Here is a 56,369-nt window from a genome sequence, read left to right as displayed (position 1 = left end):
CTGCAACTCGATATCGAGTTCGCTGGCCAGCATTCCGCTGCGCAGCTCGATACGCACCAGCGGGCTGAGGTAGGCCTGGGCGAGGCGCAGATCAATGTCCCGCGTGGTTACCGCCAGTTTGCCGCTTGTGGGGTTCAGCTGCAGCTGACCGTCAGCCTGGACCGCGCCCTGCTTGCCGACGCCGGTGTCCAGCTTCAGGGAGAAAGGACTGTTGCCGAGGCTGTCGAAGTTGCTGATGTCCAGGTTCAGCGGGCCGAGTGCCAGTTCAACGTCGTCATCCGGGACTCGGTCGGCCAGATTCACTCGGTAGTCGCGTAGCTGTGCGTCGCGCAACAGGACCTGCCAGGGTTCGCTGTCCGGCTGTGTTTCTTCCTGTGCGGCTGCCTGGGCGACACCTGCTTTATCCGGGGGCGAGGCGAATAGTTTTTGCCAGTCCAGCTCGCCGTCGGCTTCACGGGCGGCCCAGGTCTCCAGGTTGCGGCTGCGCAGCTTGCCGATGGTGACCTGCTGCTTGGCAAGATCCAGTGTGGTTTCGCTCAGGTCGAGCCGCTCCAGGCGAACCAACTTGCGCCCGTCGGGGCTGTCGAGTGCCAGCTGCCCAATTCCCACGCTGGCGTCGTCCAATGTCAGCGTGAAGCCGTCATGGAGATCCAGGCGATAGTTCGTGCTGAGTTCGAGGCTGCCACCCTTGAGCATCAGCGGTGCGGCGTCGCGCACATAGGGCCAGAAGTCCTTGAGCTGCAGCTTGCTGACTTGTAGCTCACCGTGGGATGCCAGCGGCCGCAGGCTGAGGTCGCCCTGCCAGTCTATGCGTCCGCCACTCGGACCGCTGGCAGTGAGGCGTGCATTGGCGCTGCCGTCACTGCGGGTGGCCAGGTTGTGCAGCTCGAAGTCCAGCGAGTCGTAGATCAGGACAATGGGCTCGCTCGGCCGCTTATCCTCGAAGCCGAGATGTCCGCGAATCAGCTGCAGCCGGTCGACCCGCAGCGGAAAGACCTCGCCGTCTTCGCGGGTTGCTGGCTCCGCCTCAGGCAGCTCGAACAGCTGGCTGAGATTGAGCGCGCCGTCTTTGGCGAAGCGCGCCTCGACATGCGGCGCCCACAACTCGACTGCAGCCAGATGCAGGGTCCGCTGCCAGAGGCTGTCCCATTGCAGGTCGAGGTAGAGCCGTTCGAAGGCCAGCTGGCGGTCGTCCTGCGCGCCGATGTGCAGGTCGAACAGCGAAAGCTCAAGGGTGAACGGGTTGAATTCGATGCGCTGCAGGTTGGCCGGTGCGGTTGCATAGACGGCCAGCTGCTGGTTGGCGATGCGCTGGGCGATACCCGGCAGGATCAGGAAGCCAAGCAGGCTGTAGCAGATCAGCGCGAGCACTACGCCGGTGAACGCACGCTTCATTCCATTGGGCATGACCGGAAGTATTCCTGGCGGATGGATGCCTTGGAGTATGGCACGGGCATGCGGTTCCCCGAATCGAGCGACGCGGGCAATGCGCTCAGAGCCGCAGAATTAGAGTCTTCAATGGTGCGAGCCCATCACGGGAGGGGAAGTCGGCAGCCGGTGCCAGCACCTGCCATTCGCGTACAGGTCTGCCGGCTTTCTCGGCGCAGCGCAGGACCTGGTTTCGCCAGTCGTCCATCGACACCTTTGCTAGGTTGTTGCAACAGATCAGCACGCCGTTTTCGGCGGTGGCCAGCAACGCCGGCTTGAGCAAGCTTTGATAATCGCGCAGCAGGTCCACCGTGCCGAAGGCGCTGCGTGCCCAGGCGGGCGGGTCGAGCAGTACCAGGTCGAACTGACGTTGTGCCAGGCGCGGGTAGTCCGGCAGGGCCCGTCCGCGGCGGGCGCTGACCGGCAGGCCAGCCAGCTGACGGATGGCGGGGAAGTAGTCGGAATGCACGAACTGCATCGGCGGCAGGGAAGGGTTCAGTTCGCTATTCTCCCGGCCCACTGCCAGGTTGCGCTCGGCGAAGTCGACATTCCAGATGTCCGTCGCGCCGCCTGCGGCAGCGCACAGGCCGACGCCGCAGGTGTAGGAAAACAGGTTGAGCATCGACTTTCCGGCGCTGTGCTGCTTGACCCAGCCGCGGGCATTGCGCAGGTCTAGAAACAGCAGTGGGTCCTGTCCGCTGTGGCGACCGCGTATGCGATAGCGCAGGCCCCACTCATGGGCGACCTGTTCTTCCAGTGCCTCCCCTTCGGGCTGATGCGCCTGGTCGCTGCGGTCGATCCGTGAATTGCTCTGCGAGCGATCGTTGTAGATGAACTGCAACGGTTGCCCGAGGAAGTCGGTGGCTTCGTCATGGATGCTTTGCAGCGCCTGCGCGTCGAGTGATCGATGGAAGCTTTGCACCATAAGCTGCGGGCCGTAGCGATCGACCGTCAGACCGGCCGCGCCTTCCTGGCTGCCATGGAACAGTCGGTAGCAATCGGTGTCTTGCTGCTGCAATTCATCGAGCAGCGGACGGCGGGTATCGAAGGCGGCGCGCAGCGCCTGGACGAGGGATGACATGCGCGGCGACTCGAAATAGGAGGGCACGCAGTCTACCAAGAATCGCTGCGCTGGTTGCCTCGCGCTAGCGTGATGGCAGGCCCATGCGTCGGCGCGCGCGGTGCACCGAGCCGCTGCGTACGGCCCAGCGCAATATCGGTGCAGTACTGCGTACGCCGGCGCGGATCAGCTGACGTCGGCGTTCGCTCAATGTCAGGCCAAGCATCGCCGCGGCCCATTCAGGCATCAGCTCGACGCCCGCATGCAGCATCAGCGTTCCGAACGGCCGGAGCGCCGGGCTGGGTGCGGGAGCCGTGCGCAGTATCTGCAGGATTTCCAGTGCACGCGCGTCACTCTGCAGCTGTGGGCGAACGCTCTGCAGGTAAGCCTCGATCTGCGCGCGTGAGCGCGGTACATCCTGGGCGCCGAGGCGCTCGGCGATCAGCGCGACTTCAGCGTAATAGCGATCCTGCTCGGCAGCGGAAAGCGTCGGGTTGAGGTAACGCAAGTGGGATTTGAGGAAGCTGCTGACCTCGGCTACATGCACCCAGGTCAGCAGGTCGGGGTCGGACGCCGCATAGGGCCGGCCGTCCGGTGCGGTGCCGGAGACACCGGCATGAATGCGTTGGACGCGCTCGATCAGTCGGTCGGCATCGGCGTGGCTGCCGAACGTCGTGGCGGAGATGAATTGCCCGGTGCGCCGCAGCCGGCCGAGCAGGTCCTCGCGGAAATTCGAGTGATCCCACACCCCCGATAGCGCCAACGGGTGCAACGCCTGCAATAGAAGTGCAGAGATTCCGCCGACCATCATCGAAGTGAAATCGCCGTGCACGCGCCAACAGACTGAATCAGGCCCGAACAGGCCGGGGTCGCCGGGTGGGTTTTCATAATCCACACCGCCGATCGCCAGGCCGGTAAGGCTGAGTACGCGGGTTTCGATATGACGGCGGATGAATTCCATGGCGACAGCGCTGTTGGCTTGGCAAGCGGCGATGTTACCTGAAGCGGCGCAGGGGCTCGCCAAGTGGCTGGGGTAATAAGGGTGAAGGTGGAGAGGCCGGACAGCAGCGCGCTGTCCGGTCGGGTGGTGTGATCAGCCGCGATGGCGTCCGCGGAAGAAGTCGATCAGGCCCTGAGTGGAGGCATCTTCTGCCGGCGCAGCGTCGAAGCGGGTCATCTGGTTGTAGACGGCCTTGCCCAGATCCTTGCCGAGTTCCACGCCCCATTGATCGAAGGAGTTGATTCCCCAGATCACGCCCTGGACGAACACCTTGTGCTCGTACAGCGCGATCAGCGCGCCGAGGCGACCGGGGCTGATGGTCTCCATCACCACGGTATTGCTCGGCCGGTTGCCCGGAATCACCTTGTGCGGCGCAAGACGCTGCACCTCGGCTTCGCTCAAGCCCTTGGCGCGCAGTTCAGCCTCGGCTTCCTCGCGCGTCTTGCCGCGCATCAGCGCCTGGCTTTGCGACAGGCAGTTGGCGTAGAGCCATTCGTGGTGATCGGCGACCGGGTTGTGGCTGACCACTGGAACGATAAAATCCGCCGGAATCAGCGGTGTGCCCTGGTGCAGCAACTGATGGTAGGCGTGCTGGCCGTTGGCACCAACGCCGCCCCAGATGACCGGGCCGGTGGTGCAGGAAACCGGCGTGCCGTCCTGGCGGACACTCTTGCCGTTGGACTCCATGTCCATCTGCTGCAGGTGTTTGACGAAGTTGCGCAGGTAATGGTCGTAGGGCAGGAAGGCGTAGCTCTGCGCGCCCCAGAAGTTGTGGTACCAAATGCCCAGCATTGCCAGCAGCACCGGCATGTTGCTTTCGAACGGCTCGCTGAGGAAATGCTGGTCCATGCTGTAGGCGCCAGACAGCAGATCCTTGAAGTTGGACATGCCGATCGCAAGGGCAATGGGCAGGCCGATAGCCGACCACAGCGAGTAGCGGCCGCCGACCCAGTCCCACATCGGGAAGATGTTCTTCTCGCGAATGCCGAATTCCATTGCCGCCTGCTTGTTGCTGGTGACTGCGATGAAATGGCGGTAGAGCTTTTCCTCGGTGCCACCCTTGCCCAGATACCAGTTGCGGGCCGCCTGGGCGTTCTTCAGCGTCTCGAGGGTGCCGAAGGTCTTGCTGGAGATGATGAACAGGGTGGTTTCAACGTTCAGCTTGGCGGTTACTTCGCGAAATTCGCTGCCGTCGATGTTCGCCAGGTAATGCGTGCGCACGCCATGCTGGGTGAATGGCAACAGCGCCTCGGAGACCAGTTGCGGGCCGAGAAAGGAGCCGCCGATGCCGATGTTCACCACGTCGGTGATGGTCTTGTCGCTGAAGCCGCGCCACAGGTTGTTGTGAATGCGGGTAACGATATCGGTCATCTGCGCCAGCGCCGTGTGCACGTCGCGCATGATGTTCTTGCCGTCGACCATCACCGACTCGCCCATCGGGCGGCGCAGTGCGGTATGCAACACCGGACGGTTCTCGGAGGCGTTGATCCGCTCGCCTTCGAACATCGCGTGGGCTGCCCGCTCGACACCGGCCTCGCGGGCCAGGTTTACCAGCAAGGTGCGGGTTTCGGGGGTGATGAGGTTCTTCGAGTAGTCGAGAAACAGGCCGCTACAGGAAACCGACAAGTCATCGAAACGCGTCGGGTCGGCCTTGAATGCTTCGCGCATGCTGAAGTTCTGCATGGCCAGGCGGTGTTCTTCCAAGGCCTTCCAGGACGGCAGGCCGGTGACATCGAGCGGATGCTGGTAATAGCTCATGGTGATGCGGCTTCCTTTGCTTTGACAGGCCGCTGAATCCTTGCGGTAGTGCGCATCTGGCGCGCAATGGCCGCGACAGGATTCAGTGATGTGTATGACCGTGCGGGCGCGCCGGCACTCGTCCTGAATGCTGCGGATGCTGGCCGAACCCGGCTTTGACCGAGCCGGTGAAGGCACATCCTATGCCATCAGAGACAGCTCAGACAGGGGAAACCCCCACTCTGTTCCGGGCCATTGTCTTCTATTGCGCCCATGCCTTTGCTTTTACCCGATCGCTTATCGACTGCTCAGTCATATTCAAACGAAAAAGCCCGAAGTGCGGAACACTTCGGGCTTCTATTCGACAGCGCCTGAATGCTGACTCAGGCAACCTGTACCGGAATGGCGTTGCTGGTGTGGCTCAGCTCGCCGTCGGCACCCATGTACAGCACATGCGGTTTGAAATTAGCCAGTTCGGCCTCACTGTAGTGAGCGTAGGCGCAAATGATCAGACGATGGCCAACACCGGCCTTGTGGGCGGCGGCACCGTTGACCGAGATGATCTTCGAGCCTTCCTCGCCGCGGATGGCGTAGGTAGTGAAGCGTTCACCGTTGTCGACATTGTAGATCTGGATCTGTTCGTATTCACGGATGCCGGCCAGGTCCAGCCACTCGCCGTCGATGGCGCAGGAACCTTCATAATCGAGCACCGAGTGAGTTACCTGGGCGCGGTGCAGTTTGGCCTTGAGCATGATGGCGTGCATGGCGGGGTCCTCCGGGGTGCGCAAGCGGCGCAGAGTGTGCCTTAAGCCTCGAACGTGATCAAGGCTGCGGGCAATTGGCTGGGATCAGGCCGATGTGCGGATGTCTACCAGCTGGTTATCGATCAGCCGTGTCTTGCCCAGGTAGGCGGCGGCGAGGATGACTACTTCGGTGGAAGCGTCGCTCGCAGGCTGCAGATCGACGGCGTTGCGAATCTCCAGATAGTCCGGTCGCAGGCCGGCAGCCTGCAGCGCGTTCAGGCCTTCGGCGATCAGTGCAGGATAATCACGGCGGCCACCCCTGATCGCCGTTTCGAGCTCTTTCAGCGAGCGATACAGCACCGGGGCGGTGGCGCGCTCGTCTGCGCTCAGATAACCGTTGCGTGAAGACAGTGCCAAGCCGTCTTCGGCCCGAACGATTGGCTCGGAAAGGATCTGCACCGGCATGTTCAGGTCGCGAACCATGGTGCGGATCACGGCCAGCTGCTGGTAGTCCTTTTGCCCGAACACGGCAAGATCCGGCAGCACCATGTTGAACAGCTTGGTCACCACGGTGGAGACACCGTCGAAGTGTCCGGGACGACTGCCGCCACACAGGCCTTCCGATACGCCAGGGACGCGGACAATGGTCTGTTGGGCTTGGCCGTGCGGGTACATCTCTTCCACGCTGGGTGCAAAGAGTAAGTGGCAGCCGGCTTCGAACAGCTTGTCCTGATCCGCCGCGAGGGTGCGCGGATAGCTGTCCAGGTCCTCGTTGGGGCCGAACTGCAGCGGATTGACGAAGATGCTGGCGACCACGAAGTCGGCACGCTGACCAGCCTTCTTCACCAGAGCGATATGGCCGGCATGCAGGTTGCCCATGGTCGGCACGAAGCCGATGCGCTTGCCGTCGCTGCGCGCGCGGGCGACCGCAGCGCGCAGGTCGGCGATGGTCTTGACGATGTTCATGCGGAGAAACCGTGCTCGGCTGCGGGAAATTCGGTGGCCTTGACGGCTTTTACATAGCCGGCGATGGCGGAGGGGATGTCACCGTGCTCGCGCATGAAGTTCTTGACGAACTTCGGTACGCGGCCACTGAGCGAAAGCCCGAGCATATCGTGCAACACCAGCACCTGGCCGTCGGTGTCGCTACCGGCGCCGATACCGATCACAGGAATCTGCACCGCGCGGGTGATGCGTGCAGCCAGTTCGCTGGGCACGCATTCGAGCAGCAGCATGGCCGCACCGGCTGCTTCCAGCGCTTGGGCGTCTTCCAGCATTTGCTGTGCCTGGGCCTCTTCGCGGCCTTGTACCTTGTAGCCGCCGAAGAGGTTGACCGCCTGTGGCGTCAGGCCCATGTGTGCGCAGACTGGAATGCCACGCTCGGCCAGCAGGCGGATCGACTCGGCCAGCCAGGCGGTGCCTTCCAGCTTGATCATGTGCGCGCCAGCCTGCATAAGCACGGCTGAATTGTTCAGGGTCTGCTCGGTGGTGGCGTTGGCCATGAACGGCAGGTCGGCGACGATCATTGCACCACGGTTACCGCGTTTGACGCTGGCGGTGTGGTAGGCCATGTCGGCAACGGTAACCGGCAGGGTGCTGTCGTGACCTTGCAGGACCATGCCGAGTGAGTCGCCGATCAGGAGCATCTCGACGCCCGCATCGCAGGCGGTCTTGGCGAAGGTGGCGTCATAGCAGGTAAGCATGACGATCTTCTCGCCCTTCTGCTTGAGCCCTTGCAGCGTGGTCAGGGTTACGTCTGGCATGAATGCCGTCCTCTTCGAGCCTCGGAGGTCAGGATTGCCGGGCGGCGCACCGAAAGGGTGCTACGGCCGCTGGTGGCAGAGGGCGCTTATAGTCCCGGCGGCAGCAGAGTAAGTCAATCGCGAGTGTTACCCGCGCGTTACGTTCGTTACCGCGGCGGTGACACTCGCATCGCCGAGCCGCTCCAGGCCGCTGAACGGGCAGGCTGCGAGCAGGTCAACGAGCGTCCGGCCGTCGGGCAGGACCAGCTCTGCCGGGGCGATCTCGGCTAATGGATAGAGCACGAACGCCCGAGCCTGCATGTGATAGTGCGGAACCGTGAGACGCGGCTCGTCGATCAGCCGCTCGCCGAACAGGAGGATGTCCAGATCCAGGGTGCGCGGCCCCCACCGTTCAGCTTTGCGTTCGCGGCCCTGGGCCAGTTCGATGCGCTGTAGCGCGTCGAGCAGGGCAAGCGGTGCGAGGCTGGTATCCAGTGCAGCAACAGCGTTGACGTAACGCGGTTGGTCAGCTGGCCCGAGCGGGTCACTGCCATAGAGCGACGAGACTGCGGCCAGGCGGCTATACGGGAGCTCGGCCAGCGCTTGCAGGGCGCCGCGTAGTTGCTGTTGCGGCTCGGCCAGGTTGCTGCCCAGGCCGATATAGACACGTTCCATCTTACTCGGCCGGAGTGCCGGCATTGTCGCCCGGAGCCCGACGGCGGCGCCCGCCGCGACGACGCTTCTTCGCTCCGCCGGCTTCTTCCTTGTTGCTCAGGCCGCGGATCATGTTGCGGCGTTCGCTGTCGCTGGCGTCCTGGTACTCGGTCCACCAGTCGCCCAGGCCTCCAGTTTGCTCCCCGGCACTTTCGCGCAGCAGGAGGAAGTCGTAGCCGGCACGGAAGCGCGGGTTCTCCAACAGCTGATCTGCGCGGCGACCCTGGCGGCGGGGCAGACGTTCCTGCATGTCCCAGATCTCGCGCATGGGCATGGTGAAACGCTTGGGAATCGCAGTGCGCTGGCACTGCTCCCAGATGATGTCGTGTGCAGCCTCCTGCATCGCCGGGATCGGTGGCATGCCGCGATCCTGCAGTTCCAGCACGCGAGCGGGCAGGGCTGGCCAAAGCAGCGCGGCGAAGAGGAATGCGGGGGTTACCGGTTTGCCCTGCTGGATGCGCAGATCGGTATTGGCCAGAGCGTTGCGGATCAGCGTACCGGCATATTCCGGGTTGCGTTCGAGCGCCGCGGCGCTGGCCGGAAACAGCGGGGCGAAGAGGTCATATTCGAGCAGCAGTTCGAAGGTGCGCTCGGCCTTGCCGCCGAGGAACAGCTTGAGCACCTCGTCGAACAGCCGCGCCGAGGGAATGCCGTCGAGCAGATCGGCAAGGTCAACGATGGGCTCGGCACTGTGGCGCTCGATCTCGAAGTCGAGTTTGGCAGCGAAACGCACCGCACGCAGCATGCGTACCGGATCTTCCTGGTAGCGCTGCTCGGGATCGCCGATCAGGCGGATCAGGCGATTGCGGATGTCGTGCACGCCGCGGGTGTGATCGAGGATGCGCTCGGTGGTCGGATCGTAATACAGCGCATTGATGGTGAAATCGCGGCGCTGGGCGTCGTCCTCGAGGCTGCCATAAATGTTGTCACGCAGGATGCGTCCGCTCTCGTTACGCGAGGCCAGGTGACTGGCGTCATCGTCATCCTCGTCCGGGTGGTTGGCGCGGAAGGTAGCGACTTCGATGATTTCGCGGCCGAAATGCACGTGTACCAGCTTGAACCGGCGGCCGATCACCCGCGCGTTGCGGAACTCGGCGCGAACCTGCTCGGGCGTTGCGCTGGTGGCGACGTCGTAGTCCTTGGGATTCAGCTGCAACAGCAGATCGCGCACGCAGCCGCCCACGACATAAGCCTCGTAACCGGCCTGTTGCAGGCGCTCGACCACGCTCACCGCATAACGACTGATCTCGTTGCGATGCAGGGAATGCTGCCGGCTGGACAGAATTTCAGGTGTGCGGCGAGGATGCGGGATGCGGCGCAGAGGAAGACGAAAAGACTGGAACAGCTTTTTCAGCATGAGGGGCAACTGTGTGGCGGAAGACGGGCCGGTGTCGCGAATGGCCGCGAAACCTGCGCGGATTCTAGCACCGAGAGTGGTCGATGTTGAACGATGCGCGGAGAGGTGTCAAAAAGCATCGTGCGCCGCGTCACGCAGGCAGTGCTTGGCGGGGGCGAGGTAGCACGGCAGCGACGATCATCGGGCTGCGGTGAACGAAAATGGGAAATCCCGAATAGCACAAAGGGGAGCCGAAGCTCCCCTCTGAATAATGTCGCGTGCTTTTATTGTTATTAGTAGGCGTTGCTGTTCTTGTTGTTCGCCTGCTCTCTTGGGCCATGGCCGTCGAGATTGCTCCTGTACTAGGAGCTAATAGCAAACGGATTTCTTTGGTCGCTGACATTGCCTTGATCTTCGATCCAACCAGTGCGGGCCCTGCTTGATGCAGTTTTTATTGTTCTCGGCCTGGTCGTGGGGCGAACCCCGTGGCATGTCCTCTCCAAAAGAATCAGTTAGCTGCGCCTCCGCCTTCTTGTCGTTATTTTGCTGGAGCCGTTACGTCTTGTTCTTATTGTGGGATCTGCTTGTTATTGTTGTTGTGCCATTTAGAAAGCAGTTGCCGTGCCAGTTTTTGAAAATCGTTATATATCAGTGGCTTGAGGATTTGGTGGGTCGGCGCGGGCAAGAAAAAACCGGGGCAGCGTTACCGTTGCTCCCGGTTTTTGTTACGAGTCATGGCAAGGCGGTAACAGATTACCCAGCTGTGCTACTCGACTTGCGCCGCGGGATGCCCAGGCGCTGGCGGCGTTCCCATAGGCATTTGCGGCTGATGCCGAGCTTGCGCGCCAGCTCGGTTTCCGTCATGTGGTCCTGATGTTCCAGTACGAAGTGCTGGAAGTAGTCCTCTAGCGAGAGGTCTTCGGTCGGCTCATTGCCGGTGGCAATTCCGCGAATGGTGCCAAGGGGCTCGTCGAAATCGTCGTCCAGTTCATCGAGCTCGATATCGATGCCCAGCAGCTCGGCATCGATCTCCGGGCTTTCGCTGAGAATCGCCGCGCGCTCGATGGCGTTTTCCAGCTCGCGCACGTTACCGGGCCAAGAGTAGTGACGAATAGCCTGTTCTGCGTCGCGGGAAAAATGCATGTCGTCGCTGTTCATGCGTTCGCCCTGGCGTGCGAGGAAAGCCTTGGCGATCTCCAGTACGTCACTGCCGCGCTCGCGCAGCGGAGGTAGTTTGAGTGCGATGACGTGCAGCCGGTAGTAGAGGTCTTCACGGAACTGCCCGGTCTTGGCCAGGGTTTTCAGGTCGCGGTGAGTGGCGGCGATGAGACGCACATCGACCTTCTGCGATTGCACCGAGCCAACCCGGCGAATTTCGCCTTCCTGCAGGACCCGAAGCAGGCGTGCCTGGGCTTCGAGCGGCAGCTCGCCGATCTCGTCGAGGAACAGCGTGCCGCCGTCGGCGGCTTCAACCAGGCCGGCGCGGCCAGCGCTGGCGCCAGTGAAGGCCCCCTTCTCATGGCCGAACAGTTCGGATTCGATCAGCGTTTCCGGGATGGCGGCGCAGTTGACCGAAATCATCGGCGCCTTGGCGCGCCGCGAGAGGTTGTGCAGCGCGCGGGCGACCAGTTCCTTGCCGGTGCCCGATTCGCCCTGGATCAGGACGTTGGAGTCGGTCGGCGCGACCTTGCGGATCTTTCCGAACAGATCCTGCATGGGCGCGCAGTGACCGATGATGCCGATGTCGTCCCGGCCGGCGTCGCCTGCTGCAGTGCTCGCACTGCGCGCAGGTTGTGCCTGTGTGGAGGTGCTGTGCTGATGGTCACTGAGAATGCGTGCCACGGTCTGCAGCATCTCGTCATGGTCGAACGGCTTGGCGATGTAGTCGACCGCGCCCATCTTCATCGAGTCCACCGCCGAGCGCAGACTGGCATAGCTGGTCATGATCAGCACTGGTGTGCCTTCGGCGAGCTTTATCAGCTCGGTGCCGGGGGCGCCGGGCAAGCGCAGGTCACTGACGATGAGGTCGAAACCCGGAATGCTGTAGCGCTCCTGCGCTTCCTGCACCGAACCGGCTTCGCTGACCTCGTATTGGTTGCGCTCGAGGAGGCGTCGCAGCGCGGAGCGGATGATGGTTTCGTCTTCGACGATCAGAATGTGTGACATCAGTACTCTCTCGACGGTCTGGAGGCAGAACCGGCGCAGCGCCGGTACGGCAGGTGCCTCTTCAACTTACGGCATGGGACGCTTCGACATGCCGCGGCAGGGTGATGCGAAAACGGGTGCCGCGTTGTGTTTCCGGGTCGGCCGGGCTGTCGATATCGATCTGGCCATAATGCTCTTCAATGATCGAATAGACCAGCGCGAGGCCCAGGCCGGTGCCTTCGCCGGGGTCCTTGGTGGTGAAGAATGGCTCGAATAGCCGGTCCTGAATGTCCTTGGGAATGCCGCTGCCCTCGTCTTCGACGGTCAGGTACACCGTCTGCTCGGCAACTTCGCTGCTGATGCGGATCACGCCGCCTTGCGGCGACGCGTCGCGGGCATTGGAGAGCAGGTTGATCAGCACCTGGGCGAGGCGCTGTGGATCGCCTTCGGCGAAGTGTGTCGGATCGCAGATGTTGACGTACTGCACCTCGGTGCGGTTGCGGTTGAGCGAGAGCAGGCCGATGGCATCCTGCGTGGCTTGCGCCAGGCTCACCGGATACAGCTGGTGCTGGCGCTCGCCGGCATGGGCGAAGCTCATCAGCGATTGCACGATGCGCGACACGCGCTTGGTCTGCTCGATGATCTGGCCGCTGATCTCGACGATCTCGCCGTCGCCTTCGCGCTCGTCCCGCAGATTCTGCGCCAGGCAGGCGATGCCAGTGATCGGGTTGCCGATCTCATGCGCCACGCCAGCGGCCAGGCGTCCGATACTGGCCAGGCGCTCGGAGTGCACCAGGCGGTCTTCGAGTTGCTGGGTTTCGGTCAGGTCTTCGACCAGCAGCACCAGACCGCTGTTGCCCGGCGCCAGCGGCTCGGCAATCGCGGCCTTGTGCAGGTTGAGGCAGCGCCGATGGCCATTGTGTGCCAGGCGCTGCTTGTGCAGGTGTTCGTCGGCCTGTTCGATGAAGTTGCTCAGCAGACTGCGCCAGGGCTCGGCGATGGTCGAGAGACGGGAGCCGACCACTTGCAGCGCCGGAATTTCGGTCAGCTCCTCGAGCGCCCGGTTCCACATGAGAATTTCCTGATCCTTGGCCAGCGAGCAGACCCCCATGGGCAACTCCTGCAGGGTCTGGCGGTGGTAGCGGCGCAGCGCATCGAGCTCAGCGGCCAGGCCGGTCAGGCGCGAGTGATATTCCTCCAGGCGGCTCTCGATAAAATGGATGTCCTCGGTGATGTAGCCCTCGGCGCCGTTTTTATAGGGCAGGAAGTTCTCGACGATGTCCTGGGCCACGCTCGGGCCCATCAGTCCGGAAAGGTTGGCTTCGATACGGTCGCGCAGACGACGCAGCGCGTAGGGGCGGTGTTCGTCGAAGGGCAGTTGCAGGTCGCGTAGTGCCTGCTCCACTTCGCGCTGGGCGGTCTTGGCGCCGAGAGGCTTGGCCAGCTGGGTGGCGAACTCCTGTGGCGAGGCGGCCATCAGCTCGCGCCGTTGCGGGCGGCGAACATTTTCTACGGCACAGGCTTCGGCAGCACTCTGCTCCTCGGGACTGGTTTCGCTGAAGATCGAGAACAACGAAAACGCCAGCACGTTGACCGCCAGCGAGGCGATCGCCGCCAGGTGCCAGCTGGTGTCGTCGAGCACGTAGACGACGTTGAACAGCGGGATATAGAAGCCATCCAAGTTGCCTACCAGCGGCAACAGCATGGTCACCACCCAGACGCCGATGCCTCCCAGCAGACCGGCGATATAGCCGCGGCGGTTGGCGGTCGGCCAGTAGAGCACCGAAAGCACGCCTGGAAGGAACTGCAGGGTGGCGACGAAGGCGACGATGCCGAGATTGGACAGGTCCTGCTCGGCGCCCAGCAGCAGATAGAAGCCGTAGCCGGCCATGATGATGGCGAAGATCAGACTGCGCCGCGTCCACTTCAGCCAGCGGTAGATGTTGCCTTCGCTGGATGGCTGATACAGCGGCAGCACCAGATGGTTGAGTGCCATGCCCGACAGCGCCAGGGTGCTGACGATGATCAACCCGCTGGACGCTGACAGGCCACCAACGAAGGCGAGCAGCGCCAGGGTCTCGTTCTGCGCGGCAATCCCCAGGCCGAGGGTGAAGTACTCCGGGTTGGTGCTCACCCCCAGCTTCAGTCCGGCCCAGAGAATCAGCGGCACGGCCAGGCTCATCAGCAGCAGATAGAGCGGCAAGCCCCAGCTGGCGCTGACCAGGCCACGGGGGTTGAGGTTTTCGGTGAAGGTCATGTGGTACATGTGCGGCATCACGATGGCCGAGGCGAAGAACACTAGCAGCAGCGTGCGCCAGGGGCCTTCCTGCAACGGCGTGTGCAATGCCTGCAGCGCCGACTGGTTCTGCAGCAGCCAGATCTCCAGCTGATGCGGGCCGCCGAATACCACATAAAGGGCATAGAGGCCGATCGCACCGAAGGTCACCAGCTTGACGATTGATTCGAAGGCGATGGCAAACACCAGGCCTTCATGTTTTTCTCGGGTGGCGATATGGCGGGCGCCGAAGAGGATGGTGAACAGCATGATCATCAGGCAGTAGCCCAGCGCCACGCGTTCCTGCAGGGGTTCCAGGGTGAGGATGCCAATGGCATCGGCCACCGCCTGGATCTGCAGGGCCAGCAACGGCAGCATGCCGATCAGCATGACGATGGTGGTCAGGGCGCCGCTCCAGGTGCTGCGGAAGCGGAATGCCACCAGGTCGGCGAGCGACGAAAGCTGGTAGGTGCGGGTGATCCGCAAGATCGGGTAGAGCAGCACCGGCGCCAGCAGAAAGGCGCCGCAGACGCCCAGGTACGTGGCAAGGAAGCCATAGCCGTACTGATAGGCCAGGCCAACGGTGCCGTAGAACGCCCAGGCGCTGGCATAGACGCCCAGCGACAGGGTGTAGGTCAGAGGATGGCGAATGATCCAGCGTGGAATCAGGCCGCGTTCGCTGACCCAGGCCACACCGAACAGCATGAACAGGTAGGCGGCGCTGATCAGGATCAGCTGGCTCAGGCTAAAGCTCGTCTGCATCGCGCTGGCTCTGGAGAATGAAGGTCACCACGATCAGGATCAGCCACAGCAGGTAGGGCCGATACCAAGCTCCGTTGGGGTCGATCCACCAGTCCATGATGGCGGGGGAGAACAGATAGATCCCCACCACCAGGAGCAGCACCAGTCGGTAGATATACATGCCGGGTCTCGTGTCGGAAGTGAGGCGATGGTAGAGCAGCGGCACGTAGCAAGCCACCAGCGGCGGGCAAAACCAGTCGTGCGTCCCGCTTCGTCGTTGCCGGTAGCTCAGCGCAGCTGTGCTTCAGCCAGTGTCCGGGTGCGCGGGATTCGATCGGCATCCCAATGGCTGGTCGCCCAGGCGAGGATCTCGGTCGGCAGTGCATCGTCCAGCTCTGCCTTCGGTTGCTGGCCGAGCGCGCGCAGTGCGCGTAGCAGCAGTGGGCTGGCCTCTTGGGGCTGCAGCGGTGGCGAGCGGTAGCTCTTGCCCAGCTTGTGGCCGTCCGGCTGGATGATCAGCGGCAGGTGCAGATAGCGTGGCTGTGGCAGGCCCAGCACTTCTTGCAGGTAGAGCTGGCGAGGCGTGGAATCGAGCAGATCGGCGCCGCGCACCACATCCGTGACACCTTGCCAGGCATCGTCCAGCACCACGGCGAGCTGGTAGGCGATCAGGCCGTCGCGACGGCGGATGACGAAATCGCCGACCTCGCGGCCCAGATGCTGGCGGAACTCGCCCTGCACACGGTCGACGAAGGCGTATTCGCGATCAGGCACGCGCAGGCGGATGGCGGCATCGTCGAGACTGTTCCTGGCCTCGCGACAAAAGCCGGGATAGGGCCCCGGGTAGGCTTCGAGCTGCTTGCGCGAGCAAGTGCAGGCATAGGCTAGCCCTTCATCCAGCAGTCGCTCGATCGCAGCCCGATACGCGGCATGCCGCTCGCTCTGGCACAGCATTTCGCCGTCCCACTCGAAGCCGTAGCTGAGCAGCGTATCGACGATAGCCTTTTGCGCGCCGGGCATCTCCCGTGGCGGGTCGATATCTTCCATGCGCAGCAGCCAGCGACCGCCCACCGCGCGGGCATCGAGATAGGAAGCAAGGGCTGCGACCAGCGAGCCGAAATGCAGATAGCCGCTAGGCGTCGGGGCAAAGCGGCCGACATAGCGTTCGGGATGGGCAGGGTTGGCAGAGGGCATGGCAGAGCCGGCGCGATCAGGGATGGCGGGGCGGATGAAGGCTGCAGGGGCTGGAAATGAAGCGGGGCGCCGAAGCGCCCCGTTCGGGATCAGGAACCGATCTGCTTTTCCTTGATCTCCGCCAGCGTCTTGCAGTCGATGCAGAGCGTAGCGGTGGGGCGGGCTTCCAGGCGGCGGATGCCGATCTCGACGCCGCAGGAATCGCACCAGCCGTATTCGTTGTCTTCGATCAGCTGCAGCGTCTCGTCGATCTTCTTGATCAGCTTGCGCTCGCGGTCACGGGCGCGCAGTTCCAGGCTGAACTCTTCTTCCTGGCTGGCGCGATCGGCCGGATCGGGGAAGTTGGCAGCCTCGTCCTGCATGTGGTGCACGGTGCGATCGACCTCTTCCATCAGCTCCTTTTTCCACTTGTTCAGGATGCCGGTGAAGTGGGCGCGCATCTTGTCGCTCATATATTCCTCGCCCTTGCTTTCCTTATAGGGCTCGAAGGCGCGAATCAGTTGCTTGTTCGACGGTGTTTCTTTGGTAATGGGCATGGATGAACGCCTCTCGCTATGTCCATTGCGCAGGATGATTTGTCCCTTGCCGGCCCGTGCCGGCCCTGCGGCTGCAAGCGGGCGAACTTACCAGATCGGATCGGGGCGCGCTACTCCCGAATCCAACAGTAACTGCAGCAGTATCGGGACCTTGGGTAGAATTCACGTTTCGTTCTCAACAGGAAGGTCAGATGACCTCGTCATACAGTGCGCGCAGCCGCGCAATCGAACCTTTCCACGTCATGGCGCTTTTGGAGCGGGCCAACCAGTTGCAAGTTCAAGGCCACGACGTCATTCATTTGGAAATCGGCGAGCCGGACTTCACCACCGCGGCGCCCATCGTCGCTGCAGGGCAGGCCGCGCTGGCCGCCGGGCACACGCGCTATACCCCGGCGCGCGGCCTGCCGCAGCTGCGTGAAGCCATTGCCGGTTTCTATGCGCAGCGCTACGGATTATCCATTGACCCCGAGCGCATCCTGATTACGCCCGGCGGCTCCGGCGCGTTGCTGCTGGCTGCCAGCCTGCTGGTGGACCCCGGCAAGCACTGGCTGCTCGCCGATCCGGGTTACCCCTGCAACCGGCATTTTCTGCGCCTGGTCGAAGGGGCCGCGCAACTGGTGCCGGTCGGCCCGGAGGTTCGTTATCAGCTGACTCCGGAGCTGGTCGAGCGCTACTGGGATCGCGACAGCGTCGGTGCGCTGGTCGCGTCGCCGGCCAATCCGACAGGCACGCTGCTGGAGCGTGACGAACTGGCCAGGCTGTCCGCGGCGCTGAAAGAGCGTGGCGGCCATCTGCTGGTTGATGAGATCTATCACGGACTGACCTATGGCGTTGATGCGGCCAGCGTGCTGGAAGTCGACGATGACGCCTTCGTGCTGAACAGTTTCTCCAAGTATTTCGGCATGACCGGCTGGCGCCTTGGCTGGCTGGTAGCGCCACCGGCTGCGGTTCCAGAGCTGGAAAAGCTTGCGCAGAACCTCTACATCAGCGCGCCGAGCATGGCTCAGCATGCGGCGCTGGCCTGCTTCGAGCCGGCGACGCTGGAAATTCTCGAGGCGCGCCGTGCCGAGTTCGCCCGCCGGCGTGATTTCCTGCTGCCAGCCCTGCGCGAGCTTGGCTTCGGCATCGCAGTCGAGCCGCAGGGTGCGTTCTATCTCTATGCCGACATCAGCGCATTCGGTGGCGATGCCTACGCGTTCTGTCAGCACATGCTGGAAACCGAGTTCGTCGCGATTACCCCGGGCCTGGACTTCGGTCGTTTCCAGGCCGGTCATCATGTGCGCTTTGCCTACACACAGGACCTGCCGCGGCTGGAACAGGCTGTCGAGCGCATCGCCCGCGGCCTGCGCAGCTGGCAATCCTGATGCGCTTCGCTCAACCGCTGGAGCAGGGCCGACTGGTCAGGCGTTACAAGCGCTTTCTCGCCGATATCATCACCGACGAGGGTGAGGCGTTGTGCATTCACTGCCCCAATACCGGGTCGATGCTCAACTGCATGGGGGAAGGTGCGCGGGTGTGGTTTCAGCGCAGCAACGATCCGCGGCGCAAGCTGCCGGGCACCTGGGAGCTGGTCGAGACGCCGCAGGGACGGTTGGCATGCGTGAATACGGCACGCGCCAATCCGCTGGTCGAGGAGGCGCTGCTGAACGGGCAGATTGCCGAACTGGCGGGATTTACAGCGCTCAAGCGTGAGGTGGCCTATGGCGTCGAGAACAGCCGGGTGGATTTTCGTCTCGATTACGCCGGGACCGCTGCCTTCGTCGAGGTCAAGAGCGTCACCCTCGGCTTCGTCGATACGGCGGTTGCCGCGTTTCCCGATGCGGTAACCGCGCGCGGTGCCAGGCACCTGCGTGAGCTGGCGGCGCTGGCGCGTGCTGGGGTGCGCGCCGTGCAGCTGTACTGCGTGAATCTCAGCGGCGTCGAAGCGGTTCGACCTGCGGAGGAAATCGACCCGGTATATGCCGCCGCGCTGCGAGAGGCGGTGACGGCCGGCGTAGAAGTGTTGGCTTACGGCGTGGAGCTGTCGCCCTTCGAGCTGCGCATTGCAGGTCGGCTGCCGGTGTTGCTCTGAGCGCCTCCAGGCGGCGCGAGAAATTTTTTGTGCGCGGTCGGGGAACAAAGTGCCTTTCGTCTGGCCTCAACGAGGCTGGAAACCACATCCATCACGTACGGGAAGGCTCTGCTCCGCTGTTTGCTACGGCGTAACGACGCGGTCCTTCCGGTTTCGATGGCATCTTGGCGGCACCGCGACTGTGCGCGTGGCGTCGTGGGCAGAACTGATTTCCGACGTCCGTGCCTGGCGCTGGCGTCATCGATGAGGCGACAAAGAATGCGAATCCTCGTTTGCGGTGCTGGTGGCCAAGTGGGGCGAGAGCTTGTTGAGCGAGCGGCAGGTTTCGGCTTGGAAGTGCTGGCCCCGGCGCGGGCGCAGCTGGATATTGCCAAGCCGGAACAGGTCACAGCCGCGATGCGTCAACGTCCTGGGCTGATTATCAATGCGGCGGCCTATACCCACGTGGACAATGCTGAATCCCATAGCGAGCAGGCCTATGCGGTAAACCGGGACGGTGCGCGCAACCTCGCCGAGGCGGCCGACCATGCTGGGATTCCGTTGTTTCACATTTCCACCGATTACGTATTTTCGGGTGAGGCCAATCACCCGTATACAGAGAGCGATGAAACCGGTCCGACTGGCGTTTATGGCGCGAGTAAGCTGGCCGGGGAGGAGGCGATCCTGGCGTGCCTGCCAGCCCATCTGATCCTGCGGACCAGTTGGGTATACGGCGTGCACGGGCACAATTTCGTCAAGACCATGCTGCGCCTCGCACGGCAGCGCGACGCGCTTGGTGTGGTGAGCGATCAGATCGGCTGCCCGACCCAGGCTGGCACAATCGCTGCGGTGCTTCTGGAGCTGGCCCGGCGGCATGCCGCGGGTGCTGAACTCACCTGGGGCGTGTACCACTACAGCGGCGCGCCGGCCTGCTCGTGGTATGACTTTGCCGTCGAGATTTTCCGCCAGGGCGAGGGAGCCGGGCTGCTTGGGCGGCAGCCGACGGTATCGCCGATCGCAACTGCGCAATATCCGACGCCTGCTCGTCGCCCGGCCTGGTCGGTGCTCGATTGCAGTCGCTTCGAGTCGACCTTCGGCCTGAAACTCCACGCCTGGCAGGACGACCTGGCCGATGTCATTGCGACCCTGCAACAGCAGGAGCAGCGCTCCGTGGCTCGCGAAAGAAGCTTTCGCGCCTGATGCGATGTGAGGCGGTCGCCCGGCCGCCGTGCGATTTTCCCGGTCACCGGTGTATCCTTGCGCCCCCGCGCCTCGTCGCGGCCTGACGTTCGGCTCTCGCGAGGAAGCGCAGCATGGTGGTGGTGTTGGCAATCCTGCCGATCTTCGGTCTGATTACGCTCGGCTATCTGTTCGGCTGGCGGCAATGGTTGAGCAACGAAGGCGCCGCCGGGCTGGCCAGTGTCACTTTCAAACTGTTCATGCCGGCCGTGTTGTTTACCGGCATTGCCCGTGCCGAGCTGAACGACGGCATGTCGCCGATGCTGCTGCTGGCGTATTTCCTGCCTGTTCTGTTGGTGTTCCTCCTCGTCAACCTCGTAGCTCATCACCGGGCGGGACGGGCGACTCCGTTGGGTCTTACGGCCGCCTACTCGAATAATGTGCTGGTCGGTATTCCGCTGGTGACGACACTGCTCGGCGCAGAAAGCCTGGTCTACGTGTTTGCCATCCTGGTCTTCCACAGCCTGGTGCTGTTCTCCTTGCAGAGCTTTTATGCCGCGCTGGGCGATGGCGACAAGGTTAGCGTTCCCGCCTTGCTGAAGAATCTGGCGAATCCACTGATCATCGGCCTGGTGCTTGGGGCGTTGCTGAATCTATCCGGTCTGGCGTTGCCCGAGCCGCTGTGGCGGGTGGCCGGATGGCTGGCGCAAGCGGCGCTGCCCTGTGCGCTGATGGTGCTGGGTATCAGCCTGTCGCGTTACCGGTTGCGGCCAAGCGGCTCGGTGCTGGTGCTGACACTGACCAAGCTGGTGCTGTTTCCTGCGCTGGTCTGGTGGTTGAGCGGGTTGCTGCCGGGGCTGAATCAGGATGCTCGCAATGTGCTGGTGCTGCTTGCCGCCTGCCCCAGCGGAGTCAATGTGCTGGCCTTCGTGAAACATTCCGATGACACCCGCGCGGTCAGCTCGACCGTATTCCTCTCCACCGTGACGGCAGCCGTCAGCTTGCCCTTGTGGATGCTGCTGGCCGCTGGCTGAGGCGTTCGCCCGTTGCTCGTTGCCTATCTTGACGTTTGCAGGTCGGATTTTACGAACGCCCTCGGGCCGGGGCTGTCACAAAATTACAGACTTGGAAAAACGGGAGAGAGCAGCATGCTGAAATTCATTGGCGGGACCGCGGGAATCATCTTCATCATCGGCCTGATCGTGGTGATCGGGATCTTCAAGCTGCTGTTCTGACGGAACAGGGTTGCTTTAGGGCTGTTCGGCGCGCGCCGTGCAGCCCTTTTTCATGCGCGGTCACTTGCTGCCGCCTTGCTCCTGTGCCCCCGCCATGATGTCTTCCAGCCGCAAGCCAGTCAGGCCGTGGATGGTGCGCCAGAGATAGTAGAAGATCGCCATCATCATCAGCATGCTGGGGATTGCGATCATCGGGTAGCTGAGCAGTGTCATGCGGCCCAGTTCGGCGTTGAATGCTTCACTGCCGGCCGGGCTGTTGACGATCCATTTGGCCAGCACGTAATTCATGAATGACGAAAAAAAGAAGGTGCCGCTGAGCAGGTAGGTCGCACGCAGCAGGCGTGTCTCGAAGTGCTCGACCTGACCGTTGTGCTCGAGTTGCTGGTGAATCTTGTCGACGTTGAGCACCTTGGGGTTGTACAGCAGGGTGCGAATCAGCGGGTAGCGGGTGCGCGTCGACGCCAGCACGGCGATGCCGATGATGCCCGGCACGGCAGCTTCCTTGATTGCCAGCCACTGGGTATCCAGCTGCAGCAGGCCTATGCCGCCGGTCAGCAAGACGCTGATCAAACCAAGCAGGGCGATCCAGTTGAACTTGCGGTACTTGACCCGCTCCCATAGCCCCCAGCCCAGCGGGAAGGCGAGGGCGAGCAGCAGAGCGCCGTCGGCACCCAGGCGTTCTTCACCACTGAGCTTCATCAGGATTAGCGAGGGGAGCACGATACTGACGGCCAGGTCGATCAGTGGACGCGGTTTATGTTCGGCGTGGGTCTGGGTGGTATCGGTCATGACATCGAGTTAGTCGAAAGAGGGCTGCATGATCGCCTGTGTGGCGCCTGTTCGCCAGACCATCTTCGTCGGTCTGCGTAGTCAGCGCCTTTATGCAGTGCGATAGATGCTGCTTCAGCGGCACTCCGAGTCGCTCCGCCGCATGCGCCACTGGCCATGCTCGAACGCCAGAACGATCAGCATGGCGAGGGCGAATGGCAGCAACAAGTAGAACCCGCGAAAGACGATAAGCGCCGCCAGCACATCGACCTTAGGCAGCTCGGGGAGCGCGGCGAGAAAAGTCAGTTCCAGTACGCCGAGCCCTCCAGGCGCGTGGGACAGCAGCGCCAGGGAGAACGAAGCGAGAAATACGCCGAGGATTGTCAGGTAACCCGGGTTGTTCTCCGCAGGCAGTGCGAAGTAGATGATTGCCGCCGCGCAGAGCAGCTCCAGTGGTCCGGCCAGCAGCTGGCGGGCTACGATCGGTAGTCGCGGATATTCGATGTGCCATTTGCCCAGGCGCCAGGCAGGCAGCTGACGCCAGGCACCGAAAACATAGAGCGCGATCAATACAAGCAGGCCGGTACCAATGGCGATCGAAACCCAGCCGGCGCCGTGCGCTATGCGCTCCAGCAGCTGTGGCTTGAGGATCAGAACGACGCCACCGGCGAACAGGGTGCCCAGGGTGAACGTCAATGAGCAGAAGACGATGAGGATGCCGATTTCCTGTGGCGTAAGTCCCTTGCTGCGGTAGGCGCGGTAGCGCACCAGGGCTCCGGAAAAAACCGACGCACCTATGTTGTGGGCCAAGGCGTAGGTGGTGAACGAGCAGAGGGTGATGAACCACCAGGATATCTTCTTGCCCAGATGTGCCATGGCGATGCGGTCGTACCAGGCCAGCGCGACGTAGGCGCCGAGGGTCGATATCGCAGCCAGCAGCCAGCCGCCGGCACCAATCGCGTGCAAACTGTCTGTGAGTTCGGCAAGCGAGATGTTGCGAACTTCGTGGTATAGCAGATAGCCGGACAGCAGCACGGCCGAGACCCCGATCAGGGTCCAGGCGACATCGCTCCTCTTCATCATTGCGTGGCTCCTTGGAGTCTGCGGGGCGGCCACGCTCGCTGTCAGCGCGCACCGGTCGTCCCTGAGTCGTCGTCAGGTCGATAGTCTCCACCTGTTGCGACTCGTCCAGATAATCGGCAGCAACCGGCCGTATTTGTTCAGTTTTCCGGCTCTCGGGGCGTTCCTCGGCAACGCTCCCAGCTATGCGCTGTCGATTGCAGACCTAGCTGACAGGAGTATGCCAATGACCGACATCCCCCGTGACGAGCATCTGGAAAGCTCCCTGGCACTGCTTGGCGAAGGCTATCCATTCATCCGCGACCGCTGTCAGCGCTTGCATAGCAACCTGTTCCAGACGCGACTGTTAATGCAGAACACCATCTGCCTGAGTGGCCAAGAGGCAGCGCGGCTGTTCTATGACGAGCGCTACCTGCAGCGGGACAAGGCGATGCCGCGAATGTTGAAAAAGACATTGATCGGCGAGGGTGGCGTTCAGGGGCTGGACGGCGAGGCGCATCGGCAGCGCAAGCGCATGTTCATGCAGCTGCTGGACTCCGCTGCCGTTGATGAGGTCGTGCGCTTGACCGAGCAAGGCTGGTGTCGCGCCATCGATGAGTGGCAGGCGCGCAGCGATATCGAGTTGATGAGCGAGGTCCAGTCCATCTTCACCGACAGCGTCTGCCGTTGGGCTGGTGTGCCACTGCCATCCGCGGAATTGCCCGAGCGGCGAGACCAGCTGGTGGCCATGATCGACGGCGCGGGCGGCATCGGCGCGCGGCACTGGGCGGCGCGCAAGGCTCGGCGCGAAGCGGAAATCTGGTTGCAACAGCTAATCAAACAGGCGCGTTCGGGTGAGCTGCAAGCCGCGCCGACGACGGCGCTCATGGTCGTCGCTCATCATCGCAACCTAGATGGCTCTCGCCTCGACAGTCGGGTGGCGGCAGTCGAGTTGCTCAACCTGCTGCGCCCGACCGTGGCGGTCTCCTATTTCATCATCTACGGGGCGCTGGAATTGTTGGCACACCCGCAGTGGCGCGAGCGGCTGCGCAGTGACGATGCCATGCTCGAGCCCTTCGCGCAGGAAGTAAGGCGCCTGCATGCATTCTTCCCGTTTACCGCCGCACGGGTGCGCGAAGGATTCGAGTGGCAGGGTTACCACTTCCCGGCGGGCACGCGCGTGATGCTCGATCTGTGGGGGACCAACAGAGAGGCGAGCCGCTGGAGCGAGCCCGATGCCTTTCAGCCCGAACGATTCGTGGATTGGCAGGACAACGCCTTCAGCTTCGTGACCCAGGGCGGCGGTGATCCGGCCGAGGGTCATCGCTGTCCAGGCGAACGGCTGGCGATTGAACTGCTGAAGGTTGCGCTGCGCACCCTGACTCGGGAGATGGAGTACGCGGTGCCAGCGCAGGATCTGCGCATCGATCTGACGCGCATGCCGGCAAAACCGCAAAGCGGACTGTTGATTAGCGATGTGAAGCGGCTGGCTGGCTGAGGGAGCGGGGCGCTCAATCGACGCTTTCGGCCTGTTTGACCCGAACCCAGTGATCGATCAGCTCGCGCAGGTGCGAGAGTTCCACCGGCTTGGCCATGTGACCATCCATGCCGGCCTCGCGCGCGCGCTCGCGGTGTTCGCTGAGGATATGTGCTGTCAGGGCAACCACCGGCGTGCGCGGGCGTCCGTTGCGTGCTTCCCATTCGCGCAGCTGATGGGTCGCCTGAAAGCCGTCGAGCACGGGCATTTCACAATCCATCAGGACCAGGTCATACGGCTGGGTCTTGATCGCCTCCAGCGCCTCCTCGCCGTTGCAGGCGGTATCCGGCTGCAGGTTGAGCTTGTTCAGCATGCCGCGGATGACCTTGGTCGAGATGCTGTTGTCTTCGGCGACTAAGATGCGGAAGTCGCTGGGAACCTCCAGCGGAGTCAGCGGCTGAGCGGCCGCCGTCTGGCGTAGCTGGCTGCCCTGCTGGCGCTGCGCCAGTTCATCGGCGAGAGTGGTCTTCAGCGTATAGCCGGCGACCGGCTTGGCCAGAATGCGCTTGATGCCAGCATTGCGTGCGATGATCTTGCTCGGGGCGCTGCCCATGCCGGTGAGCATGATCAGTAGAATGTCATGGTTGAGGCTGGAGTCTTCCTTGATCTTGCTCGCCAGCTGCATGCCCGTCATACCCGGCATGTCCTGATCGAGCAGCACCACGTCGAAGTATTCCCGAAGATGGGCTTTGGTGCGTAGCAGGGCTAGCGCCTCCTTGCCGGATGCGACGGCACTGACTTCCAGGCCCCAGGCGCTGCACTGCTGGACCAGTACCTTGCGGCAGGTGTCATTGTCATCGACGATCAGCAGACGTGTGCCCTGTAATGGTCCGTCGAGGTCGGCATTGTTCTGCGCCAGACCTTCGCTGGCCAGCGGCAGGCTGATCCATAGCGTGTTGCCCTGAGTCGTGCCGGTCTGGATGCCAAAATCGCCATCCATCAGCTGTACCAGTTGGCGGGCAATGATCAGCCCGAGGCGCCCGCCATGACGCGTGGCGGCTAGAAAGTCGTGGCTGTCCACCGCTGCGTTGAGCAGCGCATCGCGCTCGTATGACTCGAGCGGCCGCCCGCTGTCTTGCACGGTAATGCGCAGTCGGGGCTTGTCCTGCGGGCCATCTACCGCTGCGATCAGCAACACTTCGCCTTCGTCAGTCTGCTTGAAGGCATTTTCCAGCAGGTTCAGCAAGGTCTGGCGCAAGCGCGTTGGATCGCCGGCTACCACTTGCGGCAGCTGCGGCTGGATGAAACTGATCAGCTCGACCTTTTGCTGTTCCGCCTTGGCGCGGAAGATGCTCAGGCAATCCTCAATCAACGCGTTGAAGTCGAACTGCACGTCATCAAGCTCAATCTGGCCAGACTCCAGCTTGGAAATATCGAGAATCTCGTTGATTAAATTGAGCAGCTCATTGCCGGAGCTGTGGATCGTTTGCACGTAGTCGCGCTGTTTCGCTGAAAGCGAAGTCCCCAACAGCAGCTCGCTCATGCCCAGTACGCCATTCATCGGGGTGCGAAGTTCGTGGCTGATCTTCGACAGAAAGTCAGCCTTGGTTTTCAGTTCGGCGCTGGTAACTGCTTCGGCGGTGTACTGGGTGCGGCTGTCGGTCTGCAGCTGACGTTGCCGCTCGAGCAGTGCGAAGCTGAGCAGCAGGCCGCCAAGGGTCGCCAGACTGAACAGCCCACCGGTCAGCCAGCCAGGATCGAGCTGGTCGAAGCCGAGCAGCATCGGCATGAAAAACACCATGCCACTGTTGAACAGCGTCAGCCCGGCGACAACCAGCCGTGCCGGCTGGTATCCCTGGCGCCAATGGTAGAGCGCAACGAACAGCGTGCTGAACGAAGCGACCAGGCTCATCGAATAGATCAGCCAGCTGTACCAGGGCCATTGGCTGAGCAGGATGCTGCCGGCCAGGGCTAGGAGCAGATTCAGCTCAATGCCCAGCAGCCAAGTGATCCAGGTACGGCCACGGTGATGAAAGAAGCCCAGCGTGTAGCCGAGCAGTGTCGTACTGGCCATCAGCGCAGCCAGATCAGCGATCAGCGGTTGACTGTAGGTGAGTCCCGGCAGCCAGACCGCCAACACCCCGAGATTGGCTATGGCGCAGACCAGCAGCGCACCATGCAGCAGGCTCAGCCAGATATGCGTGGAACTGAGCGTGTAGGCGAAGCGCAGCAGGTTGTACACCATCAACAAGGCCAGCGCGCCGAACAGGGCGCCAAACAGATAGGCCGGTTTGGTCTGACTGACCAGCCCGCTGTCGTCGATGGTCTTGAACCAGGTCATCACCGGGTGGCTGGATTGCATGCGGATGTAGGCTTCCCGTGGCTGCCCGTCATTCGGCAGGCTGAACAGGTAGGCTCGATTGGGCAGTGGTCTGGCGCTGAGCGGGCGCAGTTCGCCGGTGGCGGTGTGTTGTTCCAGCTGCCCGTCACGTAGCAGGTAAAAATCCAGATACTGCACACGGGGCGCGAACAGCCAGAGCCACTTGGGCTTGGTCAAGGAGGGAAGACTGACCTGTAGCCAGACGGCGCGATTACTGGCCGGGGCGCTGTAAGAGAGCTTCTCGAGTCGCTGGAACAGCGCTCGCTGAGACAGCACTTCGTCGAGAGTGAGCGCGCCGGACTGGTCGATGAGGATTCGCCAGTTCTGCGGTACTGAATCAGCTTCGGCAGTCAGGGCAGGGGAGGGCGACGACTGGGCAATGGCAGCCTGGACCGACAGCGGGATCAGGTTGATCAGCAGCAGGCCGAAGATGACAGCGATGGCAATCCGGAGCCGACCCACTAGAGAAGTCCGTTCATGTGTGTGACGGCGGATTATAGCCATGCCGCCACCGGCCTGTAATGCGTGCGGCGGCGATAAAACCTGGCGCCGCACGCATTCCTGATGACAGGCTGGGCTTAACCCTCACCGCGCTCCCGGGCGATGGCGCGATAGCCGATGTCCTTGCGATAGAAACAGCCGTTCCAGCGGATTTTTTCCGCCAGACGGTAGGCCTGCTGCTGCGCCTCGGACACGCTACGGCCGATGGCGGTCGCGCACAGTACGCGGCCGCCGGCAGTGACCACTTGGCCTTGGGCGTTCAGCGCGGTGCCGGCATGGAACACCTTGCCATCCAGCACGGCTGCGTCGTCCAGGCCTTCTATCACGTCGCCCTTGGCGTAGTCGCCCGGGTAGCCGCCAGCTGCCAGTACCACGCCCACGGTCGGGCGCGGATCCCAGGTGGCCTCTACCTTGTTCAGTGCCTTGGCCAGTGCGGCCTCGATCAGCAGGACCAGCGAGGATTCCAGGCGCACCATGATCGGCTGGGTTTCCGGATCGCCGAAGCGGCAGTTGAACTCGATGACTTTCGGCGCGCCGTTCTGGTCGATCATCAGTCCGGCATAGAGGAAGCCGGTGTAGACGTTGCCTTCGGCAGCCATGCCGCGCACGGTCGGGTAGATCACCTCGTCCATCACGCGCTTATGCACTTCGGCGGTGACGACCGGTGCGGGGGAGTAGGCGCCCATGCCACCGGTGTTCGGGCCGCTGTCGCCGTCGCCGACGCGCTTGTGATCCTGGCTGGTGGCCATCGGCAGGACGTGCTCGCCGTCGACCATGACGATAAAACTGGCTTCCTCGCCGTCGAGAAATTCCTCGATCACTACGCGTGCGCCAGCGTCGCCAAAGGCGTTGCCGGAGAGCATGTCGCGTACGGCTTCCTCTGCTTCTTCCAGGGTCATGGCAACGATCACGCCTTTGCCCGCCGCCAGACCGTCGGCCTTGATAACGATCGGCGCACCTTTCTCACGCAGGTAGGCCAGGGCCGGTTCGACTTCGGTGAAGTTCTGGTAGTCGGCGGTCGGGATCGCGTGGCGAGCCAGGAAGTCCTTGGTGAACGCCTTAGAACCTTCGAGCTGCGCGGCCGCGGCGGTCGGGCCGAAGATGTCCAGGCCGCGGCTGCGGAACAGATCGACCACGCCTTTGACCAGCGGTGCCTCGGGGCCGACGATGGTTAACTGCACGTTGGCCGCGGCAAAGTCCGCCAGTTGCTCGATGGCCAGCACGTCGATGGCGACGTTCTCGCACTTGGCTTCAGTGGCGGTGCCGGCGTTGCCCGGGGCGACGAAAACCTTGGCAACGCGTGGGTCCTGCGCGACCTTCCAGGCCAGGGCATGCTCGCGACCGCCGCTGCCAATGATCAGTACGTTCATGGAGATTCTCTGCTATCCGTTGTTCGAGCCGCGTCACTTGTCCGCATACAGCTCATTGATGAAGTCGTCGACCAGCGAGTCCACGTCGCGTTGCAGGTCTTCGGTGGCACGCCTGGGTCGGCTGTAAAAAATGGAGCTTCCTTTAAATACGGGGGCTTCGCTGGCGGTTACACGCGACAAGGTCCAGGTCAGCGATGCGTAGTATTCGCGCTCGGCTTGATGGATGCCTGTCAGGCCGACCGTCTTGGGAAATATCACCAGTCGATGGCTCGCCTTGGTCTTCTCTTCCTGCTGTTTGTTGAGCATCAGCACCAGAGGGACCGGAATCATCTTTCCATAGCCCTCGGAGCTGCCTTGCTCCGAAGCGGAAAAATGCTCTCCGACCGGAGAGTCTTCGAACCAGAGCCAGTGAGCGTTAACGCCATGTGCCTGCAGGCGGGCGCTCAATGTTTTCTGGAGCACCGGGAATAGCGCTTCGCCCATGTACTCCCGGCGCGCGTCCAGAAACGCATATATGTACAGCTCTTGGATCTCCGCTGGCTGAAAATCACTTTGCCGTTTTTCTTGGGTGAAGGTTGAACGGTGAGCACAGCCGCTCAGCCATAGCGCTGCAAGCACCAGGATAGCGAGTCCAATCCTACGCATGACCATTCCTCTCCCTGACAGTGCGGGGTGGTGCCCCGCACTGCTCCTCGCTTAGTGTCTAAAGTGGCGCATGCCGGTGAACACCATGGCAATGCCGGCCTCGTTGGCCGAGGCGATCACCTCGGCGTCGCGCATCGAGCCACCCGGCTGGATCACCGCAGTGATACCGGCCTTGGCCGCGTTGTCGATGCCATCGCGGAACGGGAAGAACGCGTCCGAGGCCATCACCGCACCCGGAACCGGCAGGCCGGCATGTTCGGCCTTGATCGCGGCGATGCGCGCGGAGTTGACGCGGCTCATCTGGCCGGCACCAACGCCGACGGTCTGGCGGTTCTTGGCGTAGACGATGGCGTTGGACTTGACGAACTTGGCCACTTTCCAGGCGAAGATCAGGTCATGGATCTCCTGCTCGGTCGGCGCGCGCTGGGTGACGATCTTCAGGTCTGCTTCGGTGATCATGCCGATGTCGCGGCTCTGGATCAGCAGGCCGCCGTTGACGCGCTTGTAGTCCCAGCCCGGGCTGCGCTCGGCCGGCCACTCGCCGCATTCGAGCAGACGCACATTGGCCTTGCTGGCCACCACGTCGCGCGCAGCTTGAGAAACCTTGGGCGCGATGATCACTTCGACGAACTGGCGCTCGACGATGGCCTTGGCGGTCTCGCCGTCCAGCTCGCGGTTGAAGGCGATTATGCCGCCGAACGCCGACTCGCTGTCGGTGGCGTAGGCCAGGTCGTAGGCCTTGCGGATGCCGCCTTCGTCTTCCGGTACCACGGCGACGCCGCAGGGGTTGGCATGCTTGACGATCACGCAGGCAGGCTTGACGAAGCTCTTCACGCACTCCAGCGCGGCGTCGGTGTCGGCCACGTTGTTGAACGACAGCTCTTTGCCCTGCAGTTGCCTGGCGGTGGCGACGCAGGCTTCGTCCGGCTTCTCGACGTAGAAGGCGGCCTGCTGGTGCGGGTTCTCGCCGTAGCGCATGTCCTGCGCCTTGATGAACTGCATGTTGTAGGTGCGCGGGAACAGGCTGCGATTGTCGGTGCTGAGCTGCTCGGTACTCTGGTCGATGCCGCCGAGGTAATTGGCGATCATGCCGTCGTAGCCGGCGGTGTGTTCGAACGCCTTCAGCGCCAGGTCGAAGCGCTGGGCGTAGGTCAGCCCACCGTTCTTCAGGTTGTCGACCACTGCCGCGTAGTCCTCGGCATTGACCACGATGGCGACGTCCTTGTGGTTCTTCGCCGCGCTGCGGACCATGGTCGGGCCGCCGATGTCGATGTTCTCGATGGCGTCCGGCAGGGTGCAGCCGGGCTTGGCCACGGTGGCGGCGAACGGATAGAGGTTGACCGCCACCAGATCGATCGGCGCGATGCCATGCTCGGCCATCACTGCGCCGTCCAGGTCACGACGACCAAGGATGCCGCCGTGGATCTTCGGGTGCAGAGTCTTCACCCGGCCGTCCATCATCTCCGGGAAGCCGGTGTAGTCGGCGACTTCGACGGCAGCGATGCCGTTCTCGCGCAGCAGCTTGAAGGTACCGCCGGTGGAGAGGATCTCGACGCCGAGGGCTTCGAGTTCACGGGCGAAATCGACGACGCCGGTCTTGTCGGACACGCTGATCAGCGCGCGGCGCACGGGAAGGCGGGTGGTTTGGTCGGTCATTGACGTTTCCTAGAGGCTACAGGCTTGAGGCCGCGAAGCCGGCAGGCGCGGACAGCCGCACCTGCCGGCAGTCGCGTCAGAGCAGGTCGTACTGTTTGAGTTTCTTGCGCAGGGTGCCGCGGTTCAGGCCCAGCAGCTCGGAAGCCTTGGTCTGGTTGCCCTTGACGTAATTCATCACGGTTTCCAGCAGCGGCGCTTCCACTTCGGAAAGTACGAGGTTGTAAACGTCCGTGACGTCGGCACCTTCGAGTCGGGCGAAATAGTTGTGCAGCGCCTTCTCGACGCTGCCTCGTAGCGTCTGTCCCGCTTCGCTCGGCGTGTTCAGGTGCTGCTTGAGGTTCACGTTGTCACTCACGGATGTTGTTCCACTTACCAATGTTTCATTCAACAGCGTCATGCGGCCACCTCTGTTCCATCCACCGAGCCAGGCCCTGAGCGTTGTTCGGCAAAGAATTGCCGGATGCTGAGGCCCTGTGCATCCCTGTCTTCCAGATGATTGAAACGGGCACGGAAGTCCCGCGCGCCCGGCAGTGTTGTGAGATACCAACCCACGTGTTTGCGGGCGATACGGACTCCCATCACCTCGCCATAGAATTCATGCAGCGCCTGCACATGCTCCAGCAGGGTGCTTTCAACTTCATCCAGCGTCGGCGCCGCGAGCAGTTCGCCGGTGCGTAGATAATGCTCCACTTCGCGAAAAATCCACGGGCGACCCTGCGCCGCACGTCCGATCAGCAGGCCGTCCACTCCGGTTGCACGCAGCACCCGGGCAGCCTTTTGTGGCGAGTCGATATCGCCATTGGCGAACACCGGGATGGACACCGCCTGCTTGATGGCGGCGATGGTCTCGTACTCGGCCTCGCCGGTGTACAGGTCGGCGCGGGTTCGCCCGTGAACGGCAAGCGCCGCAATGCCCGACTGCTCGGCGATATGCGCGACGGTCAGACCGTTCTTGTTCTGCCTATCCCAGCCGGTACGGATCTTCAGCGTCACCGGCACGTCCACGGCGGCGACCACGGCTGCGAGAATTTCCGCGACCAGCCGCTCATCGCGCATCAATGCCGAGCCGGCGGCCTTGTTGCAAACCTTCTTCGCCGGGCAGCCCATGTTGATGTCGATGATCTGGGCCCCTAGTTCCACATTGCGCCGTGCGGCATCAGCGAGCATCTGCGGATCGCCACCGGCGATCTGTACGGAGCGCGGCTCGGGCTCGTCGGCATGCGGTATGCGCAGGCGCGACTTGCGGCTGTTCCACAGGCGCACATCGCTGGTGAGCATTTCCGAGACCACCAGGGCCGCGCCGAAGCGGCGACACAGCTGGCGGAACGGCTGATCGGTCACGCCGGCCATGGGCGCGAGGATCAACGGATTGGTCAAGGTGTAGGGGCCGATGCGTACCGCTGACATGAAGATTCCCTGCTTGGGGCCTGCTTGTTAGGTCGATCGGGACTGCAAAAAAGGGTGGGCATAATACCCGCTACGCATGACGGGTTAAAGGCTGTTTTGAACAAATTCTGAACAGCGGTCGCCTTATCGCCGAGAGTTTGGATAAGGCAGGAGCCGGGGATAGGAGCGCCGTCAGGGCGCATCAGGGCGTTCGCCGATGCTATTCGGGCGAATGGAAGCTCAGGCTGTAGTTAACGGCCTTGGCGCCGGGGTCAAGGATGTCCAGTGCGATGTGGATAGGCACCTGCGGCGGCATCTGTGATCGTCCTGCGAGCTCGCCGGACAGGTATTCACTGGGTTTGAAGCTGCGGCTGGCGAGCAGTTTGCCGTTCAGGTCGGCGAAGCGGATTTCCAGCAGCGGGAACGGCTGCGCGAAGGCCGCACGGTTGTAGAGAATCGCGTCCACTACCAGGGCGCCAGTAAATTCGGGGTGGCTTCGCACCACCAGATTGCTGCTCTTGATCTGGTCTATGTCGACCAGTGCAGGCAATTCACAGCCTAATGTCGGGCAGACGCGCTCGAACCAGATCCGGTACTGGTGCTGGCGCGAAAGTTCTTCGAAGTTGTAGGCGACGTACTGTGCCCCCAAGGCCAGCACGGCGAGGAGGTTCAGTGCGCCCCAGCCCAGCCAACGTCCCCAGGGCTTCTTGCGTTCCTGCCAGTCCAGTTGTAACGGTTCGTCGTCGAGTTCGAACAGCGGTTCGCCACGCAGGTCAGGTTCGCGGCGCGGTTCGGTTGGGGAGGCGGCGTCCTCCAGGTTTTCTGGCTCAGGCGAAGCCGCCAGCTCCGGCTCGACGCGCTCGACGCGAGCTTGCTGCGCGTTGCCGATATTCTTCTGCCTGGAGTCAATTGCCAGGGGGCTTGGCGGCTTTGGTGAGTCCAGCGTGACCGGAGTGAAGTGGATGATCTCGTCGCCTTGCTTATCCGATGGCTGCTCGGTGCTGCGTTCGGCATGCAGAAGGATCTCTGCCCAGCTTTCATCGTGCTCGGCTGCTGCGTCCGTCTTCGCTGTGCGGGGTGCCGGGACAGCGGTTTCGGTTTCAAGGTGGAGCAGATCACGCGCCAGTTCGCGCTCCTGCTGCTCCAGCTTGGCCAGCTCTTCGTCCAGATCAAGGCTGTCGAGATCCAGGTCGTCATGAATCCACAAGGTTTCATCAGTCTTGGCGGTCGGTGCCGGTTCGACGATCTTGGCGGTCTCGACCGCTTGCGCCTTGATAGACGCGGCATGGGGGGCGCTCAGTGGCTGCGCTGGGTCCGGCTCGTCGCGTAGCAGATGGTGGACTGCGTTGAACACTTCCAGGCAGGCGCCGCAGCGCACTGCGCCGTGGGCCGCGCGCAATTGGCTGCGGCTGATACGGAAGCGGGTGCTGCAGTTGGGACACTGGGTGATGAAGCTGGTCATGCGTGTTTCCGCGCGAATGTGCCGGCTAGTCTAGCGTAAGCCGGTCGCCGAGCGGCAGTAGGCCGGCGCGGCGGCTATGCGAGTGTGCGGGCGAAGTCGCAAGCCGCTCATCATGCACGACGGATGCCGCTGATGCGCACCCAGCCGTCCTTGTCTGCGGTTGGGTCGAGTTCGAATGCCTCGCTATAAGCGGCGCGTACCTCCTCCGCCTGCTCGGCCAGGATGCCGGACAGCGCCAGACGGCCGCCGGGCTTGACCAGTGCGGTGATGCGCGGCGCGAGCGAAACGAGCGGCCCGGCCAGGATATTGGCGACCACTACATCTGCTGGCTCCTCCGGCAGTGCTTCGGGCAGATATAGCGCGAAGCGCTCCTCGGCGATCCCGTTACGTTCGGCATTGTCGCGCGAGGCGTCCAGTGCCTGGGTGTCGATATCGGTGCCGACGGCATGTTCGGCACCCAGCAGCAGACCGGCAATCGCCAGGATTCCCGAGCCGCAACCGAAATCCAACAGCGATTGGCCATGCAGGGATTGAGCATCCAGCCATTCGAGACAGAGTGCCGTGGTGGGGTGGGTCCCGGTGCCGAAGGCCAGTCCGGGGTCCAGTAGCAGGTTCACTGCATCGGGCTCGGGTGCCGAATGCCAGCTGGGCACGATCCACAGGCGGCGGCCGAAACGCATCGGCTGGAAGTTGTCCATCCAGCTGCGCTCCCAATCCTGGTCTTCGATCACCTCGACCTGGTGCTCGGGCAATTCGCCACCGCGCAACAGCTGCAGGTGCGCGAGCAGGGAGTCCGGGTCGGTATCGGCTTCGAACAGTGCCAGCAGGTGCGTGTGCGACCACAGCGGGGTGGTGTTGAGATCCGGTTCGAAGATCGGCTGATCTTCGGCGTCCATGAACGTCACGGAGACCGCGCCCAGATCCAGCAGCTGGTTCTCCAGTGCTTCGGCCTGATCGGGGGTGATGGCGAGTCGGATCTGCAGCCAGGACATGGAAGCCTCTCGAATGGGGTCGCGGTAAAGCCGGCAAGCTTACTGGAGGGTGCGAGTCGCGGCCAGGGTAGGGTATCGGGTCGCGGCTTTCAAAAACGACAGAGGCCGCCCGAAGGCAGCCTCTGTAGTACAGCGCCGAGCGGGGCTCAGTGCTTGTCCATACCCAGTTTCTTCTCCAGATAATGGATGTTTACGCCGCCCCTGCAGAAGCCGGGGTCGCGCACCAGATCGCGGTGCAGCGGGGCGTTGGTCTTGATGCCATCGACGATCAGCTCGTCCAGTGCGTTGCGCATGCGGCCCATGGCCTCGTCGCGGTTCGCCCCGAAGGTGATCAACTTGCCGATCAGCGAATCGTAGTGCGGTGGAACCGAGTAACCGTCGTAGAGGTGCGAATCGACGCGCACGCCGTTGCCGCCCGGCGCATGGAAGTGCTTCACCTTGCCTGGGCTGGGCATGAAGGTACGCGGGTCTTCGGCGTTGATGCGGCATTCGACGGCATGGCCGCGGATGACGACATCTTCCTGCTTGATCGACAGCTTCTGGCCGCCACCGATCAGCAGCATCTCCTTGACGATGTCGATGCCGGTGACCATTTCGGTAACCGGATGCTCGACCTGAACGCGGGTGTTCATCTCGATGAAGTAGAAGTTGCCGTCTTCATAAAGGAACTCGAACGTGCCGGCGCCGCGGTAGCCGATGTCGATGCACGCCTTGACGCAGCGGGCCTGGACCTTGCGGCGGGCCTCTTCGTCGATCAGCGGGGCTGGGGCTTCCTCGATCACCTTTTGGTGACGGCGCTGCAGCGAGCAGTCGCGGTCGCCCAGGTGGATCGCGTTACCCTGGCCGTCGGCCAGTACCTGGATTTCCACGTGGCGTGGATTGGTCAGGAATTTCTCGAGGTAAACCATCGGATTGCCGAAGGCTGCCCCTGCTTCGTTGCGGGTCAGTTTGGCCGAAGCGATCAGGTCCTCTTCCTTGTGCACGACGCGCATGCCGCGACCGCCGCCGCCGCCGGCGGCTTTGATGATCACCGGGTAGCCCACTTCACGGGCGATGCGCAGCGCTTCCTTCTCGTCTTCCGGCAGCGGGCCGTCAGAGCCCGGAACGGTCGGCACGCCGGCCTGCTTCATCGCGTCCTTGGCGGACACCTTGTCACCCATCAGGCGAATGACGTCGGCGGTTGGGCCGATGAAGGTAAAGCCGGACTTCTCCACCTGTTCGGCGAAGTCGGCGTTCTCGGCGAGGAAACCGTAGCCGGGATGGATGCCGTCGGCTCCGGTGACTTCGGCAGCGGCGATCAGCGCCGGGATGCTCAGGTAGGACTTGGCAGAGGCGGCCGGGCCGATGCAGACGGACTCGTCGGCCAGCGACACGTGCATCAGGTCACGGTCGGCAGTGGAGTGCACAGCCACGGTCTTGATGCCCAGTTCCTTGCAAGCGCGCAGAACTCGAAGGGCGATCTCGCCGCGGTTGGCGATCAGTACTTTTTCCAACATCGCTGGCTCTCCGCGGTTCAAACGATGGTGAACAGCGGCTGGTCGTATTCGACCGGCTGACCATTCTCCACCAGGATGGATTCGATGGTGCCGCTGATCTCGGCCTCGATGTGGTTCATCATCTTCATGGCTTCTACGATGCAGAGGATGTCGCCCTTCTTCACGCTCTGACCGACTTCGACGAACGCCTTGGATTCCGGCGAGGATGCACGGTAGAAGGTGCCGACCATCGGCGAGCGGACCACGTTGCCGTTCAGCTTGGGCGCGGCAGGGGCGGCGTCGCCAGCTGGGGCGGCGGCAGCTACCGGAGCGGGAGCAGGTGCAGCCGGAGCCTGGGCGTAGATGGGCTGCTGCATCGCGACCTGCTTGCTGTGGCGGCTGATTCGTACCGACTCTTCACCCTCGTGGATTTCCAGTTCGTCGATACCGGACTCTTCCAGCAGTTCGATCAGCTTTTTGACTTTGCGAATATCCATGAAGCATTGACTCCGAGGTAAGTTCAAAGGGCATTGCTGCTCGCTTCTTCAAGACACGACGCCGTGCGTGCGGGTCCCTCAGGAAGCAGCGAGTTGTTCCAGGGCGGCCTCCAAGGCCAGCCGGTAGCCGCTGGCGCCAAGGCCGCAGATCACACCCACCGCGATATCGGAAAAGTAGGAGTGATGGCGGAAAGGTTCACGCTTGTGCACGTTGGACAGGTGCACTTCGATGAATGGGATGCTCACGGCCAGCAATGCGTCACGTAATGCGACGCTGGTATGCGTGAATGCCGCGGGATTGATCAGAATGAAGTCGACGCCTTCGCTACGGGCGGCATGGATGCGCTCGATCAGCTCGTACTCGGCGTTGGATTGCAGATGCAGCAGATGGTGTCCGCGATCACGGGCGTGCTGCTCCAGATCCTGGTTGATCTGCGCCAGCGTCACTGCGCCGTAGACGCCTGGCTCGCGGGTACCGAGCAGATTCAGATTCGGCCCGTGCAGGACCAGAAGCGTGGCCATTGATGTTCCTTGTTTTTCTGGATGCGCTGGCCGGCCAATGGCGGCTGGGTCGCGAAGGTGAAAAACTATGCCCCAAGCGAGGGCTGACTGTCCAGTCATGTCTCGATCGAAGGAAATGCCCGCATTATGTCTGAAGATTGCCGCATTCGATTTGTGGGGTGCGATGATCGGAAGTGCAGCGGGCGAGGCTGAAAAGCCTCCCTTTGCGGGTTATAACAACCCAGCGGCACGGTCCAATCGCTCGGCGAAGCCGGAGGCGTCTATTTCGCCGACTACGCGGACATCGCCCATCTCGTTACCGCTGCGATCGAAGAACAGGATGGCCGGCGGGCCGAACAGCTTGTAACGGTCCAGCAAGCTGCGCTGGGCTGCGTTGCTTTCGGTGATATCGAAGCGGATTAGACGATAGTCGGCCAGGCGCGGCGCTACCTGCGGATTGGCGAAGACCTCGCGTTCGATCACCTTGCAGCTGATGCACCAGTCGGCATACCAGTCCAGCATCAGTGGTTGGCCGGCAGCGCGGGCCGCGGCCAGTTGTGCGTCGAGCTCTGCAGGCGTAGAGATCGTGTGCCAGCCTTCGCCGGCCATGCTGCTTGGCGTTGATCCGCCAATGGCATGCGGTAGCGGTCGGAGCGGGTCCGAGCCACCCTGCAATGCGCCGACCCAGGCCGCCAGCGCATAGACCAGCAATACCAGGCCGGCTAGTTGGGCGAGCTTTTGCCGTGGTGTCTTGCTGGTGAACTCAAGCGTGCCAAGAAAGACTGCGCTGCCGGCGGCCAGCAGGCCCCACAATGCTAGCGCCAGCGGGCCAGGCAGTACGCGTTCGAGCATCCAGACGGCGACGGCTAACAGAAGCACACCGAATACGTTGCGCACGCTGATCATCCAGAGGCCGCTCTTGGGTAGCAGGGCCCCGCCACCCGTGGCGAACAGTACCAGCGGGGCACCCATGCCCAGGCCCAGGGCGAACAGCTTCAGGCCTCCGCCCAGCGCGTCGCCGCTGGCGCTGATGTACAACAGTGCGCCGGCCAGTGGGGCGGAGACGCAGGGCGATACCAGCAGACTGGACACCGCGCCAAGAAGCGCGGCGCCGGTGAACGAGCCGCCTCGAGCATTGCCAGCGAGGCGGTCGAGTCGGCTGCTGAGTGTCTGGGGAAGGCGCAGCTCGAAAAGGCCGAACATGGAGAGGGCAAAGGCAACGAAGAACAGCGCAAATGGCACAAGCACCCAGGGTGACTGCAGGCGGGCCTGCAGATTCAGCTCTGCTCCGAATACCCCCATCAGCGCGCCGAGCAGGGCGAAGCCGCCCGCCATCGGCAACACATAGGCCAGCGAGAGCAGAAAGCTGCGCATGCCGCCTGGTTGGTCACGCAGCACGACACCAGTGAGGATCGGCAGCATCGGCAGCACACAGGGTGTGAAGGTCAGGCCCAGGCCGGCCAGGAAGAAGAGGGCAATGGCTTTCCAAGAAAGATCGCGTTCGCTGGACTGATCGCCGGCGGCAGTCGTCGTCGACGCTGCCCCGTCACCAATGGGCAGCGATTCGGTTTCCGGCGGGTAGCACAGCCCCTTGTCGGCGCAACCCTGATAGGACACCTGCAGAACGAAAGGGCGGTTGTCCGGGTTGGTGACCGGTATTTCGATATCGAGGATGCCGTAATAGGCTTCGATTTCGCCAAAATAGTCGTCGACCTTGGGCTCGCCTGCGGGCAGTTGCGCCTCGCCGAGCGTGACGTTCGCCTCGCTGCTCTTAAAAGCAAAGCGGTGTCGATAGAGGTAGTAGCCCTCCGCTGCGACGAAGCGCAGCGTGATTCGTTCGGGGGCGGCTTCCACCAGACTCAGGCGGAAGGCCTCACGCACGGGCAGGAAGTCGCCACTGTTATTCAGCGCGCCACCAAGGGCTGCGCTCGGTTTGCTGTCGAACAGGCCAGCGTTGGCGGGAAGCGCAAAGAGCAGGAGCAGCAGACTCAGCAGGCGAAGCATGGCGATCTCACGGTAAAGCTGTGGCGGCATGATAACCAAGCGCGGGCGTCGGCGCCCGCGCTCAACTGTCGCTCTGCCGATCAGTTTGCAACCAGATGCTGTTCTGGTCCTCGACTACATCCAGTTGGCGCAGCGCCTGGCCGGCGCAGGGGCCGGCCACGCACTCGCCGGATTCGATGAGAAACAGCGCCCCATGGGTTGCGCATTGCAGCAGGCTGCCGCTGTCGTCGAGGAACTGGTCGGGCTGCCATTCCAGGGGCACGCCGCGGTGTGGGCAGCGATTCTCGTACAGGTACGGCAGGCCATCGCGTCGAACGGCGATCACCTTCAGTTCGCCAACCGTGAAGCCGCGGCTCTGCCCTTCGAGCAGTTCGGATGTCGCGCACAATCGAATCATCATGTCCTCCGCCAGAGGCGGCGATTATCGCAGCAAAGTGTTGCGTGCGGCCCGATAACGCCTATCGGGGTGGCGGCTGCCGCGGCGCGCTCTTATCCTTCGTCGCTCATACCGCTTGGCGAAGCACTCCGATGGGTAGTCTGGTTCCCGTGCGCTTTCTGTTTTTCGTGCTCGGTCTGTTGCTGCTGACCGCCATCTGGCTGTCGCTGGCACTGGGGCCGCTGAGCCTGACGCTCGGCGATAGCCTGTCTGCTGCGTTGCGGCTGCTCGGCGCGCCGATCGAGCAAGCCGGGCTGGAACAGGCGGAGCTGGTCCTCGCGCAGATTCGTCTGCCGCGGACGCTGCTTGGCTGTGCTGTCGGCGCGGTGCTGGCGCTTTGTGGGGTGGCGATGCAGGGCCTGTTTCGTAATCCGCTGGCCGATCCAGGATTGGTCGGGGTATCCAGTGGTGCAGCCCTGGGCGCCGCGGTTGCGATCGTCGGCGCCACATTCGTCCCGGCATTGCCGCTGATCTGGGAGCCCTACGTCTTGTCCGCATTCGCTTTCACCGGTGGGCTTGGTGTAACGCTGCTGGTCTATCGCCTGGGGCGGCGCGACGGCCAGACCCATGTTGCCACCATGTTGCTTTCGGGCATCGCGCTTACGGCGCTCGCCGGTGCGGTTGTCGGATTGTTCACCTATCTGGCCGACGATCGAACGTTGCGCTCGCTGACCTTTTGGAATCTCGGCAGTCTGAACGGCGCCAGCTACGCGCGGCTTTGGCCGCTACTGCTGATAACGATTGCGGTGGCGCTGTGGCTGCCACGGCGGGCGAAAGCTTTGAATGCGTTGTTGCTGGGCGAGTCGGAAGCGCGCCATCTGGGCTTCGATGTCGAGCGGGTCAAGCGCGAACTGGTGGTCTGCACAGCCCTGGGCGTCGGTGCGGCGGTTGCGGCGGCCGGTCTGATCGGCTTTATCGGTTTGGTGGTGCCGCATCTGATGCGCCTGTTGGTCGGGCCCGATCATCGGCTGTTGTTGCCCGCATCGGCCCTTGCTGGCGCGAGCCTGCTGCTGCTGGCCGATGTTGCCGCGCGGCTGGTGATTGCGCCCGCCGAGCTGCCTATCGGTATTGTCACTGCATTGCTCGGGGCGCCGTTCTTCCTCTATCTCCTGCTGCGTGAGCGCGCCTGATGCTGGTGGGCAGCGATCTTACAGTGCGGCGTGGCGCGATAACGGCGCTGCAGGGCGTATCGCTCAAGCTGCGGCCAGGACAGGTGTTTGGTGTGCTCGGGCCCAATGGCGCCGGCAAGAGCACGTTGCTGGCGGCGTTATCGGGTGAGCTGACGCCATCTGCGGGAGATGTGTCGCTGCAAGGGCGCGCGCTCGGGGACTGGTCGGGCGTGGATCGAGCGCGCTGTCTGGCGGTGCTGCCACAGAGCTCGACGCTAAGCTTCGCTTTCCGCGTCGCGGATGTGGTCGCCATGGGGCGCCTGCCTCATCGCACCGGGCGCCAGGCCGACGCCGCCATCGTCGCCGCTGCGCTTGCCGCCGCAGACGCACAGCATCTTGCCGCGCGCAGCTACCTCAAACTCTCGGGTGGCGAACGCCAGCGTGTACATCTCGCCCGGGTGCTGGCGCAACTCTGGCCGGGCGGAGTGGGGCGGGTGCTGCTGCTCGATGAGCCCACTTCGATGCTCGACCCGGCGCATCAGCACAGCATTCTTCAGGCAGTCAGAAGCTTTGCTGCACAGGGCGGCGCTGCGCTGGTCATCCTGCATGATCTGAATCTGGCGGCCCGCTACTGTGACCGTCTGCTGCTGCTCAAGAACGGCTGCCCGCATGCCGAGGGCTCGGTCGACGAGGTGCTGCGGGCAGAGCCACTGCAAGCGGTCTTCGGTCTGGACGTGCTGGTGCAGCGCCATCCCGAGCGTGGTCATCCGCTAATCATTGCCCGCTGAGGAGGTTCGTCGTGCGCATCGTGCTTTTACTGATTCTGGGATTACTGGCCGGTTGCCAAACGTTACCGCCGCTACCCGAGTGGCAAAGCCCCGAGGGGCGTGAGCATCGCGATCTCGGCCTGATCGTCGAGCTGCAGCACGATGCAGTGATCACTCCCGCCCAGCTCGTGACGAAACTGCAGGCTTACGATGGCCTACTGGTCGGCGAGCGCCACGACAATCCGGACCATCACGCATTGCAGCTGTGGCTGTTGCAAGCGCTGGCGCAGAGGCGGCCGCAAGGTGGCCTGTTGCTGGAGATGCTTGAGCCAGAGCAGCAGACGCGAGTCGATGCGGCGCGCCGGGATTTGGCGAATGGTCGCGCCGGTGCCGATTTGCCGAAAGCGCTCGACTGGCAGAAGGGGTGGGACTGGAACCTCTACGGGCCGCTGGTCCGCCATGCGCTAACGCAACCGTATCCGTTGCTGCATGCCAATCTGGGACGCGACGAAATCATGTCGATCTATCGCTCCGCTCCGTCATTGCATGGGCGCGCGTCGGCCACCGGTGCGGTGCGAGATGCCCTGCTGGCGCAAATCGAGGTTTCTCATTGCGGGATGCTGCCCGCTTCCCAGCTGCCAGCGATGCTGGCGGTGCAGCAGCAGCGTGATCGGCGCATGGCCGAACAGATGGTCGCAGCGCCGAAGCCCGCGATGCTGCTAGCCGGCGCGTTCCATGTGCGGCGTGATCTGGGCGTGCCGCTGCATATCGCGGATCTGTCAGGCGAGCGGGTAGGTGTGCTGATGCTTGCCGAGGTGGGGGAGAAGGTGTCCGCCACGCAAGCGGATTACGTCTGGTATACGCCGGCGCAACCAGAGCAGGATCACTGTGAACAGCTGCGCCACTCCGGCAACTGAGACGGCTCGCATTTTTCAGCAGGCAAAAAAAGACCCGGCAGAGCCGGGTCAAAACCGTGATTAGCCTGATGAGGAGATAACCTGAAGGATCGACTGCCTGAGCCTTCAGCTATCGGCTGACCTCGCGATCAGTTGCGATAATAATAACAATTCTCATTTCTGCGTCAACAGGCTTTCATAAAAATATTTACGCGGCTTGCTACCCGTTTCAGACAGCGACGTTGACGCGCAGGTGGGTGACTTCCTTGTTCAGCAGGTCGATGCGTCGCGCCATGCTTTCGATGAGGCTGTGGGCAATGCGCGGGTTGCTTTGCGTCAGGCCAAGAAACTGCTCCTTGGGAATGACCATGACGGTGCAGGGCTCGCTGGCCACCACCGTTGCGCTGCGCCGCTCGCGGGTAAACACCGCCATTGCGCCGAAAATCTCATCCTTCTGTACGTCACCCACTTTCTGCCCATCGACGAGCGCATCCGCGTGACCTTCGATGATGATGAATACGTTGTCCGCCTCGTCGCCCTGGCGAATCAGTTCTTCTCCGACGGCGAAATGCTTGAAGCCGGTGGATGGGCGAATTTCCGGCTGCTTGAGCCGTGCAAGGGCGTCGCCGAGTAGCGCGGTATGGCCGATCAGGTACTGGGTGAACAGCTCCTGGCGGTGCGCGTCGGCATGGATATGCTGAAACACGTCGTTGCGCGAATAGGGGATCAGGCTGATCGGCTCGTCGCTGCAGTAGCGGCATTCCGGCAGGTCGCCGGACTGGCGCAGTCCGACCAGGTCGCCTTCTTGGAGATAGAACAGCGCCTTGCCGTCGATCAGCGCGTGTAGCAAGCCCGTTTCGATGATGAAAAGTTGCTGTGCCGGCAGCTCGGCGCAAAGGTCGTCGGTGTGCTTGAGTTCAAGGTTGGGGCCCGAGGGCTGCAAACCTTCCAGCAGCTGCGAGGGGATTGATTGAAGGCGGTTGATCAGGCGATCGGCGTACGCCGGTTGCTCCCCGAGTAAATACATGTCGGTAATCCTTGAACGAACGGGCAGACGATTGGCAGGGTCACGTCGGCGCACAATAGGGCTTGTGACGTGATCGAGTAAATCTCGCCAAGCGGAGGATGTGAGCCAGCTCTAGTTGTCGCGATCGGCACCCAGATTCCGATTGAGCTCTTCCTTCAGCGGGATCGGCAGCTGCTGCCATGGGACGTCTCTCAACGCTCCCTCAATGGCATAAAGCAACACCTTCGAGGCGCCGAATCCGCGCGCCTTCACTGCGCGATAAGAGCTCACCGCGCCTAATCGCCGGAGGTCCGCAGCGGTATGGATGCCCGATGCATGCAGCCATTGCACCGAGGTCTTTCCGAGGTTGCGGAGCGAAAGCAGTTCGTCGTGCATGGCGGCGTCCTTGCGGTGTTAGCGGTTGGGGAAGCCTGTCAAAAGGTGTAGCGGCCAGCGGATGAGCCGCCGCTGATCAGCCGGCCCCCATGCCGACGACAGCTGGGGTTCGATCAGAGCAACCGGGTCGCGGCCGTGCTGCTGTTGCCATTGTTTGACGGCTGACCAGGTTCGCAGGTAGCCAATCAGTTCGGCGAGACTCCAGTGCGCCTCGAGAGCGAACGGCGGCGATTCGATAAGTGGGAAGGGAGGCTGGATATCGCTGTAGCCGGCATCGACGCTGCTGCGACCGGCCGGCCAGTAGCCGGCAAGGGTTTCGCGGTAGAGCCTGTGGATGACCGCATTCACCTCTGCCGACACCTCCAGCAGGCTATAGCACCATGCGCAGAATAGGCCGTTCGGCTTTAGCGCGAGCCGCGCCTGGGTAAAAAATGCGGGTGTGGCGAACCAGTGCAGCGCCTGTGCGACTACCAGCAGATCAAGCTGGCCGCCACGCAATGGCAGGTAATGCGCATCGGCGACGAAACGCTGCACGTCCGACCAGTCATCTCCTGCCTTGAGCTGTTCGGCGCTGGCATCGCAGGCCAGGACGCGGTGGAAGTGCTTGGTAAGGGGAGCGCTGGCCTGGCCATTACCCGCAGCGAGGTCCAGCACGGTGTCGGTTGCCGCACAATGACTCGCGAGCCAGGTAAACAGCGCGTCGGGGTAGGTTGGGCGAAAGCGTGCATAGTCGGTGGAGCGGCTGGAGAACAGCTGGACGCTTTCGCTGGCCGATCTTGATGTGGGTACTTCGCTGGCAGACATGGTGGTGTTCCACGATTGGAATACCGGGAGTATAGAAGCACCGCCGCGCTCTGCTGGCGGCGGTGCCTGGCGGTCAGAGCCCTGGCAGGTGCTGGCGGATGCTCGCGACCAGTTCGTCGAGGCTGCCGGCATCCTGGGTATCCACCCTGCGGCTATGCAGCCGCTCGCTTTCGCTCAGTCCCTCGCGGCTGGCCTGTTGGGCATGCACTACCTCCATGGTGGCATCGGATGGGTCGAGCCCCTCGGCCTGGCGCTGCGCCAACCACTGCGCGATCACCGCATCGGGCGCCTGGCAGTCGAGAATCAGGAAGGGCACGCCGGTGGTCTCAGCCGCCTGCCAGGCGTCCTGACGCTGCTGTTGTTTCAGATACGCCGCATCGATCACCACGGAAAAGCCAGCCTGCAGCGCGGTGGTCGCGAGCTGGTGCAGACGCTGATAGGTCGCATCGCTGGCCTGCTGGCTATAGATGCCGGTATCGAGCTGCCCCTGCTGAGCTTCAGGCTGCTCGCCATGTAGGCGTTTGCGTTCAATATCCGAGCGCAGACGTATCGCCCCCAGCGCCTCAACCAGGCGTAGCGCAACGTGGCTCTTGCCCACGGCGGAAACGCCATGGGTGATGGCAAGAAAGCGCGAGGGAATGGCGCTATAGCTTTCCGCCAGGTTCGCATAGCTGCGGTACTGACGCACGATCACCTTGCGCTGTACGGCATCCTGCTCCTGATAGAGGCGGAACAGGCTCACCTTGGCGCGTACCAGCGCACGGTACGCTTTGTAGAGGTTCAGCAGGCCTAGCGCCGCATAATCGCCGGTGTGCTCCAGCCAGCCGTTGAGGAAGCGTCGGGCCTGGCATTTCAAGCCGCGATCCTCGAGGTCCATGGCCAGGAATGCAGCATCCGAGGCGACGTCGATCAGGCGGAACGGCTCGTTGAATTCGATGCAGTCAAACAGCACCACCTTGCCGTCGATCAACGTGGCGTTGCCCAAATGCAGGTCACCGTGACATTCGCGGACAAAACCTTGTTCGCAGCGTTGTTCGAGCAGTGGGCGCAGACGCGCGACACTGGTTTCGGTCCATTCCTCCAATGCGTCCAGCTGGCGCAGGTCCGCCGCTTCGCTGAGCAGTGGGCGAATTTGTTCGAAGTTCTGCCGCATCGGCGCGACGATTGCGTCGGCGCTGCTCAGGGCGTGACCGGCAGGAACCTGCGGGGTGCTCTGGTGAAAGCGGGCGATCTGCTCGGCCAGAGCGTCGATGTGCGCGTCCGTCAGTTCTCCGCGTGCCTGTAGTTCGGCAAGCAGTTGGGTCTGCGGAAATTCGCGCATCTTTAGCGCATATTCGAACGGTTCGCCTGCACCGCCGATCACGGGGGCATCCGGCGATCCGCAGATGGGCACGACTTCGAGATAAAGATTCGGCGCCATGCGCTGGTTGAGCCGCAACTCTTCTTCGCAGAAGTGCTTGCGCGATGCGAGGTCGGTGAAGTTGAGGAAACCGAAGTCCACTGGCTTCTTTATCTTGTAGGCGTAGTCGCCAGTGAGGATGACCCAGGAAATGTGGGTTTCGATGGCTCGAAAGCCCTCGGTGGGATGCGGGTACAGGGCAGGATTCTGCAGGGCGGCGATCAGTGCTTGGCTCACGGTCATTCCTTGTTGAAGTTCTTGAGCGGGGCGTGCGAGTCCACTGCGAAGCAGTCCACACAGTCGAAAAGTCGTGGGCATTATGGCCGCTGTGCGTTGCGCTGCAAACCGCTGAGAGGCCGTCGGTCCGCGGCTGCAAAGTGCGTATAATGCGCCGCCATGACTAGATCTCGCTCCCCCCGTACACGCTCCAGACGCCGCTCCGCTGGCGCTCGCCCCTGGTTGGGCTGGGCGGTAAAACTATCCATCGTCGGTCTGGTGATCCTGGCCGGTTTCGCTATTTATCTCGATGCCGTGGTGCAGGAAAAATTCTCCGGCAAGCGCTGGACGATCCCGGCCAAGGTCTACGCACGGCCGCTGGAGCTGTTCGTTGGGCAGAAGCTGGACAAGAACGATTTTCTCGCCGAGCTGGATGCGCTGGGCTATCGCCGCGAGCGCGCAGTGAGTGGTCCGGGCGGCGCGTCCGTGGCAGGCAACGACATCGAACTGCATACCCGTGGGTTTCAGTTCTACGAAGGTGCCGAGCAGTCACAGCGGTTACGTGTACGTTTCTCGGGCGATTTCGTCGCGGGTCTCAGTGCCGGCAATGGCGGCACACTGCCGGTCGCGCGGCTGGAACCGGTGCTGATCGGTGGGCTGTATCCGGCGCACAATGAGGATCGCATCCTGATCAAGCTCGATCAGGTGCCGCCGTATCTGGTGGAAACGCTGGTCGCCGTGGAGGATCGGGAGTTCTTCAATCACTTCGGCGTATCGCCCAAGTCCATCGCACGTGCCGTCTGGGTCAACCTGACCGCGGGCCAGGTTCGCCAGGGTGGCAGTACCCTGACTCAGCAGCTGGTGAAGAACTTCTACCTGACCAACGAGCGCAGTCTCCACCGCAAGGCCACCGAGGCGATGATGGCGGTGCTGCTGGAACTGCATTACGACAAAAAGGAGATTCTCGAGGCCTACCTCAACGAGGTGTTCCTTGGTCAGGATGGTCGTCGCGCCGTGCACGGCTTCGGCCTGGCCAGCCAGTATTTCTTCGGTCAGCCGTTGGCCGAGCTGAAGCTGCCGCAAGTGGCGCTGCTGGTCGGGATGGTGAAAGGCCCGACCTACTACAATCCGCGGCGCAACCCGGAGCGGGCATTGGAGCGGCGCAATCTGGTGCTGGATTTGCTGGCCGAGCAACAGGTGGTCAGCCCCGAGGAGGCGGCCAAGGCCAAGCAGGCGCCGCTGGGCGTGACCCAGCGCGGCAGTATGGCGGACAGCTCCTATCCGGCCTTCCTTGATCTGGTCAAGCGTCAGCTGCGCGAGGACTATCGTGACGAAGACCTCACCGAAGAGGGGCTGCGCGTCTTCACCAGTTTCGATCCGATCATCCAGCTCAAGGCCGAGCGGGCGATGAGTGAGACGCTCAAGCGTCTCGGCAAGAGCACCGAGGGCGTCGAAGGCGCCATGATCGTGACCAACCCTGAGACCGGCGAGATTCAAGCTCTACTGGGCAGTCGCCAGCCGGGTTTCGCTGGATTCAATAGGGCACTGGATGCCTCGCGCCCGATTGGTTCGCTGATCAAGCCGGCCATTTATCTTGCGGCCTTGGAGAAACCCAGCCAGTACACGCTGACGAGCCTGCTCGAGGATGAAGCGTTCTCGGTGAAGGGTGCCGACGGGCAAGTCTGGAAGCCGCAGAACTATGGGCGTCAGGCCTATGGGACGGTTTACCTGTATCAGGCCCTCGCCAACTCCTACAACCTGTCCACCGCACGGCTAGGCCTCGACCTGGGCGTGCCGAACGTGCTGAAGACGCTCGAGCGACTCGGTGCCTCGCCGAAGTGGCCAGCTTACCCGTCGATGCTGCTGGGCGCTGGCGGGCTGCGGCCGATCGAGGTGGCTGACATGTACCAGACGCTTGCCAATGGTGGCTTCAATACCCCATTACGCGGCATTCGCAGTGTGCTGACTGCGGACGGTGAGCCACTCAAGCGCTATCCGTTCCAGATTCAGCAGCGCTTCGATCCGGGCGCCATCTACCTGACTCAGTACGCCATGCAGCGCGCTATGAGCGAGGGGACCGGTCGCTCTGCCTACAACAGTCTGCCGCGGTCGCTCAACCTGGCCGGCAAGACTGGGACCACCAATGACTCGCGCGACAGCTGGTTCGCCGGTTTCAGTCAGGACTTGCTAGCGGTGGTATGGCTGGGGCGTGATGACAACGGCAAGACCTCGCTGACCGGTGCGACCGGTGCGCTGCAGGTGTGGACTGACTTCATGCGTCGAGCTGATCCGCTGCCGTTGCAGATGCCGGTGCCGGACAATGTGGCTTATGCCTGGGTGGATTCACGCAGCGGCCTAGGTACGGACGAACGCTGCCCCGATGCGGTACAGATGCCCTATATTCGCGGCAGCGAACCCGCCCCCGGACCTGGCTGCGGCATTCAGGCGCCGGCGGAGTCGGTGATGGATTGGGTACGCGGGTGGTTGCAGTAACTGTCAGTACGACACGTGCTTCGTGGTTCTAAGTTGAGAGGTCTTAATTGGTGAACAAGCAGTGGTTGGCTGTGGTGGCGACAGTGGCGCTCGTTCAGGGCTGCGCGACGGTGGATCGCGGTTCGATCCCCGTGGTGGACTCCGGGGCTCCCGTATCCGAGGAGATGGCGGCCCGGCAGGGTTATCGCGCGCCGGCCGCCGCGGCAACGGCACCGCGGCAGCAGCAGGAAGACTCTGGCGTGGTAGTGATGGTGCCGCAAGGCAGCTCTGCGCCGCTCGAAACCTTCGCAGCACCCGATGTGCCTTTTACCGGTTCGAGTGGGACGGCCGGTGCGAGCCAGCCCGCCTGGCAACGGACTCCGTCGATCTCGGCGCCGGCCAGCGCTCCGCAGCCGAGTGCGCCTAGCGGGATTCCGTCTTCGCGCAGCGGACTGGCCGCCGATGAGCAGCTGGACGGTCCGGTTCTCGCGTTGCTGACTACGGCTCAACAGCAGCAGGGCGGCGGTGACCTGAACGGTGCTGCTTCCAGTCTTGAGCGGGCGCAGCGTATTGCTCCTCGTGAGCCGCAGGTGCTTTATCGCCTGGCTCAGGTCCGCTTGGCGCAGGGGGATTTCACCCAGGCGGAACAGTTGTCGCGACGGGCGCTGAGCTATGCGAGCGGACGGCCTGCGCTGCAGGCGAGCCTCTGGGAATTGATTGCGCAGGCGCGCGAGCGGCAGGGCGACAGCGCGGGTGCCGCCCAGGCCCGTGAGCGCGCGAAGGTCAGCCTGTGATGGATCAGCGCCTGCCAGCGGTCGCGCAGCAACTGCTGTTGATCGAGCGTGAGTTGCGGGTGCTGGCGCTTTGGAGTGTCGAGCCTCCGGCGCCGGAGGCCCTGGCCAGCGTCGAGCCGTTCTGCGTAGATTCGCTGCGCTTCGAGCAGTGGCTGCAATGGATCTTTCTGCCGCAGATGAAGACCATCGTTGAGTCGGGCCTGCCTCTTCCCGCAGCCTCTGGCATCTGCGCGATGGCCGAGGTTGCCTATCGGGAGGCTAAAGTGGTCGGTCTCCTTGAGGCGTTGCGCGCTTTCGACCGGCTGATCGAGGCACCCTAGGCCGCGGCGTCATCTGGCACCGCTAGCCGCCGCTCCAGCTCAGTTGCAGTTTTCGGCAATCTTGTCGCGAGTTTCGCTGATCCGTGTCTGCCGCTCTTCTTCGGTCAGTCTCCGATTTTCGCCGTTGTCGTCGACACGTACACGCGGGTTGTTCTGCAGTTGTGCGAGGTTGGTACGCATGGTTTCGCAGTAGCGCTTGCGTTCGGCTTCCTGCGCGGCGACCTGCTGCTTCACCTTGCGGTCGATGCTGCGCTGGTCAGCCTCGGGTTCGTCCTGCGGTATCGGTTCTGGTGTCACAGTCGGTCTCGCTGGTGCCGTGACGGTATTGACGGTTTCCACCTGCTGGCCCTGGGGTGGTTGTGCACCGAAATGCGTAACCCCCTGGGCGTCGACCCACTTGTAGACCTGCGCGGCCATGACGTTGCCGCAAAGCGCCAGTAGTAAACCGCCCGCAAGAAACCTGAATCGCATGCTGTTACCTTCGTTGAAATCGAAAACCGGCAATCACTATACCCAAAAGCCGGAGCGCCGCTTCTGCACCCTGTCACAGCTCAATGCTGCTCAAACACAACGGCAAGCTTGACTTGCTGGTGCTGAATCCGAACAATTCGAAGCTTGCTGTCCTGAGTCGCCTCGCCGCAAGCGATACCGGCTCAGTCTAGACAGACATGAGGTGCTACCCGCGCCGACCTGCATCACCCGCAACGCGTTACCTCGCGCTGGGTGGAGAGCCCGCGACACCAGGGTCTCTTCCAATACTGGCTCAGTCAGTGGCTGACGTAGTCGGCGACCACCGTCGCTCATGCCCTGCTGGCAGTAAACCTATTTCTGGCGGCTCCGACTTGGAATCGCTATCTGGCGTTTCAGAGGTGAACAACGTGGAACTCTTATCCGGCGCTGAAATGGTCGTCCGCTCCCTGCGTGACGAAGGCGTTAAGTACATCTACGGGTACCCGGGCGGTGCCGTTCTGCATATTTACGATGCGCTTTTCAAGGAAAAGGCCATCGAACACATCCTGGTTCGTCACGAGCAGGCCGCCACGCACATGGCCGATGGCTATGCGCGCGCGACCGGCAAGGCTGGCGTCGTACTGGTGACATCCGGACCAGGGGCGACCAACGCCATCACCGGTATCGCCACCGCCTTCATGGACTCGATCCCGATGGTGGTCATCTCCGGTCAGGTGCCCAGCACCATGGTCGGCACCGATGCCTTCCAGGAAACCGACATGATCGGCATCTCCCGGCCCATCGTGAAGCACAGCTTCATGATCAAGCATCCTTCGGAAATCCCCGAAGTGATGAAGAAGGCGTTCTATCTCGCTGAGTCCGGGCGTCCAGGACCGGTTGTCATCGACATTCCGAAGGACATGACCAACCCGGCCGAGAAGTTCGAGTACGTCTATCCGAAGAAGGCCAAGCTGCGTTCGTACAGCCCGGCCGTGCGTGGGCATTCGGGCCAGATTCGCAAGGCGGCGGAACTGCTGCTGGGAGCCAAGCGGCCGATCATCTACGCCGGTGGCGGCGTGATCCTGGGCAAGGCCTCGGCACAACTGACCGAGCTGGCGAAGATGCTCAACCTGCCGGTGACCAACACTCTGATGGGCCTGGGGTGCTATCCGGGCAGCGACCGCCAGTTCGTCGGCATGCTCGGCATGCACGGCAGCTACACCGCCAACCTGGCGATGCACCACTCCGATGTGATCCTTGCAGTTGGTGCGCGCTTCGATGACCGCGTGATCAATGGTGCGAGCAAGTTCTGCCCGAACGCCAAGATCATCCATATCGATATCGACCCGGCCTCCATTTCCAAGACCATCAAGGCTGACATCCCGATCGTCGGTCCGGTCGACAGCGTGCTCACCGAGATGGTCGCCATCGTCAAGGAAATCGGCCAGGTGCCGAATGCCGAGACTGTGGCCAGCTGGTGGAAGCAGATCGATGAGTGGCGCGGTAATGGCCGGCTGTTCCCCTACAACGAGGGCGACGGTTCGATCATCAAGCCGCAGGCAGCCATCGAGGTGCTCTGCGAAGTGACCAAGGGTGAGGCCTATGTAGCCTCGGACGTCGGTCAGCATCAGATGTTCGCCTGCCAGTACTACAAGTTCGACAAGCCCAACCGCTGGCTCAACTCCGGCGGCCTCGGCACCATGGGCTTCGGCTTGCCGGCAGCCATGGGTGTGAAGCTGAACTTCCCCGAAGCCGATGTCGCCTGCGTTACCGGCGAGGGCAGTATCCAGATGAACATTCAGGAGCTGTCGACCTGCCTGCAGTACGACCTGCCGGTCAAGATCATCAACCTCAACAACGGTGCGCTGGGCATGGTCCGCCAGTGGCAGGACATGGTGTACAACAGTCGCTACTCGCACTCCTACATGGAGTCGCTGCCGGACTTCGTCAAACTGGCCGAGGCCTATGGTCACGTCGGAATGCGCATTACCGACCTCAAGGACCTCAAGCCGATGATGGAAGAGGCATTTGCCATGAAGGATCGCCTGGTCTTCCTGGATATCGCTGTCGATACCGCCGAGCACGTCTATCCGATGCAGATCAAAGACGGTGCAATGCGCGACATGTGGCTGAGCAAGACGGAGCGGACCTGAACATGAGACACATCATCTCTCTGCTGATGGAAAACGAACCGGGTGCGCTGTCTCGTGTGGTCGGCCTGTTTTCGCAACGCAACTACAACATCGAAAGCCTGACCGTGGCGCCGACCGAAGACCCGACCCTGTCGCGTCTGACGCTGACCACGGTAGGGCATGAGGAGGTGATCGAGCAGATCACCAAGAACCTCAACAAGCTGGTGGAGGTCGTCAAGCTGGTGGACCTGTCGGAGAGCGCTCACATCGAGCGTGAACTGATGCTTATCAAGGTCAAGGCCACTGGCGCCCAGCGTGCCGAGGTCAAGCGCACCACCGATATTTTCCGTGGGCAGATCGTCGACGTGACTACCAGCGTCTATACGATTCAGCTCGCCGGAACCAGTGACAAGCTGGACAGTTTCATCCAGGCCGTAGGCACCGCCTCGATTCTGGAGGTTGTGCGCAGTGGCGTCACCGGGATTTCCCGTGGTGACAAGGTGCTGAGTATCTAACGGCTGGCGAAGGGCGTCGTCTCGCCAGTCAGCAACGTTTTATCGAATGGCCCACGAGGCCGGCAACAGGGGTAATTCATGAAGGTTTCTTACGATAAAGACTGCGACCTCTCCATCATTCAGGGCAAGAAGGTCGCCATCATCGGTTACGGTTCCCAAGGGCACGCGCACGCGTGCAACCTGAAGGATTCCGGCGTCGACGTCACCGTCGGCCTGCGTCCGGGCTCGTCCTCGATCGCCAAGGCCGAGGCCCATGGCCTGAAGGTCAGTGATGTGCCGGCCGCTGTTGCCGCTGCCGATCTGGTAATGATCCTGACCCCGGACGAGTTCCAGGGCCGTCTGTACAAGGACGAAATCGAGCCGAACCTGAAGCAGGGCGCGACTCTGGCCTTCGCTCATGGCTTCTCGATCCACTACAACCAAGTCGTGCCGCGTGCCGATCTGGACGTCATCATGATCGCTCCCAAGGCTCCGGGTCACACCGTGCGTTCCGAGTTCGTCAAGGGTGGTGGCATCCCTGACCTGATCGCGATCTACCAGGATGCATCGGGCAATGCCCGTAACGTCGCTCTGTCCTACGCCTGCGGCGTCGGCGGTGGCCGTACCGGCATCATCGAAACCACCTTCAAGGACGAAACCGAAACCGACCTGTTCGGCGAGCAGGCTGTTCTCTGTGGCGGTTGCGTCGAGCTGGTCAAGGCCGGCTTCGAAACCCTGGTCGAAGCTGGCTACGCGCCGGAGATGGCCTACTTCGAGTGCCTGCACGAGCTGAAGCTGATCGTCGATCTGATGTTCGAAGGCGGCATCGCCAACATGAACTACTCGATCTCCAACAACGCCGAGTACGGTGAGTATGTGACCGGCCCTGAGGTGATCAATGCCGAATCCCGTGCCGCCATGCGCAATGCCCTGAAGCGCATTCAGGACGGCGAGTACGCCAAGATGTTCATCACCGAAGGCGCTGCCAACTATCCGTCCATGACTGCCTACCGTCGCAACAACGCGGCGCATGGTATCGAAGTGGTCGGCGAGAAGCTGCGTGCGATGATGCCTTGGATCGCGGCGAACAAAATCGTCGACAAGAGCAAGAACTGATCGTTCTACTGCTCAAGAAAACGCGGCTTCGGCCGCGTTTTTTCGTTCTGCCAGCCAGGCTTCTGGTATAAAACGCGGCTTTGGCCAGGCTGAACCGCAGGTCTCTAGGTCTGGTCGAAATCTATCCATAACCTGTTGTAGAAGGTGAATGCGCATGAGTGGACAACCCGAAGAGCCGAACAAGCCAGTCGAGCCAGAAAGCATTCTGCCGATCGACGAGCATGTCGAGGAGACCCAGGAGCCTGATGGGCGCAAGGTGCGTCATCGCGGCATTTACCTGCTGCCCAATCTGTTCACTACAGCGAACCTTTTTGCGGGTTTCTTTTCGATCATCACGGCCATCAATGGCAACTTCTATGTGGCGGCTGCCACGGTGTTCGTTGCCATGGTGCTCGATAGCTTGGATGGACGTGTCGCGCGTCTGACCAACACCCAGAGCGCGTTTGGTGCCGAATACGATTCGCTATCAGACATGGTGGCGTTCGGCCTGGCACCTGCTGTGCTGGCTTATGAGTGGGCCCTGTCGGAGCTGGGTAATGTCGGGCTTACCGTTGCCTTCATATATGTCGCTTGCGCTGCGCTGCGTCTGGCACGGTTCAACACGCAGATCGGTAAGGTGGACAAGCGCTGGTTCATAGGTCTGGCAAGTCCGGCTGCGGCGGGAGTGGTCGCCGGCTGGGTCTGGGCGGTCTGGGCGTTGGATGAGGTTGGTATTCGCGGTGTCGATTTACCGCTGATATTGGTCATGCTGTTCGCGCTGATGGTCGCAGCTGCAGGTTTGTTGATGGTCAGCAATATCAAGTACTACAGCTTCAAGGACCTCGATTTGAAGGGGCGTGTACCCTTCGTTGCTATCCTGGTAGTGGTGCTCGTGTTCGCTGTTGTATTCAGCGATCCGCCCCGCATTCTGCTGTTGATCTTCCTGGCGTACGCGGCATCCGGTCCTGTGCAGTACTTGATGCAGTTGCGCCGCCGCAAGCGTGTCGAGGGTTGATTTTCAGTTCGGCTGCGCGTATTGCTCCATCGGAGTCAATACGCGGAGCAGCCCATGCTTATCAAGATTCCCGCCTCCGGCGAATGTCGCGAACCAGAGGTAACGGCCGAGGCGGCTTACTTGAACCGCCGGCAGGTACTTCGCGGACTAGTGTGTTCCGGCGCTGTCGCAGGATTGCCGTCTTTCGCTGAAGCCTCCGAGCGTTATTCCGGCGTGACTACGGCGCCGGCTCCGGAGTGGTTTGCTGACAAACTGACCAACGCCCGTTGGCAGGCAGTGGCTCCAGAAGGTGAAGCCATCACGCCATTTGCTGACGCCTCCCAGTACAACAACTTCTACGAGTTCGGTCCCAATAAGGCGGATCCAGCGCGCCACGCTTCAGCTTTGAAAGTGGAGCCCTGGACGGTGTTGATCGACGGCGAGGTCGATCAGCCCCGGCGGTACGCTCTTGAGGATCTGTGCTCGGAAAGCCAGCTCGAGGAACGCATCTATCGGCTTCGTTGTGTAGAAGCCTGGTCAATGGTCATCCCTTGGCTGGGGGTTCCCCTAGCCCAACTGATTCGTCAGGTCCAACCGCATTCCTCTGCGAAGTTCATTCGCTTCGAAACGGCGTACCGGCCGGAAGAAATGCGTGGAACCCGCTCCGGGTTTGGGCTGATTGATTGGCCCTATGTCGAAGGCTTGCGAATGGATGAGGCCATGCATCCGCTAACCTTGCTTGCGGTCGGCATGTATGGCCGTACGCTGCCTAACCAGAACGGGGCGCCACTGCGGCTTGTGGTGCCTTGGAAGTACGGCTTCAAAAGCATCAAATCAATTGTGCGGATCAGCTTCGTGCGCGAGCAGCCTACTACGACCTGGCAGTCGATGGCGCCCCAGGAATATGGCTTTTACGCCAACGTCAACCCGAAGGTTTCACACCCGCGCTGGTCGCAAGCTCGGGAGCGCCGTCTTCCCGGAAGCCTGTTCAGTCCAAACCTCCGTGACACGCTATTGTTCAACGGCTACGCAGAGCAGGTCGCGGGGTTATATAGCTCGATGGATCTCAGTAAGGACTACTGATGCGCTACCCCCTGTGGCGGTCGGCAGTTTTCGCTTGTGTCGCGAGCCAGCCACTGTACTGGTTGTATCTGGCCTGGCAGTTCGCGCTTGGCCCTGACCCAGGCAAGGTGTTGGTAGATAGTCTCGGTGAGGGGGCGCTGGTTCTATTGCTTCTGACGCTTTCGATGACGCCCTTGCAGCGGTTGACTGGCTGGGCCGGCTGGCTGGCCGTACGACGT

General features: G+C 62.5%; 52 protein-coding genes (2 of these 52 only partly in view). 18 read left to right on the top strand and 34 right to left on the bottom strand.

Annotated features, from left to right (window positions below; all coding sequences use genetic code 11):
- From UIB01_RS16665 to dksA, 14 genes are all read right to left on the bottom strand, one after another.
- Window positions 1-1,407, bottom strand: partial view of a DUF748 domain-containing protein gene (locus UIB01_RS16665; protein WP_038662967.1) — the 5' portion only. Its footprint begins 1,485 nt before the window's first position; the window shows 1,407 of its 2,892 coding nt (coding positions 1-1,407); the start codon lies at window positions 1,405-1,407; its stop codon lies beyond the left edge, outside the window.
- Window positions 1,408-1,492: 85 nt separating this feature from the next.
- A complete protein-coding gene (locus UIB01_RS16660; RefSeq protein WP_038662964.1) occupies window positions 1,493-2,509 on the bottom strand; it encodes a class I SAM-dependent rRNA methyltransferase in 1,017 nt (338 codons plus the stop codon).
- A 64-nt stretch (window positions 2,510-2,573) separates the two neighbouring features.
- Window positions 2,574-3,449 carry an oxygenase MpaB family protein gene (locus UIB01_RS16655; RefSeq protein WP_038662961.1) on the bottom strand — a complete coding sequence of 292 codons (876 nt, stop codon included), beginning with the start codon at window positions 3,447-3,449 and terminating at the stop codon, window positions 2,574-2,576.
- A gap of 132 nt (window positions 3,450-3,581) precedes the next feature.
- On the bottom strand, window positions 3,582-5,246 hold the full coding sequence (gene pgi / locus UIB01_RS16650; protein WP_038662958.1) for a glucose-6-phosphate isomerase: 1,665 nt from the start codon (window positions 5,244-5,246) through the stop codon (window positions 3,582-3,584).
- Between the two features lie 362 nt (window positions 5,247-5,608).
- The gene (panD, locus tag UIB01_RS16645) at window positions 5,609-5,989 is read right to left on the bottom strand and encodes an aspartate 1-decarboxylase (RefSeq protein ID WP_014597581.1); all 381 of its coding nucleotides are present in this window, start codon (window positions 5,987-5,989) and stop codon (window positions 5,609-5,611) included.
- 84 nt (window positions 5,990-6,073) lie between these two features.
- Window positions 6,074-6,934, bottom strand: a complete 861-nt coding sequence (panC, locus tag UIB01_RS16640; RefSeq protein ID WP_038662955.1) for a pantoate--beta-alanine ligase — start codon at window positions 6,932-6,934, stop codon at window positions 6,074-6,076.
- Window positions 6,931-7,731, bottom strand: coding sequence for a 3-methyl-2-oxobutanoate hydroxymethyltransferase (gene panB, locus UIB01_RS16635; protein WP_038662951.1), 801 nt, complete (start codon window positions 7,729-7,731; stop codon window positions 6,931-6,933). Before panB ends, panC begins: the two co-directional genes overlap by 4 nt.
- Window positions 7,732-7,857: 126 nt before the next feature.
- Window positions 7,858-8,385: a 2-amino-4-hydroxy-6-hydroxymethyldihydropteridine diphosphokinase gene (folK, locus tag UIB01_RS16630; protein ID WP_038662948.1), complete on the bottom strand. Its 528-nt coding sequence runs from the start codon at window positions 8,383-8,385 to the stop codon at window positions 7,858-7,860.
- 1 nt (window position 8,386) lies between these two features.
- Entirely contained in the window at window positions 8,387-9,781 is a 1,395-nt protein-coding gene (locus UIB01_RS16625; protein WP_038662945.1) for a polynucleotide adenylyltransferase PcnB, read from the bottom strand.
- A gap of 732 nt (window positions 9,782-10,513) precedes the next feature.
- Window positions 10,514-11,926 carry a sigma-54-dependent transcriptional regulator gene (locus UIB01_RS16620; protein WP_038662942.1) on the bottom strand — a complete coding sequence of 471 codons (1,413 nt, stop codon included), beginning with the start codon at window positions 11,924-11,926 and terminating at the stop codon, window positions 10,514-10,516.
- A gap of 61 nt (window positions 11,927-11,987) precedes the next feature.
- On the bottom strand, window positions 11,988-14,942 hold the full coding sequence (locus UIB01_RS16615; RefSeq protein ID WP_038662937.1) for a sensor histidine kinase: 2,955 nt from the start codon (window positions 14,940-14,942) through the stop codon (window positions 11,988-11,990).
- Entirely contained in the window at window positions 14,926-15,102 is a 177-nt protein-coding gene (locus tag UIB01_RS23125) for a hypothetical protein (protein ID WP_003095129.1), read from the bottom strand. The genes UIB01_RS16615 and UIB01_RS23125 overlap by 17 nt, the downstream gene beginning before the upstream one ends.
- Window positions 15,103-15,209: 107 nt before the next feature.
- Window positions 15,210-16,115 (bottom strand): tRNA glutamyl-Q(34) synthetase GluQRS, encoded by a 906-nt coding sequence (gluQRS, locus tag UIB01_RS16605; protein WP_038662934.1) that lies wholly within the window; start codon window positions 16,113-16,115, stop codon window positions 15,210-15,212.
- Window positions 16,116-16,204: 89 nt separating this feature from the next.
- Window positions 16,205-16,651, bottom strand: coding sequence for an RNA polymerase-binding protein DksA (dksA, locus tag UIB01_RS16600; RefSeq protein ID WP_038662931.1), 447 nt, complete (start codon window positions 16,649-16,651; stop codon window positions 16,205-16,207).
- Window positions 16,652-16,842: 191 nt separating this feature from the next.
- Between dksA and UIB01_RS16595 the strand changes: the two genes are divergently transcribed.
- The 5 genes from UIB01_RS16595 (at window position 16,843) to UIB01_RS23120 (ending at window position 21,115) form a co-directional block, all read left to right on the top strand.
- Window positions 16,843-18,015 (top strand): pyridoxal phosphate-dependent aminotransferase, encoded by a 1,173-nt coding sequence (locus tag UIB01_RS16595; protein ID WP_038662928.1) that lies wholly within the window; start codon window positions 16,843-16,845, stop codon window positions 18,013-18,015.
- A complete protein-coding gene (gene sfsA / locus UIB01_RS16590) occupies window positions 18,015-18,722 on the top strand; it encodes a DNA/RNA nuclease SfsA (protein ID WP_038662924.1) in 708 nt (235 codons plus the stop codon). Before UIB01_RS16595 ends, sfsA begins: the two co-directional genes overlap by 1 nt.
- Window positions 18,723-18,980: 258 nt before the next feature.
- Window positions 18,981-19,901 carry a dTDP-4-dehydrorhamnose reductase gene (rfbD, locus tag UIB01_RS16585; protein WP_038662921.1) on the top strand — a complete coding sequence of 307 codons (921 nt, stop codon included), beginning with the start codon at window positions 18,981-18,983 and terminating at the stop codon, window positions 19,899-19,901.
- Between the two features lie 113 nt (window positions 19,902-20,014).
- Window positions 20,015-20,914, top strand: coding sequence for an AEC family transporter (locus tag UIB01_RS16580; protein ID WP_038662918.1), 900 nt, complete (start codon window positions 20,015-20,017; stop codon window positions 20,912-20,914).
- A gap of 12 nt (window positions 20,915-20,926) precedes the next feature.
- Window positions 20,927-21,115, top strand: coding sequence for a small membrane protein YohP (locus tag UIB01_RS23120; protein ID WP_146031068.1), 189 nt, complete (start codon window positions 20,927-20,929; stop codon window positions 21,113-21,115).
- A 60-nt stretch (window positions 21,116-21,175) separates the two neighbouring features.
- Here the strand turns inward: UIB01_RS23120 and UIB01_RS16575 are convergent, their stop codons facing one another.
- Together UIB01_RS16575 and UIB01_RS16570 are read right to left on the bottom strand one after the other, a co-directional pair.
- A complete protein-coding gene (locus UIB01_RS16575) occupies window positions 21,176-21,904 on the bottom strand; it encodes a VC0807 family protein (RefSeq protein WP_038662915.1) in 729 nt (242 codons plus the stop codon).
- Between the two features lie 114 nt (window positions 21,905-22,018).
- Complete coding sequence (locus tag UIB01_RS16570) at window positions 22,019-22,966, bottom strand: lysylphosphatidylglycerol synthase transmembrane domain-containing protein (RefSeq protein ID WP_038662912.1); 948 nt, start codon at window positions 22,964-22,966, stop codon at window positions 22,019-22,021.
- A gap of 223 nt (window positions 22,967-23,189) precedes the next feature.
- Here UIB01_RS16570 and UIB01_RS16565 point away from each other — a divergent pair, with 223 nt between their 5' ends.
- Window positions 23,190-24,440: a cytochrome P450 gene (locus tag UIB01_RS16565; RefSeq protein WP_038662909.1), complete on the top strand. Its 1,251-nt coding sequence runs from the start codon at window positions 23,190-23,192 to the stop codon at window positions 24,438-24,440.
- 13 nt (window positions 24,441-24,453) lie between these two features.
- Here UIB01_RS16565 and UIB01_RS16560 read toward each other — a convergent pair whose 3' ends face one another.
- From UIB01_RS16560 to UIB01_RS16500, 13 genes are all read right to left on the bottom strand, one after another.
- Window positions 24,454-27,261, bottom strand: coding sequence for a hybrid sensor histidine kinase/response regulator (locus UIB01_RS16560; protein WP_038662906.1), 2,808 nt, complete (start codon window positions 27,259-27,261; stop codon window positions 24,454-24,456).
- 116 nt (window positions 27,262-27,377) lie between these two features.
- Window positions 27,378-28,670: a phosphoribosylamine--glycine ligase gene (purD, locus tag UIB01_RS16555; protein ID WP_038662903.1), complete on the bottom strand. Its 1,293-nt coding sequence runs from the start codon at window positions 28,668-28,670 to the stop codon at window positions 27,378-27,380.
- A gap of 33 nt (window positions 28,671-28,703) precedes the next feature.
- Window positions 28,704-29,321: a hypothetical protein gene (locus UIB01_RS16550; RefSeq protein WP_146031069.1), complete on the bottom strand. Its 618-nt coding sequence runs from the start codon at window positions 29,319-29,321 to the stop codon at window positions 28,704-28,706.
- Window positions 29,322-29,366: 45 nt separating this feature from the next.
- Window positions 29,367-30,971, bottom strand: a complete 1,605-nt coding sequence (gene purH, locus UIB01_RS16545; protein ID WP_038662897.1) for a bifunctional phosphoribosylaminoimidazolecarboxamide formyltransferase/IMP cyclohydrolase — start codon at window positions 30,969-30,971, stop codon at window positions 29,367-29,369.
- 76 nt (window positions 30,972-31,047) lie between these two features.
- Entirely contained in the window at window positions 31,048-31,368 is a 321-nt protein-coding gene (fis, locus tag UIB01_RS16540; protein ID WP_038662894.1) for a DNA-binding transcriptional regulator Fis, read from the bottom strand.
- Entirely contained in the window at window positions 31,365-32,378 is a 1,014-nt protein-coding gene (gene dusB, locus UIB01_RS16535) for a tRNA dihydrouridine synthase DusB (protein WP_038662891.1), read from the bottom strand. Before dusB ends, fis begins: the two co-directional genes overlap by 4 nt.
- A gap of 199 nt (window positions 32,379-32,577) precedes the next feature.
- Window positions 32,578-33,819 (bottom strand): DUF3426 domain-containing protein, encoded by a 1,242-nt coding sequence (locus tag UIB01_RS16530; RefSeq protein ID WP_038662888.1) that lies wholly within the window; start codon window positions 33,817-33,819, stop codon window positions 32,578-32,580.
- 110 nt (window positions 33,820-33,929) lie between these two features.
- On the bottom strand, window positions 33,930-34,811 hold the full coding sequence (prmA, locus tag UIB01_RS16525; protein ID WP_038662885.1) for a 50S ribosomal protein L11 methyltransferase: 882 nt from the start codon (window positions 34,809-34,811) through the stop codon (window positions 33,930-33,932).
- Between the two features lie 146 nt (window positions 34,812-34,957).
- Window positions 34,958-36,307, bottom strand: a complete 1,350-nt coding sequence (gene accC, locus UIB01_RS16520; protein ID WP_038662883.1) for an acetyl-CoA carboxylase biotin carboxylase subunit — start codon at window positions 36,305-36,307, stop codon at window positions 34,958-34,960.
- Between the two features lie 17 nt (window positions 36,308-36,324).
- The gene (accB, locus tag UIB01_RS16515) at window positions 36,325-36,783 is read right to left on the bottom strand and encodes an acetyl-CoA carboxylase biotin carboxyl carrier protein (protein WP_038662880.1); all 459 of its coding nucleotides are present in this window, start codon (window positions 36,781-36,783) and stop codon (window positions 36,325-36,327) included.
- A gap of 78 nt (window positions 36,784-36,861) precedes the next feature.
- Complete coding sequence (gene aroQ / locus UIB01_RS16510) at window positions 36,862-37,305, bottom strand: type II 3-dehydroquinate dehydratase (RefSeq protein WP_038662877.1); 444 nt, start codon at window positions 37,303-37,305, stop codon at window positions 36,862-36,864.
- Window positions 37,306-37,515: 210 nt separating this feature from the next.
- Complete coding sequence (locus UIB01_RS16505) at window positions 37,516-39,318, bottom strand: protein-disulfide reductase DsbD (protein ID WP_180983617.1); 1,803 nt, start codon at window positions 39,316-39,318, stop codon at window positions 37,516-37,518.
- 31 nt (window positions 39,319-39,349) lie between these two features.
- Window positions 39,350-39,685: a Rieske (2Fe-2S) protein gene (locus UIB01_RS16500; RefSeq protein WP_038665900.1), complete on the bottom strand. Its 336-nt coding sequence runs from the start codon at window positions 39,683-39,685 to the stop codon at window positions 39,350-39,352.
- A 131-nt stretch (window positions 39,686-39,816) separates the two neighbouring features.
- Between UIB01_RS16500 and UIB01_RS16495 the strand changes: the two genes are divergently transcribed.
- Genes UIB01_RS16495 through UIB01_RS16485 form a run of 3 tightly spaced genes read left to right on the top strand, consistent with a single transcriptional unit; the run spans window position 39,817 to window position 42,517 of the window.
- On the top strand, window positions 39,817-40,854 hold the full coding sequence (locus UIB01_RS16495; protein WP_038662869.1) for a FecCD family ABC transporter permease: 1,038 nt from the start codon (window positions 39,817-39,819) through the stop codon (window positions 40,852-40,854).
- 5 nt (window positions 40,855-40,859) lie between these two features.
- The gene (locus UIB01_RS16490) at window positions 40,860-41,621 is read left to right on the top strand and encodes a heme ABC transporter ATP-binding protein (RefSeq protein ID WP_439900405.1); all 762 of its coding nucleotides are present in this window, start codon (window positions 40,860-40,862) and stop codon (window positions 41,619-41,621) included.
- A gap of 11 nt (window positions 41,622-41,632) precedes the next feature.
- Complete coding sequence (locus tag UIB01_RS16485; RefSeq protein WP_038662862.1) at window positions 41,633-42,517, top strand: ChaN family lipoprotein; 885 nt, start codon at window positions 41,633-41,635, stop codon at window positions 42,515-42,517.
- A 208-nt stretch (window positions 42,518-42,725) separates the two neighbouring features.
- Here the strand turns inward: UIB01_RS16485 and UIB01_RS16480 are convergent, their stop codons facing one another.
- The 4 genes from UIB01_RS16480 to UIB01_RS16465 all read right to left on the bottom strand — a co-directional run bounded on the left by UIB01_RS16480 (window position 42,726) and on the right by UIB01_RS16465 (window position 46,338).
- On the bottom strand, window positions 42,726-43,523 hold the full coding sequence (locus UIB01_RS16480; RefSeq protein WP_038662858.1) for a Crp/Fnr family transcriptional regulator: 798 nt from the start codon (window positions 43,521-43,523) through the stop codon (window positions 42,726-42,728).
- Window positions 43,524-43,634: 111 nt separating this feature from the next.
- Window positions 43,635-43,898 carry a TfoX/Sxy family protein gene (locus UIB01_RS16475; RefSeq protein ID WP_014819277.1) on the bottom strand — a complete coding sequence of 88 codons (264 nt, stop codon included), beginning with the start codon at window positions 43,896-43,898 and terminating at the stop codon, window positions 43,635-43,637.
- Window positions 43,899-43,916: 18 nt separating this feature from the next.
- Complete coding sequence (locus tag UIB01_RS16470; protein WP_038662856.1) at window positions 43,917-44,702, bottom strand: class I SAM-dependent methyltransferase; 786 nt, start codon at window positions 44,700-44,702, stop codon at window positions 43,917-43,919.
- Between the two features lie 73 nt (window positions 44,703-44,775).
- Window positions 44,776-46,338 carry a bifunctional aminoglycoside phosphotransferase/ATP-binding protein gene (locus UIB01_RS16465; protein WP_038665897.1) on the bottom strand — a complete coding sequence of 521 codons (1,563 nt, stop codon included), beginning with the start codon at window positions 46,336-46,338 and terminating at the stop codon, window positions 44,776-44,778.
- Between the two features lie 159 nt (window positions 46,339-46,497).
- On the opposite strand from UIB01_RS16465, the gene mrcB reads away from it, so the two are divergent.
- From mrcB to UIB01_RS16450, 3 genes are read left to right on the top strand one after another with little or no spacing between them, the layout of a single operon-like run.
- Window positions 46,498-48,810, top strand: a complete 2,313-nt coding sequence (gene mrcB, locus UIB01_RS16460) for a penicillin-binding protein 1B (RefSeq protein WP_038662853.1) — start codon at window positions 46,498-46,500, stop codon at window positions 48,808-48,810.
- 50 nt (window positions 48,811-48,860) lie between these two features.
- Window positions 48,861-49,583, top strand: a complete 723-nt coding sequence (locus tag UIB01_RS16455; RefSeq protein ID WP_180983618.1) for a tetratricopeptide repeat protein — start codon at window positions 48,861-48,863, stop codon at window positions 49,581-49,583.
- A complete protein-coding gene (locus tag UIB01_RS16450; protein ID WP_038662850.1) occupies window positions 49,583-49,903 on the top strand; it encodes a YqcC family protein in 321 nt (106 codons plus the stop codon). The genes UIB01_RS16455 and UIB01_RS16450 overlap by 1 nt, the downstream gene beginning before the upstream one ends.
- Window positions 49,904-49,942: 39 nt before the next feature.
- Here the strand turns inward: UIB01_RS16450 and UIB01_RS16445 are convergent, their stop codons facing one another.
- Window positions 49,943-50,374, bottom strand: a complete 432-nt coding sequence (locus UIB01_RS16445) for a DUF4124 domain-containing protein (RefSeq protein ID WP_038662847.1) — start codon at window positions 50,372-50,374, stop codon at window positions 49,943-49,945.
- 407 nt (window positions 50,375-50,781) lie between these two features.
- On the opposite strand from UIB01_RS16445, the gene UIB01_RS16440 reads away from it, so the two are divergent.
- The 6 genes from UIB01_RS16440 to msrQ form a co-directional block, all read left to right on the top strand.
- Entirely contained in the window at window positions 50,782-52,506 is a 1,725-nt protein-coding gene (locus UIB01_RS16440) for an acetolactate synthase 3 large subunit (RefSeq protein WP_038665891.1), read from the top strand.
- A gap of 2 nt (window positions 52,507-52,508) precedes the next feature.
- Window positions 52,509-53,000, top strand: coding sequence for an acetolactate synthase small subunit (ilvN, locus tag UIB01_RS16435; RefSeq protein ID WP_003279875.1), 492 nt, complete (start codon window positions 52,509-52,511; stop codon window positions 52,998-53,000).
- 78 nt (window positions 53,001-53,078) lie between these two features.
- Window positions 53,079-54,095: a ketol-acid reductoisomerase gene (ilvC, locus tag UIB01_RS16430; protein WP_003303406.1), complete on the top strand. Its 1,017-nt coding sequence runs from the start codon at window positions 53,079-53,081 to the stop codon at window positions 54,093-54,095.
- A gap of 154 nt (window positions 54,096-54,249) precedes the next feature.
- The gene (gene pssA / locus UIB01_RS16425) at window positions 54,250-55,089 is read left to right on the top strand and encodes a CDP-diacylglycerol--serine O-phosphatidyltransferase (RefSeq protein WP_038662843.1); all 840 of its coding nucleotides are present in this window, start codon (window positions 54,250-54,252) and stop codon (window positions 55,087-55,089) included.
- A 54-nt stretch (window positions 55,090-55,143) separates the two neighbouring features.
- Window positions 55,144-56,151, top strand: coding sequence for a protein-methionine-sulfoxide reductase catalytic subunit MsrP (gene msrP, locus UIB01_RS16420; protein ID WP_038662838.1), 1,008 nt, complete (start codon window positions 55,144-55,146; stop codon window positions 56,149-56,151).
- Window positions 56,151-56,369 carry the start of a protein-methionine-sulfoxide reductase heme-binding subunit MsrQ gene (gene msrQ, locus UIB01_RS16415; RefSeq protein WP_038662835.1) on the top strand. It continues 405 nt past the right edge of the window, so only the first 219 of its 624 coding nucleotides appear in the window; it begins with the start codon at window positions 56,151-56,153; its stop codon lies off the right edge, out of view. The genes msrP and msrQ overlap by 1 nt, the downstream gene beginning before the upstream one ends.

Source organism: Stutzerimonas decontaminans (assembly GCF_000661915.1).
Classification (GTDB): domain Bacteria; phylum Pseudomonadota; class Gammaproteobacteria; order Pseudomonadales; family Pseudomonadaceae; genus Stutzerimonas; species Stutzerimonas decontaminans.
The sequence above is the reverse complement of the archived record's forward strand: the minus strand, read 5'-3'. Positions and strand labels throughout refer to the sequence as shown.

What these genes read in the sequence shown, in the direction of transcription:
- UIB01_RS16660 (WP_038662964.1), bottom strand. Translation starts at nt 2,509, where the DNA reads ATGTCATCCCTCGTCCAGGCGCTGCGCGCCGCCTTCGATACCCGCCGT.
- UIB01_RS16655 (WP_038662961.1), bottom strand. Translation starts at nt 3,449, where the DNA reads ATGGAATTCATCCGCCGTCATATCGAAACCCGCGTACTCAGCCTTACC.
- pgi (WP_038662958.1), bottom strand. Translation starts at nt 5,246, where the DNA reads ATGAGCTATTACCAGCATCCGCTCGATGTCACCGGCCTGCCGTCCTGG.
- panD (WP_014597581.1), bottom strand. Translation starts at nt 5,989, where the DNA reads ATGCACGCCATCATGCTCAAGGCCAAACTGCACCGCGCCCAGGTAACT.
- panC (WP_038662955.1), bottom strand. Translation starts at nt 6,934, where the DNA reads ATGAACATCGTCAAGACCATCGCCGACCTGCGCGCTGCGGTCGCCCGC.
- panB (WP_038662951.1), bottom strand. Translation starts at nt 7,731, where the DNA reads ATGCCAGACGTAACCCTGACCACGCTGCAAGGGCTCAAGCAGAAGGGC.
- folK (WP_038662948.1), bottom strand. Translation starts at nt 8,385, where the DNA reads ATGGAACGTGTCTATATCGGCCTGGGCAGCAACCTGGCCGAGCCGCAA.
- UIB01_RS16625 (WP_038662945.1), bottom strand. Translation starts at nt 9,781, where the DNA reads ATGCTGAAAAAGCTGTTCCAGTCTTTTCGTCTTCCTCTGCGCCGCATC.
- UIB01_RS16620 (WP_038662942.1), bottom strand. Translation starts at nt 11,926, where the DNA reads ATGTCACACATTCTGATCGTCGAAGACGAAACCATCATCCGCTCCGCG.
- UIB01_RS16615 (WP_038662937.1), bottom strand. Translation starts at nt 14,942, where the DNA reads ATGCAGACGAGCTTTAGCCTGAGCCAGCTGATCCTGATCAGCGCCGCC.
- UIB01_RS23125 (WP_003095129.1), bottom strand. Translation starts at nt 15,102, where the DNA reads ATGTATATCTACCGACTGGTGCTGCTCCTGGTGGTGGGGATCTATCTG.
- gluQRS (WP_038662934.1), bottom strand. Translation starts at nt 16,115, where the DNA reads ATGCCCTCTGCCAACCCTGCCCATCCCGAACGCTATGTCGGCCGCTTT.
- dksA (WP_038662931.1), bottom strand. Translation starts at nt 16,651, where the DNA reads ATGCCCATTACCAAAGAAACACCGTCGAACAAGCAACTGATTCGCGCC.
- UIB01_RS16595 (WP_038662928.1), top strand. Translation starts at nt 16,843, where the DNA reads ATGACCTCGTCATACAGTGCGCGCAGCCGCGCAATCGAACCTTTCCAC.
- sfsA (WP_038662924.1), top strand. Translation starts at nt 18,015, where the DNA reads ATGCGCTTCGCTCAACCGCTGGAGCAGGGCCGACTGGTCAGGCGTTAC.
- rfbD (WP_038662921.1), top strand. Translation starts at nt 18,981, where the DNA reads ATGCGAATCCTCGTTTGCGGTGCTGGTGGCCAAGTGGGGCGAGAGCTT.
- UIB01_RS16580 (WP_038662918.1), top strand. Translation starts at nt 20,015, where the DNA reads ATGGTGGTGGTGTTGGCAATCCTGCCGATCTTCGGTCTGATTACGCTC.
- UIB01_RS16575 (WP_038662915.1), bottom strand. Translation starts at nt 21,904, where the DNA reads ATGACCGATACCACCCAGACCCACGCCGAACATAAACCGCGTCCACTG.
- UIB01_RS16570 (WP_038662912.1), bottom strand. Translation starts at nt 22,966, where the DNA reads ATGATGAAGAGGAGCGATGTCGCCTGGACCCTGATCGGGGTCTCGGCC.
- UIB01_RS16565 (WP_038662909.1), top strand. Translation starts at nt 23,190, where the DNA reads ATGACCGACATCCCCCGTGACGAGCATCTGGAAAGCTCCCTGGCACTG.
- purD (WP_038662903.1), bottom strand. Translation starts at nt 28,670, where the DNA reads ATGAACGTACTGATCATTGGCAGCGGCGGTCGCGAGCATGCCCTGGCC.
- UIB01_RS16550 (WP_146031069.1), bottom strand. Translation starts at nt 29,321, where the DNA reads ATGGTCATGCGTAGGATTGGACTCGCTATCCTGGTGCTTGCAGCGCTA.
- purH (WP_038662897.1), bottom strand. Translation starts at nt 30,971, where the DNA reads ATGACCGACCAAACCACCCGCCTTCCCGTGCGCCGCGCGCTGATCAGC.
- fis (WP_038662894.1), bottom strand. Translation starts at nt 31,368, where the DNA reads ATGACGCTGTTGAATGAAACATTGGTAAGTGGAACAACATCCGTGAGT.
- dusB (WP_038662891.1), bottom strand. Translation starts at nt 32,378, where the DNA reads ATGTCAGCGGTACGCATCGGCCCCTACACCTTGACCAATCCGTTGATC.
- UIB01_RS16530 (WP_038662888.1), bottom strand. Translation starts at nt 33,819, where the DNA reads ATGACCAGCTTCATCACCCAGTGTCCCAACTGCAGCACCCGCTTCCGT.
- prmA (WP_038662885.1), bottom strand. Translation starts at nt 34,811, where the DNA reads ATGTCCTGGCTGCAGATCCGACTCGCCATCACCCCCGATCAGGCCGAA.
- accC (WP_038662883.1), bottom strand. Translation starts at nt 36,307, where the DNA reads ATGTTGGAAAAAGTACTGATCGCCAACCGCGGCGAGATCGCCCTTCGA.
- accB (WP_038662880.1), bottom strand. Translation starts at nt 36,783, where the DNA reads ATGGATATTCGCAAAGTCAAAAAGCTGATCGAACTGCTGGAAGAGTCC.
- aroQ (WP_038662877.1), bottom strand. Translation starts at nt 37,305, where the DNA reads ATGGCCACGCTTCTGGTCCTGCACGGGCCGAATCTGAATCTGCTCGGT.
- UIB01_RS16505 (WP_180983617.1), bottom strand. Translation starts at nt 39,318, where the DNA reads ATGCCGCCACAGCTTTACCGTGAGATCGCCATGCTTCGCCTGCTGAGT.
- UIB01_RS16500 (WP_038665900.1), bottom strand. Translation starts at nt 39,685, where the DNA reads ATGATTCGATTGTGCGCGACATCCGAACTGCTCGAAGGGCAGAGCCGC.
- UIB01_RS16495 (WP_038662869.1), top strand. Translation starts at nt 39,817, where the DNA reads ATGGGTAGTCTGGTTCCCGTGCGCTTTCTGTTTTTCGTGCTCGGTCTG.
- UIB01_RS16480 (WP_038662858.1), bottom strand. Translation starts at nt 43,523, where the DNA reads ATGTATTTACTCGGGGAGCAACCGGCGTACGCCGATCGCCTGATCAAC.
- UIB01_RS16475 (WP_014819277.1), bottom strand. Translation starts at nt 43,898, where the DNA reads ATGCACGACGAACTGCTTTCGCTCCGCAACCTCGGAAAGACCTCGGTG.
- UIB01_RS16470 (WP_038662856.1), bottom strand. Translation starts at nt 44,702, where the DNA reads ATGTCTGCCAGCGAAGTACCCACATCAAGATCGGCCAGCGAAAGCGTC.
- mrcB (WP_038662853.1), top strand. Translation starts at nt 46,498, where the DNA reads ATGACTAGATCTCGCTCCCCCCGTACACGCTCCAGACGCCGCTCCGCT.
- UIB01_RS16450 (WP_038662850.1), top strand. Translation starts at nt 49,583, where the DNA reads ATGGATCAGCGCCTGCCAGCGGTCGCGCAGCAACTGCTGTTGATCGAG.
- UIB01_RS16445 (WP_038662847.1), bottom strand. Translation starts at nt 50,374, where the DNA reads ATGCGATTCAGGTTTCTTGCGGGCGGTTTACTACTGGCGCTTTGCGGC.
- ilvN (WP_003279875.1), top strand. Translation starts at nt 52,509, where the DNA reads ATGAGACACATCATCTCTCTGCTGATGGAAAACGAACCGGGTGCGCTG.
- ilvC (WP_003303406.1), top strand. Translation starts at nt 53,079, where the DNA reads ATGAAGGTTTCTTACGATAAAGACTGCGACCTCTCCATCATTCAGGGC.
- pssA (WP_038662843.1), top strand. Translation starts at nt 54,250, where the DNA reads ATGAGTGGACAACCCGAAGAGCCGAACAAGCCAGTCGAGCCAGAAAGC.
- msrP (WP_038662838.1), top strand. Translation starts at nt 55,144, where the DNA reads ATGCTTATCAAGATTCCCGCCTCCGGCGAATGTCGCGAACCAGAGGTA.